The organism is Noviherbaspirillum massiliense JC206, from assembly GCF_000312045.1.
Lineage (GTDB): Bacteria > Pseudomonadota > Gammaproteobacteria > Burkholderiales > Burkholderiaceae_D > Noviherbaspirillum > Noviherbaspirillum massiliense.
In genome coordinates, this window is the sequence record NZ_HE978635.1 from 610,774 (window position 1) to 667,273 (window position 56,500).

A 56,500-nucleotide genomic window follows, 5' to 3' on the forward strand; every position below is an offset into this window, starting at 1 on the left:
GGTAACTATGTATTGGGTACCAACCGGTTCCAGGCGGAGATTGAAAGAATGGTGGGGCGGCGAGTGGTAAAGGGAAAGGCGGGCCGACCTAGGGAGCGACAGCACCAAAAAGAATAATCGTGGTCTGTCCCCTATTTATGATTTTGAACTCGCCGCTTCATGACAATCATATGCACATAGGGCGAAGCCTTGGCAGATGGGAGGCATTGCATAAAAAACGACTTTTGCACATGCTCACCGTCTTCTTAAGATTTTCTATATGAACGCAGGACTTCTGAATTGGTTAGGTAACTCATGATTAGAAAAAATTTGTTGACCATCGCGATCGTTGCAACGACTACGTTACCAATCTCTAGCTTCGGACAAGGGTCTGCTAAGGGCACGAACTTTTCAAAACCTGAGAGTCTAGCTTTCTCCGGGCCTGAGAACTTGTATGAGTGTGTAAAGCGTAGAAACGACAAAGAGCTCTACACTCTATCTGACAAGCTCAATCCCTTCTATCTTCGGCTTGACTTAGACGGAGATGGGAAATTGGATTTCGCTGTATTGATCGAGCGCGCGCGCGACAAAAAACTCGGAATGTTGGTGTGTTGGGCTAATAAAAGGTCGGAGATTGTGTTCGCTGGAACCCAAGTGGAGTTCTTCGGAACAGAATCTTCGGATGATCTCGCGGAGGCCGGTATGGACTACTGGTGGGTGTACTCCGGCAAGATTAGAAAACTTGAAGAACTGCCAGCTCCGCCACCAAAGGCTGGTGAGGCCATTTTTTTCGGGAAGAGCGAGGCTTGGGGCGGAACTTTGTATTGGACCGGAAAGAAATTCGTGGTGTACATGGGCGAATAGCCTGGCCGCGTTCAGCAAGCTTAGGGTTAGTATCACACATCATTCCACAGCTACACACGATACGTCTTTAACAAATTCGTTTTAATGAGCTGGCGATCTAAGTAGGAACGGGGCAGGAATATTTCGTCTTTGCTTGATACTGTCCTACAGATGAGAGATTTACGGAACAAGATTGCGCTATTCGCCATCTCCTCGGATTCGCGAGTTTCCGACTGATCAATATAGTCCGAGTAAAAGACAAATCCTGACTCGAACTACAAATTGAACGACAAGACAGGATTACGGCTAAGCGAAAGAAAAGCAATTGCTCCTACAGAAGCCAGCATCCAGCTTCAAACTAAATACTTGTAAGGAAGACTCGTGCGATGGTACCCATAAAGCCGCTGGCTGCACTGGCATCTTGCTTGGCCATTGCCCTGTCAATGGCGGGCTGTGAAACCGTCAAGCCCGAAGCCAACAGTTGGCGCCTGCCCAAAAAGGAAGGCACCGACACGGGGATGATCATCGGCCGGCTGGAATACCCGAGCGATCCCGCCCTCAACCCGGACAAACTGGTGCTGAACCTGCGCAACGTGGAATTCCGGAATGAGGCGCAAGCGGTGCGCTTCGGGAATGTAGGCGAGGAAAGCTACATCATGGACAACAATTATTTTGTGGTCCCGAACCTGAAGCCCGGCACTTACCGTCTGGTCTCGTTCCGCGTCGGCCAGCTGTTTCATGGCTTGCATCGCGAAGAAGGTTTTACGTATGAGGTCAAGCCGGGGCAGATCAAATATATCGGCAGCCTGGAATATTCCCAGTACCAGCAAAGCTTGTTGCAAAAGATGGGCAAGACGCTGAACTACAGCGTCACCAGGGTGCAGCACCCAACCGAGCTGGACATGCTGCAGTGGCTGAACAAGGCCAGCACCGGCAGCGGCTGGGAGCCCGCGATCAGGAAACGCATGCTTGAGTTGGGGCGGCGGCCTTAGCGTAAAGGACAGACTGCAACCTCAAGAACGCTCATTTCCGGTTGATGTGCTACCACTGATGAACGCAGAATGGGCTTGCCAAGTTGGGAGGCGGTAAGACTTAACCGACCTCGTCATCCAACACATAGGTACCTGTTGGTGCCGAAAAATTCAAATCTTCGACTGAAAGAACAATACCAACCATGAAATCAATCATCTCCAGCCTTATTTCGGTTTTCTTGGCATCAGCGCTCTTGTCTGGTTGCGGCGGCGGAGGCGGTAGCTCCGATTCCAGTTCTAACCCGGGCACGTCGACCCAGCAACCTTCAACCAGCAGCGGCGGCAATTACGGCACATTGACCCTGTCAGGTTCAGGTACGGCGGAAGCCGGAACATCGTTCACAGGCCGGACCCGCCTCGGAGGAGCTTCGATGGGCCAGTGGTACAACATCAATCTGGCGGCAGGAGTAACGTATCCCTATGTCGTGATAATCGTAAATGTAGACAGTTCAGGGAACGTTGATTTTGTAGATATCAACAAGATGACCGGCGAGAATAGCGCGTCCGGTGAATGGTCGCAGCTGACGGTACCTGCGGGCACGGCGACTGTTACGGCAACAGGCGTCACATTCAATAATCTGACTGCCCCGGGTTATGGAGCATCCCCTGGAACTTCACTTGTTTTGAACGGCACGCTACGCTTTGATCCACAATGAGTTGTTCTATGCTTACATAAGCAAATCCCCGATAACGTAATAAAGAGCAGGCCACGATTAGTTGCTCGTCGACGAAACGATTTGCTTCGCATCTTTTGTGACCGCAGTAGCTCTGTAAAAAATTGATTTGATTTATAGGAAGGTAATAATGATTCGAACCAATGGAGCCACGATCCGAGCAACCCTGAAAATCATGACTATTGCGGGTGTGCTCACGCTATCAGCATGCGCGGCCCTTGAACAGCCGAAGACCAGGGAAGAATTCACGAAGTTTGTCGTCGATAGTCCAAAGATGATGCTGACGGATACTTACACGGTGAATCGGCGCTTTGAGGATGTTGTGCAGTCTCTGGATCGCAGGTGGCAGGAGTGCTACAGGATCACCAAGTCTATGTCCAGTTCTTCCGGCAGCGTCACGACCATGCAGTACCGGGATACTTACATTCCTTTTACCCATCGGATCAGCAACTCGCGGGCAGAACTGACGCTCCAGACTTCCACCATCCACATGAAAATGGTGAATAACGTGCCAACGGGTGGCGACTACATCATGGCACTGGACATTGATCGCCTGTCTGCCAACAAGACCAAACTGACCTGGTACTCTCCCGCCCTTTTGGGACGTTGGAAGGAGCACTGGGCGAGGAATAAGAAATGGGGCGAGGGCAGTAATATCGGGTGTAATGATGAGCAGGAAAAATAAGAAAAAGACCAATAAAGGGATGTCCCCAAGATGAAGAAACCAACATCCATAAAAGCCGGTTTTACTTTGTATTTGTTGGCCGTGCTAATAGGAATTCCATCCCTATTGATAAACGCAGTATATGCGCCGGAAGAGCAATCCAAGTCTGCAATTATCGATACCGGCCTTGTGTTTCAAGGTTTGGTGGCTCTGTTGGGGTACATGATTTATTTGGGGCGGAACTGGGCAAGGAATTTGAACGCTGTAGTTTTCGTATTGGGTACACTGACCATGCTCACGTCGGAGCAAGCAGGCATACATCATGAAGCAGTAAGGTGGTTGGGCTGGGTAGCGACGGTCCTGTATGGGGCAGCGACTATCTTGTTTTTTATGCCATCTTCAAATTTATGGTTCAGCAAAATAAAGAACGAAAAAAAGCTTAATAGACAATTTCGGAAGCGGCTCTGCTAGGCATTGAGAAACGGCTAATACCAGGTAGATACCTGTAACAGGATTTATAAGTGGAATTTGCAGCTATTTTTAGAAAGGGAAAATTCTCAATGCTGAAGCGTCTTGCGCTCGTTCTATCCGTGCTGTTGCTCACAGCCTGTGCCAGCGGACCACGGGTCACTGACTTTACCGACCGTTCGGTGGGCTACGGCTGGCTGAACATCGACGATGTCGACGCCAGCCGCTTGCATGCGGTCTACATCTATCAATTCCGGCCGCTCACCAAGGAGCCTTACTATTTGTCGTCGGTCAGGAAGTTCAAGGACGGCTATCTCTATTACACGGAAACGCTCCCTGTTGGTTCATTCAAGACCGAATCCGCATCCGGTCAGCGTTGCCTGCTCATCTTTTGCGGCAACACCATCTACACCTATTCGTTCGGCAAGCAAGGCGACGATGTGGGCGCGGTGGTCATCAAGACACCCGGCGTCTATCACATGGGCTCGTACGACCTGAAGCATGTGAAGACCGGATGGTTTGAACAGGGCAAGTTCGGCGTGGTGCCTGCCGCCAATGCGCCATCCAAGCGTGAGATGCTCGAAGAGATCCTCAAGGATGTGGAAGAACCGGTCATCATCGAGCGGCTCAAGCGCGAGCTTGCGCAAGTGCGATGAAAGCGATTCTTTCCCTCCTGGCCTGCCTGGCGCTCGCGGCATGCACGCTGCCGCGTGCCTTGCCCGAAACGACGGACTTGAAAGCCGACCCATCGGAAGTGGTCGTCATCGGCAAGATGGAACTGATTCCGCCGATCGATTCCGAGTACGAGCAGAGATCGCACTGGAACGTCATCGGTGAAAAGCGCATGCTGACTCGCGTCTGGATGTCTACCGGCGGCGAATTCCAGCCGGTGAACACGGCGAACATGGACTTCGGCGACTTCCAGGACAGCCTCGAAGCGCAGTGGGGCGTGCCGTTCATGGTCAAGGTCAAGCGCCAGCGCACCTATTTGAATGGAGGCGTGTTCCACCTCGATGTCGGAGACAACGCCAAGCTCTGGTTCCCGGGCGGCCTTTACTTCGACGTGCCTAAGGATGCGAAGGCCGTCTACATCGGCACGCTGCGTTACTACCGTAACGATTTCAATGCGATCACCAGCGTAGAGGTTGTCGACGAACGCAAGGACATTGCGGCAGCGCTGAAGACGGGCGGCTCGCCATCCGAGGTGCGGACCTCGCTGCTGAAGAGGATTCGCTAGTGCAAGCCCGAGGCGGCTGGCTGCATGAAACGGCCTTGCGCAAAACGCAGCCTCGCCTCATTCATTTGCTTCAGTTCATCTTTGAAAAGTCATTGCAACCGGCCCGAAACAATATCGGTTCACTATCTGAGTAACAAATCACTGTCATCCCGAGGGAGTCAATAAGAAATGAAAAAAGCCGCCATATTTCTAATGTCGTTCCTGGTTTCCCTGGGCAGCGCCATGGCCCAGCCCGGCGCTTCACTGTCGTCCGTGGAAGACCTCATGCATCAATCCGGCATATGGGTACAGGTCGCCCAATACGAGCCCATGGTTCAGCTTGGGCTGACACAGGCACAGAACCAGGACAAGCAGGCCGACAAGAACGACAACCTGTGGGCAGTGCGCCAGGCGGTTGCCACCTACTATGCCGCGGATCGGCTGAGAGAAGAAGTCAAGAATCAGCTTGCCGCATCTCTGTCGCAGAAGGACATCAACAGTGTCCTGAAGTGGCTGTCCACGGATTTGGGCAAGCGTTTGACCGCACTGGAAGAGCAGGCCGGCGAGCATCAGCCGGATCCGGAGCAGGCCGCGCAAGCGGTGCAGGCGCTCTCACCGAAGCGGCGAAAACTCATCGACCAGTTTGTCAAGGCAACACGCGTCGGTGAATCCTCCGCATCAGTGGTCATCAATACCACGCTTGGAATGACGCATGGGATGTCCCTCGTCATGAGCCCCGAGAAGAAATCCGATCTTCAAGAGCTGAAAAAGACCTTGCTGGCCCAGAAGCCGAAGATGGTCAAGATGTTCAGCGAATACAGCGTCACCACGTTTGCGTTGATCTATGAGTCCGTCTCGGACCGCGACTTCCAAAAGTACCTGAGCTTTGCCGAGTCGGCAGCCGGGCGGAAATATCATGAAGCCGTGATCCAGGCGATAGATGCAGCAATGACCAAGGCGGCCACCGACATGGGGCGCGAAATCGGCAAGGGAATCAAGGCAGCCGGCATCGCTGGAGAAGGTCTGGTGCTTGCATCCTATCCTCGGAATATGGCGTGTTTCGTCTCTTGATGCCTGGTATCGAGGGGAGCGCGGCGCATATTGCTGCGCCTGGGAGCACCCGGCTTTCCAATTGGTTTTAAAGCAGCGAATCCAGAAACAAAAATTAGATACCAATCCAATTACTGCGAAGGGGAGCAGCGATGAAAATGAAATGGGAGGTGGATGCAGCCACTACCGTCGAATTCAAGATCGGCGTATTCGGCGGCAAGCGCATTCTTGTCAATGGCACGCGACTGGATATCGAGCGCAGTCTGCGAAAGAAAGCCGAAATTCCATTTGCCTTGCCGGACGGCCGGGCCGCGACGGTCCAGATTCTTAAAAGCTACGTCGGCTATCCGGATATCCTGCTCCGGGTTGACGGACACATGATTGTGGCGAGCGAGAAGAAGCCGATAAAGTGCTCCTCATGTAGTGCTGTTGCGAAACCTTACGACCGCTTCTGCGGTGCATGCGGCCATGCGATGCCGACCGCTGAAGATTATCTGCACAAAAAGCATGTCAGGAATGCTTCGGGCGCGATGAAGATTCTGGCGGTGCTGTTTGTGTTGTCGGGCATTGCCATGTTCTTTGTGACGAAGATGCAATCCGAAGAGGCACTCGGCAAGCTGCAATCCATGGACCCGGAGGCGGTATTGTCCACGCCGATTAATGGCGAGATCTATACCGTGGAAGCTTTGACGAATCAACTCCTGTGGGAGCCGTGGGGCGTGCTGATCATTAATGTGATCCTGGCGGCCACAATGGGTGTCCTGGCGCTCTGGAGCAAGCGTGCGCCACTCGCCGCGATTCTGATCGCCACCGCCACCTATGTGGTGGTCATTGTCGGAAACGCGATCGCCGACCCCATCACGCTGACACAAGGAATGATCATGAAGATCATCGTGATTGCCTTTCTCCTGAAGGGCATCAAGTCGGCGCTGACACTGCGGTCTGCGTATGCCTGAATTGCGGCCCGGCGAACCTGAGTCTTTCTGTGGTTCGTGCGGGCAGGCGCTGCGGCTGGGAGCGCAGTTTTGTTCCGCCTGTGGTTATAGTCACCTGACAGAGCCTGCGTCTCCTTCGGGCACTGAAACTCGGCTGCCTGTTACTCAGGTCAATGGGCTCGCCAATGCGCATTTGAATGCGCTTATGCAGGTTGGCGAACTGTTCGGGCTGCTGCTCTGCAGTTCGTTGGTGCTGGGATTAATCTCACGGTCTACGTCATCGCCCTGGGCGGATGTGGTCTTCAACGGTATCGATGCGCTCGTTGCGGGCGTATTCCTGATGATGACCCGCCGGGATGTATCGCCCTTGCTGCGTGCTCCTGCGATCAGTCTTCGCCAGGCATCCGGCCTTGCCGGATCCGCCCTGGTATTCATGCTGGCAATGGCCGCATACTTTCAGCTCATTGAAAAAGCCGGCGTTCCCTTTTATCGTGCTACGGCTTCTTACCTGGAGCATGGATGGCCGCTATGGTCCATGTTCCTGATGATCAGCGTGCTGCCTGCGGTAGTGGAGGAAATCGCATTCCGGGGTGTGATTCAGTGTTCCCTGGAACATGTACTCGGCGCCCGCGAAGCATGGCTGATCCAGGCCGCCTTGTTCAGCGTATTGCATCTCCTGCCGATCATCTTTCCCAGTCACTTCGCCATGGGCCTGTTCTTCGGATATCTGAGGCTGCGATCGAAGAGTCTTTATCCCGGCATGCTGGTGCATGCGAGCTGGAATGCGCTTAGCTTGTGTGAAGAGCTTTATTGGACGTAGAGCGCCGATGGCTTTAACAACAGTGCTGTAGGGAGGGTGCGCACTGCGTTTTACGAGCGATATTTCGCTTTATTTCATGGAACAGTCTTTCGCACAGTATCGGGGCGATTCTAGCCAGCTTGGTACCCCTTCACGGAAACAGAAAGAGTTCGCGGCTTAACGGGGACGCTTGCCGACTAGTGCAGCCGCCATGTCACGACCGTCAGTTACGCCGGCAATAATTAGTTGGCGATTGGAGCCACCTGGCAGAAGGTACTCTACAGCGACACCGCTTACGGTTTTCGGCATGCTACATGTTGAGCCAAAGCTCAGGGCAACATCAAATACATTTTTACCTGAAGAGCGTGGGACGATGGTTCCATTGATGCTACAACCGTTAGAGAAGCCAGTAAGTGTTCCGTCGGTCAGCACAGTTAGCGCGTATCCAGCACCCTCCAAGTCCGTAACAGACCAGCCGCCTGTGATATTGCCGAGATTGGCAGGCATATCATAGTCGTACTCGGTTTTGGGCAATACCGCGCTGGTGAACGTTGCAGTGTCGACGCCGTCTGATAACGACCCATTGAAACTGCTACGTACCTGATAGCTCGCGCTTAATGAGCGTGTTTCCACCGCGCCCTTGAAATCGAAGTCTCGCAGATTGCGAGCCGAGTAGCTGCCGTTATTGGCGAAGCCATTTCCTTGGATCAGCCCATAGGCCTCTAAATCGTAAATCTGAGAATACCCGTAAACAGACAAGTATTGATCTTTTTCCAGAATCAGGGTCTTGATGTCATAGCCGGTTGAGGTGGTTCCTGCATAGAAGCCTTGCGCGGCACTGGAGTAGCCAGGATCAAGGATGGGGTTGTACCCGTTATCTGCGCTGTTGCCATCACCGCCGCCACCCCCGCCACAAGCTGCGAGCAAGGCAGAAAGAAGGAGTGAGCAAGCAAGCGCAGTCTTATTCATCGAATGTCCGATCCTGGTTTTTAGCTATGAGGGCATGAAAAGCTGCGTCATGTTAGTCGGCAATATATTTTCAGTAAAGAAAAGCGGGTGAAAGTTGGGCACTTCGTTGCATACTTCCCACGACGTTTGATTTGCCAGAATCTGAAAGGCCTCGACAAGAGGAGAATTCATTGCCGGAGTGCCGACATGCTGACGAGTCAAGACCCACGCCGCTTTATGAGCTACGTGGGAGAATCCTGCGAGTTATTCGGGGACGAAAGGCTGCCGGCCCCGCAAAGGAATTGAAAGCTGCCTGGTTCAAGATGAGCGTATTACCCGACATCGCAATCACGAAATGATGAAAACCTTATACCAGGCCTCCAACAGCATCGAGGCGCACATGATTCTCCACCTGCTGAAGCAGGAAGGCTTCACGGGCTGGGTGGAAGGCGAGTACCTGCAGGGCGCCGTGGGTGAGCTCCCGGCCACGGGGCTGGTACGTGTCGTCGTCGCGGAGGAAGATTATGCAGCGGCGAAATCCCTGGTGGATCGATGGGAGGCGACCCAGCCTGCCGAGGCGCCGAAACCCGCGGCTTCGATCAAGGCGGGCAGCGCTTCGGGTTACCGCTTCCGCGCACTCGTTGCTGCCTTTGCCGCCGGGGTCCTGCTCACGTATGCCTTCTACCGCGCGCCGGTCAGTGTGGATGGCATCGACCACAACCATGACGGCGTGCTGGATGACCGCTGGACATCTGCGCCGGGCGGTCGCGTCGTCAGGGAAGAAGTCGACCGCAACCTGGATGGCAAGGCGGATTACATCGCGACGTATGGCCGGGACGGGTCCGTGGAAATGGTGGAGACCGACGACAATTTCGACGGCATCTTCGAATCCAGGACCACGTACCGGCGAGGCAATCCGGTGCTGACCGAAACCGATACGGATGGCGACGGCTACCGGGATTTCAAAACCAATTTCGAGAACGGCGTAGTGATGTCCACCGAGTACATCAATCCGACCACAGGGCTGCCGCAGAAGATCGATTATTTCAAACTCGGGAAGCTGACGTATTCCGAAACCGACAGCGACAGGGATGGCAGGATGGACAAGCGCACGCGCTACAACGCGCTTGGGGAAGCGGTGTCGGTGCAGGACATCAGGTAAAACAAGCTCGCACCTTGTCCACGCCGGCATTGCCCTGCAGCGATCCGGCCGAATGCAAGGGCAGGATCAGGATTCCACCGGCTTTTGCGGCGCGCGCAACAGGAACTGGATGGCCTGCTCCGCCAGGTCTTCGATGCTCGTGCCGGCGCCGCTCCTGAACCATTGAGCAGTCCAGTTCAGCGTGCCGAACAGGAACAGCCGGTCGAACCTGGTGGGCGACGGCCACTCGCCCGAACTGTGGAGCGCTTCGATCACGCCGTCCCACAGCGCTTCATAACGGTCGGTCAATGCAACGATCCTGGTGCGCGCCTGTTCGTCCAGCGAGCGGCCTTCGTAAAGCAGGACTGCGATGAAATCATTGTTCGGGGCGAGCAGGGTTTGCAGATGCGTCCGCACCAGCTGGCGAAACGTTTCGCGCGGCGGCAGGCCGCGGGCAAGGATGGCTTCGATGTCTTGCAGCGAACGGGTCATGCCCTGTTCCATGACTGCCACCAGGATGTCCTGCTTGGTCTTGAAATGATAAAACCAGCTGCCGGCCTGCATGCCGGCAGCGGCAGCGATGTCGCGAACGGTAGTTTTCTCGTAGCCCTTTTCCCGGAACAGCCGGGCCGACTTGGTAATCAGCTCGCTGCGGCGGCTATCCTCTTCCTGACGCGGGTACTGCTCCTGCTGCGGCTGTGTCTGCAGGTTTTGCTCATGAGTCCGGGATTTTGCAGAACTGAGCTGCACGGGCATGTCTTTCAGGTTTTTCATCTCTTAACAATTCAGGGGCATGCTTGCGGTGCTGCTCCAGCGTGCCGGTTCTCCATTCAGGCCGCGGCAACTGCGGAAGGTGCCAGGCCCATCATCCGGCGCGCTTCATGGACATCGGCAATCTCGCGTCCGGCTTTGCGGGCATAAGACGCGATCGCCTCGACCAGTTGGGCATTGGAGGTCGCCTTGCGCCCGTCCGGCAGATAAAAGGTGTCTTCCAGGCCGGTGCGCAGATGCCCACCCATCTCGGCTGCGCGCCGGTGCAGCGGCCAGATGTTGTCGCGGCCGATGGCCGTCACCTGCCATGCACTGCCGGCAGGTATCAGGCCGGTCAGGATAGGCAGCAGCGCAGGATCGGCCGGCATGCCGGACTCGACGCCCATGACGAAATTGTAGTGCGCGCTTCCCGCATACATGCCGGTTTTCGCAAACATTTCGACGCAGCGCACGATGCCGACATCGAAGCATTCGAATTCCGGCAGGGTGCCGGTTTCGCGCATGCCCGTGAGGAAGGACGAGATCTTGTCTACCGGATTGTCAAACAGCATCGGCGGCCAGGCCCATTTCCCTGCTGCTGTCGCTTTGAGATAGTTCAGCGAACCCGCATTGCAGGCTGCGATTTCGGGGCGAATCGCCTGCATGCAGGCCAGCGGCCCGCTGATGTCGGGACCGACGACGCCGGTGGACTGGTTGAAGATCACGCCGGGACAGGTTTCACGAATGGCTTGTGCGATATCCGATGCGACTTGCGGCTCCCATGAAGGAAAGCGCCCCATGCCCGGTTGCTGGTTGCGGAAATGCACGTGCATGACGGTCGCCCCGGCATCGAAAGCGGCTTTCGCTTCGCGTGCCATTTCTTCCGGCGTCACCGGCACCGGATGCTGGGCAGGATCGGTGAGGACGCCGGTCAGGGCACAGGTGATGATGGCTTTCTCGCTCATGGGTCTCATCCTTGTAATGAACTCGCAGGAACCGAAACGGCGATCCGGGTTGGCAGATAGTAAAGCAACCGATTGATTGAGGCCCATGGTTCACACGGATTCTGCGCAAATCTTGTTTTTCCTCAATAACGGTAAAGAAATGCTGCCAGGAGTCACTGTTCGGTACTGATGCGAAAACAGGCAGGTGTTGATGTAAATCATGCGAAACGCATTCGGGCCGGGATGTCATGGGAATCGGTTTGAGCAAAGCAAGCGATTGACTTAGGATGGCCTCACCACCTTTGTCACTGCCAGCCAAAAATGATTGCCCACCAAGGCGTCCCGAAAAAAACAATGGCAAGGGCCCGCTTGAACCGACTGAATGGGGATGGGAGACAGGATGAACGACGACTTGCTGGTAGAAGTGCGGGACCGCGTCATGCATGTGACGATCAACCGGCCGGAACGGCGCAATGCCATCAACGCCAATGTCCTCGCCGGCCTGATGCAGGCACTGGAAAATGCCGGCAAGAGCAGGGAGGTACGAGCTGTCGTGATCACCGGTGCCGGTGACAGTGCCTTCTGTTCCGGCGCGGACCTGCGGGAGCCTTCCTTCCGCTTCGACTATTCGGAGCCGCATCAATGGCTGGCCGACCTCTTGCGCCAGTCGCGGCGCTGCCTCGTCCCGCTGATTGCACGCGTCAACGGCGCCTGCCTCGCCGGCGGCATGGGCTTGCTGGCCATGTGCGACATGGCAGTGGCCAGCCCCAATGCCGTGTTCGGCCTGCCCGAAGTCAAGGTCGGCGTGTTCCCGGCCCAGGTCCTGTCCGTGCTCCAGCATCAGTTGCCGCGGCGCGTACTGACCGAAATGTGCATTACGGGTGAAACCATCGATGCGCAACAGGCACTGGCTTACAGGCTGGTGAATCATCTTGCCGAGGATGATCTCGATGCCAAGCTCGACTGGCTGCTGGCGCGCTTGCTGGACAAGTCGCCCGCCGCGATCCGCCGCGGCCTGTACACCATCAAGCAGATCGAGGCCATGCCCTTCGAAGCCTCGATGGCCTTTACCGAAAGCCAGATCGGCCTGTTTGCACTGACCCAGGATTTCCAGGAAGGGATGGCGGCGTTCATCGAAAAGCGCAGGCCGAACTGGAGCGGGCGCTGAGCAGCGCCTGCCACACCACGCGGCCCGCTGCCGAACAATGGAAAGCAGGCCAGGGCAATCCACCAAGGGATCAATCATGTACCCGACACTGCCCCCTCTGGCACCTTGCAATAATGAAGAATACCGGGCCTTCCGCGAAACCGTGCGGCGTTTCGTCGACAAGGAAATCCTGCCTCACGTCGATGCATGGGATGAGGCCGGCGAGTTTCCGCGCGAGCTTTATGGCCACGCCGCGGAACTGGGACTGTTCGGACTCGGCTTTCCAGAAGAGTACGGCGGCACGTCCGGCCACCTGTTCCACGGCCTGGTCATGATCGAGGAAATGACGCGCGCGGCCAGCGGCGGCCTGCTGGCATCACTGTTCAGCCATACCATCGGCGCGCCGCCGATCGTCGCCGGCGGATCGGCGGAACTGAAAGCGCGCGTGCTGCCCGAGATCCTTGGCGGGCGCAAGATCAGCGCGCTCGCCGTGACCGAACCTTCCGGCGGCTCGGATGTCGCCAACCTGCGGCTGCGCGCCGAGCGCGACGGCGACTACTACATCCTCAATGGCAGCAAGACCTTCATCACTTCCGGCATGCGCGCCGACTACATCACGGTAGCGGCGCGCACAGGTGGCGCTGGCGCCGGCGGCGTATCCGCGCTGCTGGTCGAAGGCAACAGTCCGGGTCTTACACGCACGCCGCTCAAGAAGATGGGCTGGTGGTGCTCGGATACGGCGCAGCTGCATTTCGATAATTGTCGCGTGCCGGTCGCCAACCGGCTCGGACCAGAAAACGGCGCCTTCCCGATCTTCATGCTCAACTTCAATCAGGAGCGGCTCGCGCTTGCCATGCAGGCATATGGCTTTGCGCGCGTTTGCCTGGACGAGGCATCCGACTGGGCTTCCGGCCGTACCGCTTTTGGCAAGCGCCTGGTCGGGCATCAGGTGGTGCGGCACAAGCTGGTCGCAATGGCCACGCGCATCGAAGCCACCCGCGCCATGATCCTCGACCTCACCGCAAGGCTGGAGCAGGGCGAATCGCCGATCCCGCAAATCTGCATGCTGAAGAATTTCGCCGCGCAGACCATGCAGTTCTGCGCCGACAGCGCGGTCCAGATCCTCGGTGGCATGGGTTTCATGCGTGGCATGAAATCGGAAAGGATTTACCGGGAAGTGAAAGTCAACATGATCGGCGGGGGTGCCGAGGAAGTGCTCACCGAACTGGCGGCACGACAGCTTGGCTGGGCCTGAACGCCACGCCGCATCCTCATCCGTAGGAACGCATAAAAAAGGAGACGCACTGTGTATTGCTCAATCTTCAAGCCCGGGCTGTTCGATGGCAAGCTGGTGATCGTGACGGGTAGCGGCAGCGGCATCGGGCGCTGCGTCGCCCATGAACTGGCCGCGCTCGGCGCCACCGTCGCACTGGTCGGCAGGACACCGGAAAAGCTGGTCACGGTGGCCGCAGAAATTGCGGAAAGCGGCGGCCGCGCCCGTTCTTATCCCGGCAACATCCGTGATGAAGACACCGTGAAAGCGCTGGTCGCGCAAATCGTGGCCGAACACGGGCACGTCGACGGCCTGGTCAACAATGCCGGCGGCCAGTTTCCTTCGCTCCTCAGGGGCATTTCCAAAAAGGGATGGGAAGCGGTGGTGCAGACCAACCTGACCGGCGGCTTCCTGATGGCGCGCGAATGCCTGAACCAGGCCATGCAGCGCAGCGGCGGCGCCATCGTCAATATCGTGGCCGACATGTGGGGCGGCATGCCCGGCATGGGTCATTCGGGCGCGGCGCGCGCCGGCATGATCAACTTTACCGAGACTGCCGCCTTCGAGTGGGCGGGCTACGGCGTGCGCGTCAACGCGGTGGCGCCGGGCTATGTCGCGTCGTCCGGACTCGATGCCTATCCACCTGCAATGGCCGAGCTGATCCGGCAGGCCGGCAAGCAGTGCGCGCTGCAGCGCATGGCAACCGAAGCGGAAATCTCGGCGGCAATCGTGTTCCTGCTGTCGGAAGCTGCTTCCTTCATTACCGGCGCGGTACTGCGGGTCGACGGCGGCCGGCCGAATGTGCGCACCGGATTCCCGCTGGAGATGCAGCGCAAGACCGCGCCCTTCAACGGTTTTCACCTCGCGCGCATGCCGAAGGTGCTGGCGGAACGGGAGCCGGAATAATGCCTGCCATCGAATCCCGCATCGCAGTCCAGCGCGAAAGCTTTCAGAAGAACCGTGCTGCCCTGCTGGAGCAGGTCGAGCAGCTGCGCACTTTGGAGCGCCGCACGCGCGACAAGTCGGCGGCCTCGCGCGAGCGCTTTGCAAAGAAGGGCAAGCTGCTGCCGCGCGAGCGACTGGGGCGGCTGCTCGACCCGGGCGCGCCTTTCCTCGAATTGTCGACGCTTGCCGGCTTCTGCCTCGACAAGCCTGATCCTGCGAAGTCCATCCCGGGCGGCGGCGTGGTGATCGGCATCGGCTATGTCAGCGGCGTGCGCGCGATGATCGCAGTCGACGATGCCGGCATCGAAGCCGGCGCGGTGCAGCCGATGGGCGTGGAGAAATTCCAGCGCGCGCAGCAGATCGCATTGCAGCAGAAGCTGCCCTTCATTCACCTGGTCGAAAGCGCCGGCGCCAACCTGCTCAACTACAAGGTGGAAACCTTCGTCCTCGGCGGCAGCGGCTTTTACTGGCTGGCGCGCCTGTCGGCGGCCGGCCTGCCGGTGCTGACCGTGGTGCACGGGCCGAGCACCGCTGGCGGCGCCTACATGCCGGGCCTGTCGGACTACGTGGTGATGGTGCGCCAGCAGGGGCAGGCCTTTCTCGCCGGCCCCCCGCTGCTGATGGCAGCGACCGGCGAAGTCGCTACCGAGGAAGAACTGGGCGGCGCCGAAATGCATGCCACCACATCCGGTCTGGCCGAATACCTGGCGGAAGATGACGCGGATGCATTGCGCATCGCGCGCGAACTGATGGCTACGCTCGACTGGAACCGCGACCTGCCGCCGCCGAACAGGCAATATGTACCGCCGCGTTACGACGCCGAGGAATTGCTGGGCATCGCTTCCACCGACCACAAGAAGCCGCTCGACATGCGCGAAGTCATTGCGCGCATCGTTGATGATTCCGACTTCCTGGAATTCAAGCCCAACTATGGACCCGCCACGCTGACCGGCCATGCCGCGGTATGTGGCATGCGCATCGGCATCATCAGCAATAACGGGCCGCTCGATCCGGCCGGCGCCAACAAGGTCACGCATTTCATCCAGGCCTGCTGCCAGTCCGGCACGCCCCTGCTGTATCTGCAGAACACCACCGGCTTCATCGTCGGCAAGGCGTCCGAGCAGGCCGGCATGATCAAGCATGGCTCGAAAATGATCCAGGCTATGTCCAATGCCACCGTGCCGCGCATTACCGTGCATTGCGGCGCATCCTTCGGCGCCGGCAACTTCGGCATGTCCGGGCGTGGTTTCTTCCCTGACTTCTGCTTCACCTGGCCGAATGCGCGCACCGCGGTGATGGGACCGGAACAGGCGGCCAACACGATGGCGATCGTGATGGAAGGCAGCATGCGCCGCAAGGGCCTGGAAGTGGACAGGAATTCGATCGAGGCGATGCGCCTGATGGTGATCGACACCTTTGAAAAGCAGACAAGCGCTACGCACATTTCAGCGCGCCTGCTGGACGACGGTGTAATCGACCCGCGCGATACGCGCAAGGTGCTGGCGATCGTCTTGTCGGTTTGCGAGGAAAGCCGGCGGCGCAAGCTTTATCCGGTGCAGTTCGGCGTAGCGCGTCCTTAATGTCGAACTGAAAAACTTCCAATATCAAGAACAAGGAGACGGCAATGCAATTCACCCATGAACACCAGGAACTGAAGCGCAACGTGCGGCGCTTCATCGACAACGAGATCAATCCCTTCGTCGATGAATGGGAAGAGGCGGAAATTTTTCCGGCGAAGGAATTGTTCAGAAAGATGGGGACGCAGGGCTTCCTCGGCGTGACCAAGCCGGCCGAATATGGCGGCCTCGGGCTCGACTATTCCTATTCCGTGGCAATGGCTGAAGCGCTCGGACATATCCGCTGCGGCGGCGTGCCGATGGCGATCGGCGTGCAAACCGACATGGCCACGCCCGCGCTGGCACGCTTCGGCTCGGATGAGTTGCGCCGGGAATTCCTCGCGCCGGCGATCAGCGGCGAGGCCGTCGCCTGCATCGGCGTTTCCGAGCCGGGTGCCGGCTCCGACGTGGCGTCGATCAAGACCACGGCGCGCAAGGATGGCGACGATTATGTGATCAATGGCAGCAAGATGTGGATCACCAACAGCCTGCAGGCCGACTGGATGTGCCTGCTGGCCAATACTTCCGACGAGGGGCGCTACCGCAACAAGTCGCTGATCATCGTGCCGATGAATACCAAGGGCATCTCGGTCGGAAAGAAGATCCGGAAGATCGGCATGAATTCCTCGGATACCGGACTCATCTACTTTGACAATGTGCGCGTGCCGCGGCGCAACCGCGTCGGCGAAGAAGGGCAGGGCTTCCTCTATCAGATGCTGCAATTCCAGGAAGAGCGGTTGTGGGGCGCGGCCAACGCGATGCAGGGAATGATGGATTGCATCGATGTGACGATCGAATACGCGCGCGAGCGCAAGGCCTTCGACATGCCTCTGATCGATAACCAGTGGGTGCATTTCCGCCTGGCGGAGCTGAAGACGGAAGTCGAATCGCTGCGTGCCCTGGTCTACCGCGCCTGCGAACTGTATGTGGGCGGCCAGGACGTGACCGAGCTTGCCTCCATGGCCAAGCTCAAGGCGGGCCGTCTTGCGCGCATCGTGCCCGACAGTTGCCTGCAGTTCTGGGGCGGCATGGGTTACACCTGGGAAAACCCGGTATCGCGCTTTTTCCGCGATGGGCGGCTGATATCAATCGGCGGCGGCGCCGATGAAGTCATGCTCGGCATCATTTGCAAGTACATGAACATCCTGCCGGGCAAGAAGAAAGCATGAGTGCCGCCCGCTTCCATTCCGTGCTGGTGGCGAACCGCGGTGAAATCGCGCTGCGCATCATGCGTACCGCGCACCGGCTCGGTTATCGTACCGTCGCGGTGTATTCCGATGCGGACCGCAACGCGCCGCATGTGCGGGCCGCGCACACCGCCGTGCATATCGGCGCCGCGCCGCCTGCTGCTTCCTACCTGAACATTCCGGCGCTGCTCGACGCTGCGCGGCGCACCGGCGCCGACGCGATCCATCCGGGCTACGGCTTCCTTGCCGAGAATGCGGACTTCGCCCAGGCCTGTGCCGATGCCGGCCTGGTATTCATCGGCCCCGGCGCCGATGCGATCCGCGCCATGGGCAACAAGGCGGGCGCCAAGCTCCTGATGCGTCAGGCGGGCGTGCCCTGCGTGCCGGGCTACCAGGGCGCCGACCAGTCCGATGCCCGCATGCTGGAAGAAGCCGGGCTGATCGGCTATCCGGTCATGATCAAGGCTGCCGCAGGCGGCGGCGGGCGCGGCATGCGGCGGGTCGATCGCGCCGATGATTTCATGCCGGCCTTGCGCTCCGCGCGTTCCGAAGCGGCAAGCGCTTTCGGCAGCGACGAGCTGATCCTCGAAAAAGCCATCGTCGAGCCACGCCACATCGAAATCCAGGTATTCGCCGACATGCACGGCAATGCGGTTCACCTCGGCGAACGCGACTGCTCGGTGCAGCGCCGCCACCAGAAGCTGATCGAGGAAAGCCCTTCGCCGGCGGTATCGGCGGAACTGCGCGCTCGCATGGGCCAGGTATCGGTGGCCGCAGCGAAGGCAATCGGCTATGTCGGTGCCGGAACGCTGGAATTCCTGCTCGGCGGCGACGGCAATTTCCATTTCATGGAAATGAACACGCGCCTGCAGGTCGAGCATGCGGTGACGGAAGCGGTTGCCGGCGTCGACCTGGTGGAATGGCAGCTACACGTGGCGCAGGGCGCTACACTGCCGCTGGCGCAGGCGCAGATCGATGCGCGGCTTGCCAGCGGCGGACATGCGATCGAAGTGCGCCTGTGTGCGGAAGATCCGCAGCAGGACTTCCTGCCGCAGAGCGGCACAGTCGCGCACTGGCGGCCGCCAACGTCACTGCGCTGCGACCATGCGCTGGAAGACGGGGCGGCGATCCCGCCTTACTATGATTCGATGGTCGCAAAGGTCATTGCGCATGGCAGCGATCGCGCGGATGCCCTGCGCCGCCTCGCGCACGGCTTGGATGAATGCGCCTTGCTCGGCGTAAAAAACAACCGGAATTTCCTCTCGCGCTGCCTGCGCCATGCAGCCTTCACGGCCGGACAGGGCACGACAGCTTTCATCGAAACCCACTTCCCGGCGGCAGCGCGTACCTCAGCCCCCGACGACACGGCCCCTGCCATCGCTGCCGTACTGCTGGCGCTGCAAAAAACGGCAGCGGTGGAGTCGCGCTATCCGCTGGAATTGCAAGGCTGGTCGAGCAGCTTTTCCTATCCCCAGCCTCGCACCTTCATGCTCGACGACGCAAAGATCGCGTTGCAGGTAACGACCCTGCCGGGCAGGTCATGGCAGGTGGAGCAGGAAGGAAAATCGACCACGATGTCGGCGACCGTTCTCGGCGCGCATGAAACGGCCCTGGTCGTCGACGGCCGAACCCGGCATGCCTTCCATGCAGGGGCTGGCACGACGCTGCACTTTGCGCTGGATGGGAACGAGCATGCAGTGATCGATCTCACCTATGCACCGGCAGCGGGCGACAGGCGCGGCGCCGGCAGCGGGCAGGTGGTCGCTCCGATGAACGGGCAGGTGGTGGCGCTGCATGTGGAGCAGGGCGCGCAGGTGAAGGCCGGCCAGGTCCTGCTGGTGATCGAAGCAATGAAGATGGAGCATGGCGTGCTGGCCGAGATCGACGGCCAGGTTGGGAGCCTGCTGGTTGGCGTGGGGGATCAGGTCGCGCCCGGGCGACTATTGGCGGAGATTTCTCCGCCGCAGCAAACACAGTAACCGTAACAAGAAAAATGCCGTCCGGTACAAAACCGGCCGGCATTTTTTTGGCCTTGGCCGAGAGCCTCAGGACAGCTTGCTCGTGTCGAACAGGCTCGGCAGGCGCTGCGCCAGCATCATGTCGCCTTCGACTTTCAGCTTGCCGCTCATGAAGGCGGAGATGCCGTTCAATTCACCCTTCAGCATGGCTGCCAGGTTTTCATCGCTGATGATCAGTGACAGGTCGGGGGATGGGGCCAGACCGTCGTGTGCGGTGCATTTGCCGTCATCGATGACCAGGTACATCGGTTGCGTAATTTTGTACTGGATGGTGGAATGCATGTTCGCGGTGGCGGCAGGATTGATCGCCTCAGGCATTTTCCTGATCAGTTCATTGACAGACATGTTTACTCCAAAAATGAAAACGCCCTTTGCTTCAGCCGTCATCATGCGCGTAAAGGGCTTCCGCGCACAGGCGAAAACTATCTCGCCGCGGTCTCGCGCAATGCGCGGCGCAGTATCTTCCCGATCGGTGTTTTGGGAAGCTCGGAGCGAAACTCGATCTGCTTCGGAATCTTGTAGCGGGTGAGGTTGCTGCCGCAATGGGCCAGCAGATCGGCTGCGGTCAGTCTCGGATCGCGCGGCACCACGAACAACTTCACCGCTTCCCCCGAATGGGCGTCGGCAATCCCTATGGCTGCGGCTTCGAGCACGCCAGGGTGGGTGGCGACGACCGCTTCAATTTCGGCCGGATAGACGTTGAATCCGGACACGATGATCATGTCCTTTTTCCGGTCGGTGATGGTGACCCACCCATTCTCGTCCATGGTGCCGATGTCGCCGGTCTTGAGCCAGCCGTCGGCGGAAAGCACCTCTGCCGTTTCCTTCGGGCGTTTCCAGTAGCCCTTCATCACTTGCGGTCCGCGCACCACAATCTCGCCGTCTTCGCCGGGCGCGCAGAGGCTGTCGTCATCGCGCCGGATCTGCACGTCGGTCGAAGGCAGGGGAATCCCGACCGAGCCGAGCCGGGGCTTGCCCAAGGGGTTGATGCAAACGCCCGCGGTAGCTTCGCTCAGGCCGTAGCCTTCGATCATCGGCACGCCGGTAAGCGAGGTCCAGTGTTCCATGACCGGTCGCAGCATTGCCGCGCCGGCGCCGATCGCGAGCTTGGCCTTGCGTGCGCATGCACGGTCGAAGCCGGGTGTGTTCGCCAGCGCGTTGTACAGCGTGTTCACGCCGGTCATGACCGTCCACGGATACGCCTGCATCGTCTTGACGAAGGCCGGCAGATCCTTCGGGTTGGTGATCAGCACGTTGAGGCCGCCGAGCGGCATGAAGGTCAGGCAATTCGCCACCAGGGAAAACACGTGATACAGCGGCAGCGGGGTCAGCACCACTTCTTCGCGCTCGCGCAGGGTCTTGCCGATCCACGCGCTGCACTGCAGGACATTGGCCACCACGTTCGCATGCGTCAGCATCACGCCCTTCGATACGCCAGTGGTTCCGCCGGTGTACTGAAGGAAGGCAATGTCGGCGGCATTCGCCTCGGGATAGGAGCGCCGCATCTGCTGCCCGGCCGACAGCGCCTGGCGGAACGGTACCGCGTCCCTGATATACCAGCTCGGGACCATTTTCTTCACATGGCGCACGGCGATATTGGCCAACAGGCGCTTCGGCATGTCGAGCATGTCGCCGATCTGGGTCACGATCACATGCCTGAGCTCGGTGGCCCGCATCACCTTTTCGACCTTGGCCGCGAAGTTTTCCAGCACCAGGATGGCACGCGCCCCCGAATCCTTCAGCTGATGTTCGAGCTCGCGCTCGGTATAGAGGGGATTGACGCTGACGACCACCAGGCCCGCGCGCAGGATGCCGAAGATCGCCACCGGGTACTGCAGCAGGTTCGGCAGCATGATCGCGACCCGTTCGCCACGGGCCATGCCCGGCAGGGAAAGCAGGAATGCGGCAAATCCGTTGCAGAGCTGATCGAGCTCGCCATACGTGATCGTCTGCCCCATGTTCGTGAAGGCGGGCAGGTCGCGGTACTTGCGGCTAGCTGTCTCGAACAGCTGGTTCACCGAGTGATACCGTCCGGGATCAATCCCTTCCGGTATGCCCGGTGGATAGTCCTTGAGCCAGGGTTTGCTTGTCTCCATCGCCTTGCCCTTTGTAGATGTTTTGACAAGATCCTACGCGGCTCGATGGATAAAGCAATCGATTGATTGAACTAGAACGGCCAATCCGGCGAGATATTGATTTACATCTAATGCTTATCTAAGCCATAGCAGGCCGAAGCAGCCTTGGTTTCTTGCAGAGCGAGGCACGCGCGACGCGCTGCCCGATGAAGCCTGACTCAAAGGGTAGGTGGTCGCGTTGGCGAACCGGCTTCTCAGCCACATGGGAATTTTGCCCGGCACCAGGGACGGCAAGCTGCCGGGCATCGAGAAGCATTGAGCGCAGGCCGCAATCCATTGTGATGCCGATCCGCTGATTGCAGCCTGGTGTGGGCGTGAGGCTTCATGCTGGCCGGTCGCTCTTCCGGCGATGAAAAAACGAGTTGGGCTTATGCCTCGGCGGCGAGCGGCATCTTCGCCACGCTGGCGCCCATTGCAGGCCCTTCGCGATAGCACAGGTACCGGCGCAGGATGTCCTGCTCCACCTTCACCCGGTCGTTCGGCCGGCAGGTGTAGCGCAGCGCCAGCGTATATTCCTGGGCGTCGTGCAGTTGCAGCAGCACGCGCGGTTCGGCCGACGGCAGGTCGATGAATTCGCGCGACTCGATGCTCTTGAGATGGGCATTGGCCGCCTCCGTCCAGGGATCGCATACTTCCCTGGCCGCCTGCAGGAGCGCCTTTTCCAGTCGCGGAATGTTTTCCGAAGACGGCACCACGACATTGAGCAGGTTGACCACGAATGTGCCGGTCGCGGTCAGGTTTCTTACCGGGCTGGTCAGCAGGAGGGAGTTGGGAATGGATACCGTCCTGCCGGTCAGCTGATGGCCTTCCAGGGTTTCGGCAATCGTCGTCACCAACAGGTCGGTATCGAGGACGCGCCCGCGCACGTTGGCCATTTCGATGAAGTCGCCAACGCGATAGGGGCGGGATGCGGCGAGAACGGCCGAGCCGAGAATGTTGGCCAAAAAGTCCTTGCTGACGATGAGGATGGCGCCGGCGACGGCGGCCAGCGAGAGAGCGGCGCCGGCGATCTTGGTCGCCCAGATCGAGACGACGGCAAGCAGCGTCAGGCAGAAGATGAGGTTCTTGGCAAGGACGAAATTCTCGCGGCGCAGTTCCTTGTTTTCATGGCCGCCGACTTCGGCGAAGTTGCGTTCCCTGAAAATGCGCCAGGCCAGCGCGCCTACGGCGACTGTCAGCAGGGTTGCCAGAATGCGGCCGAATTCGGTTTGTGCGAAGGCGCCGAGGCCGCCGGTAAAGAAAGACCAATCAATCATAGTTGAATTTGAGCAATTGATCCCCGGAAAAGTTCATCCCTGTTTCAATCTGAGCCGAGGCAGGCAGCCATAGTGGCAAAGCTGCTAGTGAAAGCGCAGATTGCCCAGGCCAAGCAAGCCGATCAGGCCGACTGCGATCAGGTAAAAAGCAACGATGAAGCTGAGCAGCTTGGGCCGGACCAGTATCAGGATGCCGGCGATGAGTGAAATCAGTGGAACGAGAGAGAAATGAGGATGCATGTTTTTTATTTGTCGGTTCTGGGGCTTGAGGGCTGAAAGGAATATGGGCCAGTCATGCAAGGGCGTCACTGCATTCGTCGGCTTCTTCCTCGTGGCAGGACAAGAGCAGGTTCATGCTCGCCTTGCCGGCCAGTTCCTGTTCGATCTGCGGCAGCAGGTCGGTCAGGAAGGTGAGGGCGGTCATGCCGCGTGCCAGAAGGCGGTTCTTTCCTTCGGCATCGCCGCCATGCACCAGATTGCGATAGTTCTTGATCAGCAGTTCATTCAATTCGATCAGGCCGAGCAAGCCGGATTTTTCAAAGCTGATCCTTTGCAGATTCTGAATTTGCTTCCAGGCGGCCTGTTCTGCAATCAGGACGGCTTCGGAGCGGATATCTGGAGTAGCCATGGTTGTGCCAATCTTGAAATTGTTGGATGGAAAGCTTAGCAAGTGAGGGCAATGTTGACCGTAACAAATGGTGAGCGAATATGTCTGCGCAGGGAGGCCTATTGCGCACTTCCTTGTCGCCAGCCGCCATGCCGCCGCAAGTATGGCGGGCAAATATGACTGGAACATGAAACCGGCTTTCCAAAAACGAGCGCGTTATTTTCTCGCGCTGGCGTTGTAAAAACCCACAGTCCCTCGGCCTTGCTGCATTGATTTTCATCAATAGCAGCGCAAGCCATGCCAGTTATGGACTTGCCATTCTTATCCCCGCGTTCTCCACAGCTTGTCGACAGCTTATCCACGGCCTGTCCACAGTTTTCCTGAATAAGTTTTTATGCATTTCGCAAAGTTGGGCTTGCGTAAACTACTGTAAATTTATACAGTAAAACATAACAAGCATTCCTTACAAGAAGTCCAACATGACCCTGCCTCTTTCTTTCGCTGCGGCGTCCGGTGCCGCCGGCGTGGCCGCTGCCTTGCCCGACGTCTGGCTGGCGAACCAGATGGCGTCGTACCGCACCGCGGCCATCGCCACCGGACAGGCCTTGCTCGATCGCGAACTGCCGGACGGTGGCTGGCCGCCGGGCGCCCTGATCGAATTGCTGGCGCAGCAGCCGGGCATCGGGGAAATGCGCCTGCTGCAGCCGGCGCTGCGGCAGCGCGCAAGCCGCGCCCTGGCCCTGGTCCAGCCGCCGCATCTGCCGCAGGCGGCGGCCTGGGCGGTCGAAGCCTTTCCGGTCGAGCGCATGCTCTGGATAAAAGCTTCCCGTGCTGCCGATGCCTTGTGGGCTGCCGAGCAAATCCTGCGCAACCGGGCCTGCGGCGCACTGGTGCTGTGGCAGCCGCATATCCGCCATGAATCCCTGCGCCGCCTGCATCTGGCTGCGCAAGCGGCGGATACCCTGTTCTGGATGATTCGCCCGCTGACCGCCGCCCAGGAAGCGTCGCCGGCGCCGCTGCGCCTGGCATTGCGGCCGGCAGCCGGCGGCATCCGCATCGACATCCTGAAGCGGCGCGGCCCGCGCCGCGATGAACCGCTCCTCGTGCCGCTCGAGCGCATGCCGGCGGCAACTTCCTTTCCCACCGAGACCAGCCATGCGTTTGTGGATCAGCGTGCATCTTCCCCTGCTGCCCCTCGAGACCTATCGTCCGCGCTGGTCTGAGCCGGGGCCGCATGCCGTCCTCGAACGGGAGCGCGTGCTGGCCGCCAGCGGCGCCGCCCTGCAAGCCGGCGTGCGCCCCGGCATGAAGCGCAATGGCGCACTCGCCCTTTGTCCCGATACGCGCTTTTACGAGCGCGATGCCCAGCGCGAGCGCCAGGCCATCGACAGCATCGCCCTGTGCCTGCTGCAGTACACGCCGGAAGTCGCGCTCGCGGCGCTGCACAACCTGATGATGGATATCAGCGCGAGCCTGCGCGCCTTCGGCGGCTTGCGCCGCTTGTTCCGCCTGGTAGAGAAGGATGTGCGCGAACTCGGATTCACGGCCCGCCTGGCCCTGGCGCCCACCGCCCAGGGGGCATGGCTGCTTGCGCAGGCAACTGGTGCCGCAATCCGCCGGCGCCGCGCCGTCAAGCTGGCCACGCTCATGCACAGGCTCGACCGCATTCCCTGCCATTTCCTGCCAGCGCTGGAACCTTATGCGGATTGGATTGCCGGCATCGGCTGCCGGACCCTGGGCGATGTGCGGCGCCTGCCGCGCGCCGGCCTGAAGCGGCGCTGCAATGAAGCGGTGCTGGATGCGCTGGATCGGGCCTATGGCGAGGCGCCGGAAATGTTCAACTGGATTGTTGCGCCGGAAGTCTTTTCCACACGGCTGGAACTGCCGGACCGCATCGAGCATGCGGAAGCGCTGCTGTTCGGCGCGCGGCGCCTGCTCCTGCAAATGACGGGATGGCTGGCGGCGCGGCAGCTGGCAGTCGAGCGCCTGGTCCTGGCACTGGAGCATGAGCGCGGCCGGCAGGCGATACCGCCAACCTTGCTGGAACTGGCGCTGGCCGAGGCGACATGGCAGGAAGCGCATGTGACGCGCCTGCTCAAGGAACGGCTGGGGCGCATCGAACTGGCGGCGCCCGTCATTGCCTTGCGGCTGGAAGCGACCCACACCACGGCGATGGCAGCGCCATCCGGATCGCTGTTTCCCGAGCCGGGCGGCACGCCTGCCGACTTCGCCCGCCTGGTCGAACTCTTGTCCGCCCGCCTGGGCAGCGATAATGTGCTGATGCCTGCGCTGCATGCGGACCATCGTCCGGAAGCCTGCAACCGCTGGCAGCCTGCCGGCCTCGCTGCCACGGCGATTTCCGCAAGCCTGAAAGGGACGGAAAGCAGGGGGCGCCGTGCGCACCGGGATGACATGGTGCGCGCGGCGCACCCTACTTCCCCATCGCAAATTGAAATTCGTTCCAAGCAGCCGGAGCTGCCGGCATATGAACGCCCGTTCTGGCTGCTCGCCTCGCCCGTCGAACTGATGCTGCGCGAGCATCGGCCGTTTTATGGCTCGCCCCTGCGCCTGGCGGGCAGCCCGGAACGCATCGAGTGCGGCTGGTGGGATGGCAGGCTGGTGGTGCGGGATTATTTCATCGCTCAGGGCGCGGACCAGGCCTGGTACTGGATTTACCGCGAGCGGCAGGGAGATGACATCCGCTGGTACCTGCATGGTCTCTTCGGATAAGCCATGGCAGCCATGCCCGAAATCCTGCCGGCCTATGCCGAATTGCAGTGTGTCTCCAACTTCACTTTCCTGCGCGGCGCTTCCCATCCGGAAGAGCTTGCGGCGCGGGCGGCGAAACTGGGCTACCGCGCGCTTGCGCCGACAGATGAATGTTCGGTGGCCGGCGTCGTGCGCGCCCATGTCGAAGCGAAGAAGCTCGGCTTGCACCTGATTGTCGGCAGCCAGTTCCGGGTGACCGACGACACCGGCCGGCCCGTCTTCACGCTCATCGTGCTGGCGCAAAACCGCGAAGGCTACGGCAACCTGTGCGAACTCATCACGCTCGGGCGCACGCGGGCGGACAAGGGCAGTTACCGCATCACGCTGGCGGACTTCACTCATCCCGACAAGCCGCATGCGCACTTGCGCGGCATGCCCGGCTGCCTCGTGCTCCTCGCTCCCGCTTACCGCATCCGGGAAGCGGAATTGCAGCAGCAGGCGCAGTGGCTGCGCACCGCCTTTCCCGGCCGTGCCTGGCTGGCCCTGACCCTGCTGCACCAGGCGCGCGATGTGCAGCACCGCTATGTGATCGAGCAGGTTGCACAGAATCTCGGGCTGCCCGTCGCTGCCACCGGCGATGTGTGCATGCATGTGCGTTCGCGCAAGCCCCTGCAGGACATCCTGACCGCCATTCGCCTGTGCAAGCCGGTTGCCGAGTGCGGCTTCGAACTCGCGCCGAATGCGGAGCAGCATTTGCGTTCCCGGCTGCGGCTGGGGAATATCTATCCGCCGGCCGCACTCGCCGAGACGATCCGGATAGCCGATCTGTGTACCTTTTCGCTGGATGAATTGCGCTATGAATACCCGGATGAACTGGTGCCGCCGGGCGAAACCGCAGCGAGCTATCTGCGCAAGGAAACCTACATCGGCGCACAGCACCGCTTCCCCCATGGCATCCCGGCCAGCGTGCAACAGCAGGTCGAACATGAACTGACGCTGATCGGCGAGATGGCGTATGAACCGTACTTCCTGACGGTGTACGACATCGTCCGTTTCGCCCGCAGCCGCCACATCCTGTGCCAGGGCCGCGGGTCCGCCGCCAACAGCGCCGTCTGCTATTGCCTGGGCATTACCGAAGTCGACCCGGCGCGTGGCAATCTCCTGTTCGAGCGCTTCATCTCGAAGGAGCGCAATGAACCGCCGGACATCGATGTCGATTTCGAGCACCAGCGGCGGGAAGAAGTCATCCAGTACATCTACGAAAAATACGGCCGACAGCGCGCGGCATTGACGGGCGTCGTCATCAGTTACCGGCCGAGGAGCGCGCTGCGGGATGTCGGCAAGGCGCTCGGCGTGGACCTGAGCATCGTCGACCAGGTGGCGAAATCGCATCGCTGGTGGGATGGCAAGACGGCATTGGCCGAACGCTTGCAGGAATGCGGCATGGACCCGGATTCGCCGATTGCCCGGCACTGGGTCGGCCTCGCCCAAACCCTGCTGGGTTTTCCGCGCCACCTGTCGCAGCATCCGGGCGGCTTCGTCATCGCGCGCGGCAAGCTGTCGCGCCTGGTGCCGATCGAAAACGCGGCCATGGCGGACAGGAGCGTCGTGCAATGGGACAAGGATGACCTGGATGCCTTGGGCCTGCTCAAGGTCGACATCCTCGCGCTGGGCATGCTGAGCATGATTCGCCGCGCACTGGACCTCATCTCGCAGCAGCGCGGCGAACGCTTCGAATTGCAGGATATCCCGGCGGAAGACCCGGCGACCTATGCCATGATCAGCCGCGCCGATACCGTCGGCGTGTTCCAGATCGAAAGCCGGGCGCAGATGTCGATGCTGCCGCGCATGCAGCCATGCACTTTCTATGACCTGGTGATTGAAGTGGCGATCATCCGCCCCGGTCCCATCCAGGGCGGGATGGTGCATCCCTATCTCAAGCGCCGGCAGGGCCTGGAGCCGGTCACCTATCCCAGCGCCGAAGTAGAGCAGGCGCTGTCGCGCACGCTGGGCGTGCCGATCTTCCAGGAACAGGTGATGCAGATTGCGATGCTGGCCGGCGGCTTTTCGCCCGGAGAAGCCGACCAGCTGCGGCGCGCCATGGCCGCGTGGAAGCGCAAGGGACAGCTCGATAAATTCCAGGACAAGCTCACGCAGGGGATGCTCGCGCGCGACTATTCGGAAGAGTTCGCGCAACAGATTTGCCAGCAGGTGCAGGGCTTCGCGGAATACGGCTTCCCTGAAAGCCATGCGGCGAGCTTCGCCTTGCTCGCCTATGCCAGCAGCTGGCTGAAATGCCACGAGCCGGAAGCCTTCCTCGCGGCGCTGCTGAATTCGCAGCCGATGGGTTTTTATGCGCCGGCGCAGCTGGTGCAGGATGCGCGCCGGCATGGCGTCGAAGTCTTGCCGGTGGAAGTGCAGGCGAGCCAATGGGAAGCGGTGCTCGAAGACACCGGGCGCAGCCGGACAGCCGTGCGGCTCGGCTTGAACATGGTGTCGGGCCTGTCGCAGGAAGCAGGCTTGCGCATCGAGGAAGCGCGCGCCATCCGGCCGTTTGCCGACCTGCGCGACCTCGCATTGCGGGCACAGCTGACGCGCACGGAACTCGAAAAGCTGGCGCAGGCGAATGCCCTGGTCTCGCTGGCCGGCCACCGGCGCGAGGCGCTGTGGCATGCCCTGGCGGCCGCGCCGGAGCGCGGCTTGCTGAAGCGAGCGGCGATAGCGGAAGAGGAAGTGCAGTTGCCCGCGCCCTCGGAAGCGGAAAACATCGCCGGCGACTATCGTTCCATCGGCCTGACGCTCGGGCGCCATCCGGTGGCGCTGCTGCGGCCGACTCTCGCCAGGATGCGCTTCCTGCCGGCCGAAGTGCTCAATACCTTTGCCGACCGCCAGATTGCGCGCGGCTGCGGCATCGTGACGGTGCGCCAGCGCCCGGAAACCGCCAGGGGCGTGGTCTTCATCACGATGGAGGACGAGACCGGGCCGATCAACGTGATCGTGTGGCCGGACCTGGTCGAGAAGCAGCGCAAAGAAGTCCTGAGCGCATCGCTGCTCGGCGTGTATGGCATCTGGCAGTGCGAAGCCCAAGTGCGGCATCTGGTCGCCAAGCGCCTGGTCGACTTGTCGCACCTGCTGGGGAAGCTGGAGTCGGGCAGTCGGGATTTTTGCTAGCGGCTGTCATGAACCGGCGCCGGCGCTTCCTGCCGGCGCTGCTTCATGGCCGCTGTGCTTCATGGATGGCCTTCAGTGGTTCCGGCCCATCTCAGCTCGCTTAGATAGACGTGCGCCTCGGTAGACATCCATGAGCGCCGAAATTCAACCGGTTCACCATGCAGGTCGTAAGCCGTACGAATGGACAGCAATACCGGGTGACCGGCGGGCAATGCAAAATCCTCTGCAAGCTCCGGGGGCAGGAGGCAAGCCTGGAGCCGATCCTGCACCCGGCTTATCGAGATCCCGCACTGCTGTTCAAGAAACGAGTAAACCAGATGAAATGGCGAGCTATCGTCACCCCATTCCTTGGTTCCCACGCGGGCGAAAGGAAATGCGATGGTTTCCAGGACCAGCGGCACACCATCAAGGACGCGTCGCCGTCGAAGACGATAGACCATCTCGTCTTCCTTCAAGTTAAGGGCTGCCCGTTCCTCGGGGTCGGCTGTCGTGCGCTCACGTGCCAGAATCGTATCCGATGGCAATTGACGCGCGTTGCTATCACGATCCACCAAGCGGAAAAAACTGGTAAAAGCGCGTTCATCCGTCGCTCGCGCCACGAATGTGCCCCGGCCGCGATGGCGCGTCACCAGGCCTTGTCCACTCAGCACATCGAAGGCCTTGCGCACCGTGCCGACACTGACCTTCATTTCACGCGCAAGGGCTTCTTCTCCCGGGAGAAGCTGGCCGGGCAGCCACTCTCCGCCAACGATGCGTTCACGAATATGCCGGGCAAGCCGTACGAATACAGGACTGAGGTCGATTGCGGTCATCGCCGTATTCTATACAGAATATAGAAATTACTCTATAGAATTTGATTCTCAGCGCGTTTTTCGAATCGTATAGTTCATTGCACCAAGACCAGCAAGACCGGCAGGCGCCGAGAGGCGGAAACAGTGATTCATTTATTTACGCATCCGCATTCTGCCACCGGCGAGCCCCAGCATGACAACGCGTCGTGCTTCGGTTGCCGGGAGAGGGGAGTCATTGGCTAAGCGCGTTGCAGCCGCTGACACAGTGAATTAGCACCGAATTTCCTACCTAAAACATCATACTGAGGCCTGAGATATCGTTATGACTAAGCCGTTCCACCGCATTGAATCCGTTGAAGCTCTTCACGTTGGACAATTCCTGTACGCCCGCATTCGCACCGAAGCCGGGCTGGTAGGGTACGGCGAGGCGGGCTCATGGGGACACATCGAAGCCGCCAAGGCGGCCTTGGAAAAATTTGGCCGCTACCTCGTTGGCAAGGATGCCAATCAAATCGAACTGCATTGGAATGTGATGCAGCGCTTTTCGCACTTCCGTGGAACAGCCGTAAATGCCGCCGTCTCGGCAATCGACATCGCGCTGTGGGATTTGCTAGGAAAGCGGCTGCAGGTACCGGTATGGCAATTGCTGGGCGGTGGCTATCGGGACAAATTGCGTGTCTACGGCCATGTCTATGCAGAGACGCTTGACGAAGTGCTGGCCGAATGCCGGCGCCTGCGCTCGGAAGGCTTCACTGCAGTGGGCCACATCAATCCCTTCCTTGATGAGCCGGAAGGCGAAACCTATTTCCGGTCACACGTCGGCAAGGTGCGCGATGCGAAAGAACGCGTGATGGCATTTCGGGAGGCGGTCGGTCCCGACGTCGACTTGCTGATCGAGATGCATCGCCGCCTCAGTCCCGCAGAAGCGATTGCCATCGGCCAGGCGCTGGAGCCGCTCACCCCCATGTGGCTTGAGGACCCCCTTCGTCCCGAGTTCTATCCGCAAATGACCACGGTGGGCCACTCCATCAAGGTGCCGATTGCGACGGGTGAACGCTTCTGTACTCCGGCCGAGTTTCAGCAGCAGCTTGCCGGTGGCAGCGTCCGGTTTGCCCGGACCTCGGTCTGCGTGTGCGGCGGTATCACAGGAGCGAAGAAGATCGCCGCCCTGGCCGAAGCACAGAACGTCGACATTGCACCGCATAATCCGCTTTCGCCAATCAGCCTGGCCGCATGCATGCAGGTTGCTGCGGCCGTACCGAATTTTGCGATTCAGGAATATCCGACCGGATTCGAAAATCTGGTTCTCAAGTCAGGACAAAAGCTGCTGGGTTCGGATCTCGTCAAGAGCCATCCAGTCCCGCAAGCCGGATTTATCACGGTACCGGACGCACCCGGCATCGGCGTTGAACTAGTCGATGATGTGGAGCATAAGCGCGCTCCCTTGTACCGCCCTGTCTCAATGCGCCGCACCGTCGACGGCGCTCCTTTAGATCAGTAACACGAACTGGCGCCGCATTTTCCAAGGCGCCTGGGAACCATATGCCACATCTCACAATTGAATACTCGCCTGGCGTCCTTCAGGAGACAGACCTGGAAAGCACGTTAAGGAATGTCAACGCGTCCCTCCTGGCCAGTGGCGCGATTCAAAGGGAAAGCGACCTCAAGTCGCGCATCGTGCTGCGCGACGTAATTCGAATCGGCACTGGCGAAGGCAGCCGCGGCTTCGTCTATGCGCAGCTGCGCATTTTGCCCGGCCGCACACCTCAGGTGCGATCCGATCTTTCCGCGCGAATTGCGGCAGTCCTCAGGGAACACTGCCAGCGGCCTCCCGGAATGACGGTTCAGCTGAGCGTGGAAATCGCGGAAATGGAGAAAGAGTCCTACATCAAGGAAGTTCTTTGATCCGGGCTATGACTTTGCTTTTGCAACGGCGTCGATATTCCAATGCGTCGTGCAGCCAGCGCCTGCTCGCTGATAGATATTGCAGAGCCAATGACGGCGGCGGCGGAGACATCCGCACTGGCGCCTTTTAGAGAAATATAGAGACAAGGAGACTCCGGAATGGATCACTCACTAGAAAGTGTTCTGAAAATTGGAAAATACCGTTGGTTCACCGTCCTTCCCACGGTATTCATGGTGTACATGCTGTCGTATTTCGACCGCGTGAATATCGGGATGGCGTTGCCGCACATGACAAAGGAGCTCGGGCTTACCTCCGTGCAAGGCGGGTGGATCGGCGGCGCCTTCGCCTGGGGCTACGCTTTCACGCAGTTGCTGGCTGGCTGGCTCGCGCTGAAGTTCGGCTCGAGACGACTCATTGCCATCTGCCTGTTCCTCTTTGGCGGTGCGGCCATGATGACAGGAATGGCGCATACCTTCTGGGAAGTCATCGCGGTTCGCATACTCCTGGGCTTGGCCGAAGGGCCAGTCTATGCAGCCACATCCATGCTGCTGGCACAATGGTTCATGAAAGCCGAACGTGGGCGAGCGTTTGGAATCTGGAACCTCGGTGCGCCCTTGGGCGGCTTCCTCGCGGGACCGATATCCGGTGCCATTATCGCCCACTATGATTGGCGCATCATGCTGGTCGTTGAAGGGCTGCCGGCATGGCTGTTCTGTGTCATCTTGTTCAAAGCCATCCCGAAAAACCTCGATAGCGCGAATTGGCTGCCTGCACAAGACCGGACACTGATCAAGGACACGCTCGATCAAGAGCAAGCGAACTACAAGAAGCCGGAAGTAGACCCGTGGTGGACCATTTTCAGCGAACCTGCCGTCTGGTGGCTGACCGCCGGTTTCGGCCTCAATACGATTCTTCTGTACGGCATAACGCTTTGGCTGCCGACCATTATGAAATCATACGGTCAGCTGAGCGAAACGATGATCGGTCTTTTCGCTGGCGCGCCCTTTGTCATGACGATGCTGGGTATCTACTACATTAGCCGCCGCTCGGACAGGCATGGACAGGAACGGCGTTGGCATGCCGCGGTGCCGACAATGATTACCGGCCTGTTGGTCATTGCCGCCGCATTTGTACCCTTGTCCCTGTACTACGTCCAAATCTGCCTCTTCATTTTGATGGGATTCACCCTGAAAATGCTCATGCCACTCGTCTTCTCGCGGCTGACAGAAATTCTTCCACTGCGTAAAGCGATGCCGGCGGTTGCCGTTGTCAGCGGTGTAGGCAATCTCATTGGCCAATTCCTGGGGCCGCTGTTGGTTGGTTACGTGAGATCGATTTCGTCGGACTACAAGACGTCACTGTTGATGCTGGGCGGATTTGCCTTGCTCGGCGGAGTTGCGATCGCCTTGTCCAAAACCAAAGAAGAGCGCACTCGGACAAAAAGCGCACTGATTCATAACCCGACAACCGCACGCTAGACTTTCTTCTTCTCTTGGTGCCTCTTTCAGCAGGCCCTTGGGAGGGGAAATTGCGGAGTAGATGGCGGTCCAAGCCTGTGTTGAAAGAAGGGCAACATGGGCTTGGTCAAGGGCGCCAGCTCGAACCCCTTCTTCACCTTGGGTGGCTTCCGCCCGGACACCATCGCACCAGCGCATGCAAGGCATGCCCCATCGTTCCAAAGCATCCAGTGCGCAGCCCGCGCTGGTTTCGCGATTGATCGGTGTGCCACCCGTGGAATATCGCGTGGCAGCCGGCGCCGGAAAGCCTCACTCCAGAGCAGACAGTGCAACGCATGCTCGCGCTGCCCCGCTTCCAGGGGCGACAAGGCCGGATAGGCATGACGAATTCCCGCTCATCATCTTTTACATTGCTTGCATAAGGCTTTCTAGCATTTACACCAGTATCGACGCTTCATGGCCGCGGCAACTCGTAACAGCCTTTGACAGCCTGGACTCGCTAACGTTGTGCGGCTTGCCATCCTCACCGCCCGCTTTGTCTTCCGATGCAGATTGCCAGGTTCGCATTCCTGTGTCAGCATCCGGCAGGTTTTTGCAAGTCTTCCTCAGACAATCACTTTAGGCGAATCGGACCATGCGCGAACTTCCCATTCCAACTGAAAACAACGGCGACGCGGACGCCACCGAAATGGCCAGGGTCTGGCTCGGCAATGGCTCCTGCAATGTGTCGCTTCTGCTGGGGATGTACGAGGATGCCGAGGAATGCGGCGTGGACGAGCTGTGGGCATGGGGGAATATCCTCAGCGACATTGCCCAGCATATTGCCAACGGCTTCAAGCAAAGCCACGGCTGGGACGAGACGGAAACCATGGCTCGACTGAGGAAGCACTTCAATGCAGCCATCAAGGAGCGCGCTCCGGGTCTGGAAGGGCGATATCTGGACGAGCACTGAGCATGCATGCCAGCCAGTGCAGGTGCATGAAGCGCAAATCCGACGATCACGAGCAGCGAGATCCGAATCGCCGGAGAGGATGCAGGCCGAGCCGACTCAGCGCAGCGCGGCATCCTCCGCAGTAGAGAGTTCGATCGCAGTCCAGTCCAGGCCCGCGCGCCCCTTGGCGAGACTGGTGAGCAGGCGGGCATGGAGCAGGTCCGCCAAAGGCATGGGCACCGTCGCATCCTCCGCAGTGTCGCGCACAAGCCGTACATCTTTCATGCCCAGTTCCAGCTTGAATCCGGCTGGTTCATAGGCACGTTCCGCGAGGATGCGCCCATAGTTCTGATACAGCGGGCAGGCAAATATCGTCTTGCCGAAGAATGCGGCCAGGTCTTTGCGGTCGATACCGTTCTTCTCTCCCAAGGCAAGCGCTTCCGACATGGTTTCGATGGCGGACAGGATCATGAAATTCCCCGCCAGCTTGACGACGTTGGCTGCGCCCGGGTCTTCGCCAAAGTCGAAGCTTCCCTGGCCCAATGCATCGATGACTGGTTTGGCGCGCTGTTTCGCTTCGGACGTCCCCGACTGGCAAATCCACAGCTTCTTGCCCGCGGCAGCCTCGGGACGCCCGAAGACCGGCGCACTCAGGAACAGGCTGCCATGCTCGGCATGACTCGCGGCGAGTTTTCTTGAAGTGTCGGGTGAGACAGTGCTCATGGAAATGTGCAAGCCCCCCTTGCCAAGTTTTTCCAGGATGCCTTCGCTTCCAAGCGTGACGGCTTCCAGCGCGGCATCATTGGCCAGCATCGTGACAGCAATGCCGCCGGCAGCAACGGCGCCGGCAGGCCTGTCCGCAACCGTTGCACCGGCAGCCGCCAATTCATCCGCACGCGCCCTGGTGCGGTTGTAGACGCTCAAGCGCAGGCCGCTTGCGAGCAGATTGCGGGCCATGGGAAGTCCCATCTTTCCAAGGCCGAGGAATGCGGCTTTCAATTCAGACATAGGCTTCTCCTAAGGTTAGTCCGGACGATCAAACCCGATGACTGCGGAACTGTTCTCTGGTTCCTGATACACCTGCATAAGTAACTTCTGGGTGATGAGAGACGGGAAAGATGGGATGCCTTGCTGCTCCAAAAGGAGCAGGCAATGCCAGGATTGACTCACGAAAAGATCGCATCCGGGGAAGCACAACCAGCCCTAAGTATTAGTCGGCCGTGCTTGTTAGTCGCCTGAGGCCACTAATATCGCCGTGACGATCCCGATATACCTAGGTCTTAGTCTACTGGAATGCCAATAATATTGGCGCTTATCAATAAAGTGATTCCAAATATGCGGTGGAATGAGTCAATCAGGAACTCGGTCGTCTCCAAGCTGCTAATTTATTAGACTAAATCTCGGTCGAGAAAGCACAAGACGAAGGCTAAGTAATGTCGCTCGCTTGTCGAGCACTGACGGCAAGCCGATAAGGAATGAAATTTAGTCCAGAACAACCGTCGAATGGATAAATCAGGCATCATCTCGAATGCTGCATTGTTGACGCGCAAAAGCAGGGGTGACGCCAGACGCGTAACGGGCCGGAGTGGTAACGGCCGACATAATTAGAGTAACCGACTGAAAGAGAAAGGAAATGCCATGCCGAGAACGAAGAGCACGGGCCAGCCTGACGGCTTCATTAATGTACCGGTAACACGGGAAACACGCGAGGGTTTGCATGAACTGAAGGAATCCATGCAGGTAGCGAGCCAAGCCGAAGTAATCGAGAAGGCAGTTGCGATCCTCCTGGCGATTCAAAACGCAGCGCGCAATTAATAACAGTTCCCCCCCCCCCGCGTCCCAAAAGGGGCGCGAGGGCGCTGCAACGGGACTTGCACATGCCCGTTACCCAATCCCATTATTGCCGCTAAAAATAAGCCCGGGCAATATGCAGAACCGCTGACCGGTGGTGAATGGGCTTTTGCGATCGCGCTATCTGGTCTGCTTCAATCAACAATGCTGTAGCAATCTCGCTGCGAAACCAAATAATAAGAAGCCGCCAATGCATGTCCGGCATCCGGCGGACTTATGACAGCGCAGACAGGCTTTTGCAAGAGATAGCGCTGCGCGGCTACAGAAGCGCTGCAGATCGAAGCCTGGCCAGAATGTCCTGTAGCGCCGGACCCTGCGGTGCCTACGAGATTTTTTCCTCGGTCTTTTTCGCGGCTGCCTGCGACCCTGTGCGCAGCGTATTTTCCGGAATCATCCAGGCCAGCACATGCGCCGCCGCTGCAATCAGCGCGCTGCACAACAAGGTCACGCGGAAGGCAAAGGAAGCATGCGCCGGATCGCTGCTTACCGCATTCTGTATTCCTGCCTCGATCCCCGTGGTCGTGCCACCACCGTGCAACAGCGCAAACAAGATCGAACTAAGGATGGCGACCCCAATCGCGCCGCCCATGCTGCGGAACAGCGCGGTCATTGCCGTGGCAATGCCAATGTTCTTCTGCGGCACGGCATTCTGAACGGCAACCAGAGAGGTCGGCATTGTCATGCCGATCGAGAAACCGGCCAGCGCGAGCACGGCACTATTGGCGAAGTTGGCATGCGGACCGAGATAGGCCAGGATCAGCGTGGCCAAGGGCAAGAGCGCGGTGCCGGTAACCTGCAACGGCTTGTACCGGCCGGTATGCATCATCCAGCGACCGCCGGTGAAAGCGCCTGCCGGCACTGCCAGCGAAAATGCGATCAGGCGCAAGGCCGCGGCATCAGGGCCGATGCCATCCAGTGTCTGCATGCCGAACGGCACCAGCACGGATAGCGACACCACCTGAAAGAAGCTGATGAACAGGATGGTGCAGCCGATCCAGACAGTTCGGATCTTGAACAGGCCAAGCGGAATCAGGGGTTCGGCCGTGCGATGCTCCTGCCGCACGAACACCATCAACAGCACGACCGACACGGCCATCAGCCACAGGGTGTCCGGCGACAACAGCGCCACGCCCTGGCCGACGCGCGTGATTGCGACGAGCAGCAGGCTGAGACCGGTGGTCAGCAGGATGGCGCCGAAATAATCCACCGGCAGTTTCACGCCCGGCACTGGCAGGCTTTTCAGTGCACGACGGGCGGTCCACAGTGCCACCACCCCCAGGGGCAAGTTGATCCAGAATACCCAGCGCCAGGACAGCAGATGGGTCAGATAGCCGCCGAGTACCGGGCCGCCAACGCTGGCCACCGCATACACAACCGAGATGTAACCTTGATAACGCCCGCGCTCGCGCAGCGGGACCACGTCGCCAATAATGGCTTGCGCAGAAGAGATCAAGCCCCCGCCGCCTATGCCTTGCAGCACTCGCGCAAGTACCAGCATCGGCATGGTCTGCGCCAGCGCACAACCGACCGAAGCGATCAGGAAGATGACGACCGCGATCGACAGCAGCATGCGCCGCCCATACAGGTCGCCGAGCTTGCCATAGACCGGCGTCGATACGGTAGAGGCGACGAGGTAGCCCGACACGACCCAGGCCAGCATCGATACGCTGCCGAGGTCATGTGCCATCTGCGGCAGAGAAACGGAGACGATGGTCTGGTCGAGGGCGCCGAGAAGAATAATCAGCATCAGGCCGATGATGATGCGGCGGATATCACTGATGGTAAAACCGGAAGAGGGCTGAGCAGTCACTTTTGATGTTCTATGCAGAAAGACAAAATCCGCGGTCTGCATGCCGGCAGGAAGGGCAGGTGATGCCGTGACACAATCCGCTTGCGAACCAGCATATTAATGCTTGTTAAAACTTATTGCTGGACGGCGGTCATTTGCCAATGCAGGCCCGATTTGACGTGCAGTGGATCGTTCAAGCGAACGCGCCATCCGGCGCCTGCGTTTCGTGACTGCATACTTTGAATAGAGCAATTGGTATCAGTTCTGCCGGCATGTTTGCATCGTCCTGTCAAACCCGCTGCAATCCACACCATCGCGGGAACTGGGCAGTTGGAGAATAACCAAACCATAGTTGCGCCATCGGGCAGCAACCAGACACTGCGCTCGCTTTTACGGGAATCGACCCAGGCCGGCAGCTGGCTGTCGTGTATTGGGCAAATTCATGCGCAGGACAGAGCGACTACGCGTTATTCGCGTGAGCTTCCGGTGAAAAGCGTTCACCGGGCAATGAAGGAGAGACAGATGCAGATGGTTTCCGAAGTGATGACACGAAACGTCAGATCCATATCACCTATGGAAAATGTGCAACGCGCGGCCGCGCTGATGAATGAATTGAATGTCGGCGCGCTGCCTGTGTGCGACGGAGACAGGCTGGTGGGCATGCTAACCGACCGTGATATCACCATACGTGCCACGGCGGACGGGAAATCGCCGCAGGCTACCCGTGTCGACCAAGTCATGAGTACCGACGTGCGCTGGTGTTTCGATGATCAGCCCCTGGACGAAGTGATGGGCCAGATGGCCGACAGCCAGATCCGGCGTATCCCGGTGCTTTCGCATGACGAGCAGCATAAGCTGGTCGGTATCGTCGCACTGGGAGACGTCGTCACCAGGACGCCGGGGGGCGCGCAGGCGCAGGACGTGGCGCAAGTCGTCGAGACGGTGTCGTCTCCGTCGGCTCCTGTTGAAGCAGGAACGGCTGGCAATGTGCGAGACAAGGATGCTGAGCGGAAGGCCGCGGACGTCGCCACGAAACCCTTGGGGCGCCCGCCCGCGACGGGAACCGATAGCGCAAACGCGCGCGTTCCGTCCGGCGGGGCGGGAGGCACCGGAACGACCGGTCTGGCCGGTGACGGCACGGCTGGCGGCACAAGCGGCACGGGCGCTTCATCCAATGCGAAAGAAGCAAATGATGTCGGCCCGGCGGGTGACTACAGCCGGTAGGCTCGCCGCCGTCTCGCGCATTTCGTCGAAGTCTTTGCATCCGCAAATGCATGCCCGGACCTGCTGGTGGCAGGATGTCGGGATTGTCGCGGTGTCGAGTCTCGTCCAATCAAACCACCTGCAATGCCGAGCGGTGGCCGTACTTGCCAGCCTGTCCCGGGCAAAAGAATTCAATCGATAATTTCCGACATGTACCCTGAGTTGAATTACAGATTCCGGAAACTGAAAAGAGGCACGCTGGCGCGACTCGCACTGCTCTCTTCCCGGTTCGACCGCATGTTCAAGACGGGCGCGCCGCTGCTGCTCATGGCTTATTCCGGCGGCGCATCGAGCAGGAACCTGATCGTATTCTTGCCCGGCATCGGCGACCTGGCGGAAGATTTCGAAAGAAGCGGTTTCATCGCCGACTTGCGTCACCATGGAATTACCGCCGATGCGGTCGCCGTGGACGCGCACTATGGCTATTACTCATCCCGGATAATTCATGCACGGATCGCGGAAGACGTAGTCGCTTCCGCACACGAAGCCGGCTATGAACGAATCTGGCTGGCCGGGATTTCCCTCGGCGGACTTGGCGCCTTGTCCTTTACGGCATTGCATCCCGCACAAATATCCGGTTTGCTGCTGCTGGCGCCCTATTTGGGAAATGGAAAGCTGGTGAACGAAATTGCGGCGGCAGGCGGCGTTGAACAGTGGGAGCCGGGACATATTCAAGAAGGCGACTACCTGTGCAGCCTGTGGTCGTGGCTGAAAAGGGACTATGCAGAAGGGCAGGCGAGGGTGCCGATCTATCTCGGCTATGGCAGGAGCGATGCCTTCGCCCGTGCAAACGCGCTGCTGGCAACGCTGCTGCCGAGCACGCATGTCTATTCGCGTCCTGGGGGACACGACTGGCGCACCTGGAAAAAGCTGTGGCGGGAAATGGTGGCAGGCTCCAAGGAGTCGCTCGATGCCGCTCACTCCCCGAAGTCTTCTTCCCCGGTGAGCGGCAACATGGCTTCATGAGCTGCCTTCGATAAGTTCAGCTCCGGCTCCATGCCTTTGACATCCGGTGTCAGCACCGCACCGATTTCCAGCGTAATCGGAATGCGGCGCGTCAGCCACGTTCCCAGTCTCAGTGCCCGACGTGATCCGCGCAGGCCTGCAACGACCACTGGGACGTTTTCTGCTACTGCGGCAACAAACGCTCCCGAATGGAAGGCTTTCAATCCGGCGTCCGGAGCAATGCCGCCCTCCGGAAACACGATAAGGTTTTTTCCGCGGCGCAGTGCCTTCCGCAGGCGCCTGGTATTGATGGCGGCATGGAGATGAGGGCGGCCCAGGACCACGGTCCCCAGTGCCCTGAGCAATGGGCACAGCACGCGCTGGGCAGCATGCTGTTGGCGCACAACGAACGCGTACCCGGGCTGCGCGGGAAGCAGCGCCGTGAGCACAAGCCCGTCGAGGAAACTCGTGTGATTGACCAGCAGGATATGCGGTGTGCGCGGCAGCCGCTCCTTGTCATGGATGGCCAGCGGCAGGGCGGCGAAACGGAAAAGCAGTCGCGTGCCGGTGCGGGCAACCGGCCGCGCATGGCGTGGCGTGCGCACCAGCATGATCAGGCTGCCGAAGATCAGCAGAACTAGGATGAACAGGAGCCATGCATAGCATCCGTAGCTCCATGCCGAAATCGTTCGTATCTCCTTCATCGCCGCCTTGTGTCATCAGCGCGTAACTAACCTAAAAAGAATATCGGGGTTGGGTCGCGTGTGCGGCATACCCAGAGGCGGGAGTTGCGCAGCATCAAATTCCCCGACCCTCGGGGCGAATCTTGCAGTGCGTCGACAGCATATGGCTGATAAGCGGGATGAGCGATATCAAGGCCAACGCTCTGCTTGTGCTTTAGGTTGGCAAAAGGGCAATCGTAACGCGGCACGATGGCAGTCATGAAACTTATTTCCCGTTCTATGCTTTTGGCGCTTTTTGCGCTGGCGCTGGGCATGCCCGCAGCAGCCCAGCACGATCGCGGAGAACATTCCAGGAACGGGCCTCGTCCGGAGCGCGGCGAACACGGCCGGCGTGTCGTGCCGTGGCATGGAGACATCCATCGCTTTCATGACCGTGACCTGCCTTTCTGGCGCGGTGGCCGCTGGGTCCATGGCAGGCATGGCGCACACGAAGGCTGGTGGTGGGTGGTCGGGCCCACCTGGTATTGGTATCCTGCGCCGGTTTATCCCTATCCCGATCCCTACCTGCCGCCTCCCGCGGCGCTGATCACGCCGCCCGAGCCCGCAGCCCAGCCACAGTACTGGTACTACTGCGTCAATCCTCCAGGGTACTATCCGTATGTCCCGCAGTGCAATGGCAATTGGGAACGCGTGCCGGCGACGCCGCCACCACCGCCTCCGCGCTAATGGGCGAGTCCAAATCCAGGGTTCTGTTCACGGTTGCAAGCTTCATGGGCGAAGCTTCGTGGCGTGGCGGGGTGCATGTTTTGATACGGATCAAGGGCAAACTCTCCGCTGGAGGATGACAATGATTCGGCGATGCAACGAAGGAAGGATAGCCATGGTGTGCACTTCCATCATCCGCAAGATCGAAAGAATCCGTGACAAGCAGCACTCCCTGCAAAATGCTGGGGCAGGGCGGGAGGAAAGGCATGACGAACCGACATTTCTTGATCACGCTCGTGATTCTGTTTGCCATGGCAGCCGTGCTGGTGTGGATCGGCAGGTACACGAATGTCGACCTCTATCTCGCCGATGCAGTATTTGACTTCGGCGCCAGGAAATTTCCGCGACGCGACCAGTGGTTCTACCAAAACTTCATGCACCACATGGCGAGTGGCCTGTTGATCGGGGCCGGGTTGGTGCTGGTCGCAATGCTGCTTATCGACCGCGCAGTCAAAGGAAAGCTATTGGAGGTCAGAACCAGACGAGCATTAATGGTGGTCCTTGGATCGGCAGTACTGATCCCTCTTACCGTCAGCACCATGAAACTCCTCTCGATCCACCACTGCCCATGGAGCATGGAGCGTTATGGCGGATTTGCCCCGTATTTGCGCATCTTTGATACCCTGCCGGCCGGCGCTGCAGCCGGACGCTGCTTCCCGGCCGCCCACGCAAGTGGCGGCCTATGGGTCGCTGCGGTGGCTGCTTTCTGGCTGCCGGAAAAGCCCTTGAAGGCACTGGCTGCCTTTGTGGTCGGACTCACTCCAGGCATTGCGCTCGGCCTGTCGCAGCAGATGCGCGGCGCGCACTTCCTCACGCATACGCTCTGGTCGATATGGATCGCCGCATTCATCATTCTTATTCTCATAAAGGTGTTCATTTTCTCGACTAAGAAAGAACTCGCTGTACGCAAGACGATCCTGGCAAATCAACACAATAACTTTTAGGGCGGCCATGTTTGATCTTAAATCTCTGTCGCTACGCGGAATTGGATTGGCTTTTTCTTTCTGTCATGTAGGTGTCGCATTGTCTTTACAGATGAACTAAGGCCTGATCACTACGATCTAACGATCCGATATCTCTGGGAGTCAGCAATGCGTCCTTGGTCCGTCCTAAATGTAGCAATGCAAAATCCCATGGAATCTTGGGCATTCTTACGGTGGGCAATACATGACCCCATGGGATCACGCCACTACTTTATTGATCGTTGGAAGCATCGTGATTGGCATATTCGTATGTATCCGGTTGATCATGATTGGCGTATGCGAATCGGATCGACTGACGACGACCGCAAGCAGACCGAACAACTATGGCCATCAGTTTTGAGACGCTTAGAAGAACAGGGACTTCGGCCAGGGCCGGAAAGCTATTTTTTTTGGAACGATGGCGATCCTGCATTCATTCAGGCTATATGGTGCTTGGTGCGCCGACTGCAGGCGACAAAGGTGGTTGAGACCGGTGTTGCACACGGAGTGACTAGCCGATTCATTCTTGAGGCGCTCGGTATGCGTGGCGGACATCTCTGGAGTATTGACCTTCCGCCGCCCGGCTCGCCCGAAAAGCACCATGAAATCGGTGCTGCCGTGATCGATCGCACGAACTGGACTCTCCTTCTTGGATCAAGCCGCCAACACTTACCTCACTTGTTGAAGGAAGTCGGGCCTATCGACATCTTCATACATGACAGTGAACATTCCTCGACCAACATGCTGTTCGAGATGCGCTTAGCGTGGGAAGCGCTGCGACCGGGTGGTGCCCTTATTGTTGACGATATTGATTTGAACTGGGCATTTGGTGAATTTAGCAAGCAGATTAAATGTGAGAAGTTGGTCGCAGAAGCGGAACCCATTCGGCCTGACCTGCGAAGATTCAATCAAAAGGGATTGTTCGGAGTCCTGCTGAAGCCTCAAAGTTCAGCCATGAAGCCTTAAAGAGGCTGTTTCGATTGGGTTCGAACACAAAGCGATGATTGCGCAGGCAGAGTGCAGCATGGCGAGGCAGGGGTCTTCACGCTTCTCCCATCGCGCTCGCGGCTGACGAACCCGGTGCGGCCAAGTATGCGTACGCTCGAGAATCCAGTGGCAAGCACGTCCACTACGCTGCTTCTTGTTCTCCTTGTCGTCGCGACTACGTCCGTTAGTGGAGTCTCCACTCCGGTTAAGTTAACCAAGGACCAAACGGACAAAGTGGTTACTGGATCTGGCGATTACGGGAAAGCTCTATACCGCTGAAGATTGCTGCCGCCAGTTACAAGAATCGATCGAATGACGGCTTCCTATTCTGGAGCGGACTTTTTCAACTATGTTCGACGGACAGCTTCTGGCCGTCGTTACCCGTGAATGTTCCGCGATTAGTGGCCGCTTTGCGCCAGCTGCGAACCGATCACAACATCGGCTGGCGCCTGTGGACCGGTAAAAAAAGGTCATCTCTCTATTCCTGAATGTCACACTTCATTCCTGCCTGCCACGAATCGAATCTTTATCAAGATTCTCTTCGTTTCAGTTTACATAAGACAAATTATGCACCTTATCAGGAAAGAGAACGTCGACGAAAAATGGAATCCGTCGCCAATACATCTCTTTTCCGCCCGATACAGAATTGGCGGCGTGGCTGGATCTGGTTTGCGTCTGTCGCCGGTATTGGAGAGAACATCTTCATGATCAGCAAGCGGCCGGCAGAATTCATATCCATGGCTTCGAACCGGAAGCCGGCCCGCTCGAAATGTTCGGACACAATGTGAAGACATCCAAGTTGGGCAAGCACGAAGCCGGTTCACACATGAACCAGTGTGGTAACTGCAATGCTCAACAAGCTATGTCTTCTTATAAGCAGCCCTTCTCGATATCTCTCCCAGCAATGCCATAATCAATACACCGGAAATAATGGTCAAGGCGGTACGCATGGTGGGCTCCAAGTTGCCCAATGCGATCAGCAACGTCGTGGCCTCTGCCGGGGGGTGCTTGGCTTTGACCAGGTGCTGTACGATCATCGAAAGGAAAACAGCCAGCACTGCTGCCGCAATACGCGGCCCTGACAAGGCATGTGCATCTGTGACAGGTAACACGTCAACAGCGTGCGTAAGATGAACAGCGGCGAACCCTGCAGACAGGCCGATCAGATGGCCCACCACCACATTGAAAGACCGTGAGCCTGGCAGGTCCGGCGCGGCGGTCTGCAGCGCCAGCGTCGGCCCAAGGCTCGGGAAGAGCCACGGCATTCCTGAGGCCATACCGATAACGCCAACGATGCCGATCGAGATAGCGGCCAATGCGGGCGGCAGAACCCCGGACTGGAAACCGTTCTCCTGGTTCATGATGGCACGACTAGTGTCTGGGGAGCCGCCTGCCGCAATCTTGTTCTCAGCCAGGCACGCTGCCGCTTGTTCTGGTGCCGGATCGATTTGATCGCTGCTTCGAATTCCTTGTCATGCATGGACCGCGCAGCCTGTTCGAGTATATCGAGCGAAATCATGCTTTCATTGACCAGAAGCCATAAATCGTGCAGGTCACGCAGCATATCGAAACCGCCCTGGCTACGCTGCGTCATCAGCAGTTTGTCCAGCCTTTCCGGTTCTCCCTCCTTGCGTTCCCCGTAGCGATTGACAAACGGATCGAGTGACTTGGCTGCCTCGCTGGACCATTGAGCGAAGATCGCGCATAGCGGACCGATGTCAGGCTCGTCGGGATGCGTGTTGCGCACCTGATCGAATGCCTGGACCAGGCGGCGTTCGCTTTCCTGCAGCAGGCCGATATAGTCGGCGACATGGGCTCTTGGCTCCTTCGCACGCGCGGCTCCCTCGACGAAGGCATCCTTGATTTCCTTCAGCGCATGCATGATGCCGACGCTTTGATCCTGCCCCTGCCCCTGCTCCTGCGATGACGATGCGCCCTGCCTCGGCTCAGGCTGCTGCGAGGCCGGTTTGTCTATTTTTTCCAATCTGACCGCCGCATACTTGAAGTGCGGCTGCTTGCTGACCGGGTCCCATTCATAAACCGTCAATTCATTGGCCGCCCGAACGATCCGGATCGTCCCAGTAACCGTAATGGAAAGGCACGAAGATTTCGCCCGCGCCGATGTCGCCTATCTTCGCCCTTGCCTCCAGCATGCCGCGACGCGACGTCAGTCGGACCCAGTCGCCCTCCGAAAGCGTCAGCCGCTGCGCATCCTGTCCGGAAATCTGCACATAGTCATCCGGAGCGGCATCCACGAGCGGCTGCGACCTGCCCGTCTTGGTGCGAGTGTGAAAGTGATAGACCTGCCGCCCGGTGGTCAGGAAGAATGGATACTCCTCATCGGGCTGCTCGAACGGCGGCATGTAATGCGTCGCCTTGAGGATGGCGCGTCCGGCAGGATTCATTGCACGGTATTCTTCAGGTGACACCATTCCGCCTGTAATCAGGTCATGACCGTAGCTCTCGCAATAGTCAGGGTCAGTAGGAAATACCAGCGATTGATAGGGATGGTGCATCCCTTCAGGATATTCGGCATTGCATCGCCACGAGATGCCGGATCCGCCCGTGAGCTTTGCGTAACTCAAGCCTGTGTAATCGCAGGGGCGCCCTGCGGTGCATTTCTTCCATGCCTCGAATGCCTCCTCGGGCGTAGTCCATTTAATCAGGGGTGCACCGTCCTTGTCCTTCAAGCCCATGCGGCGGGCGAAATCAAGAAAGATCTCGAAGTCCGACCTCGCTTCGCCTGGCGGCTCTACTGCCTTGTGGCTGATGTGGACCGTGCGGTCCACATTGGTGAAGGTGCCCGTTTTCTCCCCCCACATGGCGGCAGGAAGTACCACATCAGCCAGTTGCGCAGTCTCGGTGAGAAAGGCATCCTGTACCACGACAAACAATTCAGGTTTTTGCAGTATGTTGCGAATGCGCCCGAGGTTAGGCAATGAGACGGCCGGATTGGTGCACTGAATCCAGAGCATGCGGATCGAGCCTGTCTCGCAATACCGGAATATCTGCAGCGCATGTGTGGGCGGCGTCCAGTGCGGAATGATGGCCGGCTCCACGTTCCAGAGCCTGGCCAGTTCCTCGATATGTTTTATGTTGTCCCAGTTTCGAAATCCCGGCAGGTCGCCGTCCGCACCAGTCTCCCGGGTATTCTGCGCGGTCGGCTGGCCGTTCATCTGCAGGATGCCGCAGCCCGGACGACCGATTCGCCCCAGCACAAGATTGATGTTATTAACCTGCACGGCCGCGGCGGTTGCCTGGTTGGACTGATACACGCCCTGAAGGCAGGTCGAGAGCAGCATTTTCGATGTCCCAATCATCTCGGCGGCGCGCCGCAGGTCAGCCGCGGCAACGCCGCAGATCTTTTCCACTCGCTCGGGCGGGTATTCTGCGACCGTTTGTTTCAGGGTGGCAAAGCCGATCGTATGCCGGTCGATAAAGTCCTGGTCGATGTAATTGCCTTCAATCAGGAGATGCAGCAAGCCGTTCAGCAAGGCCATATTGGTTCCCACGCGCGGCGCAAGATGGAGATCGGCCTCCTTTGCCGTCATTGTTTTTCGTGGGTCGACAACGATCAGTTTGGGTGGGTTGTTGGTACGCCGCCTGTCCAGCACACGCGTCCACAGCACGGTATCGGTACTGGACATGTTGTGCCCAACCATGAAAATGCAGTCGGTGCTGTCCACATCGAAATACGAACCCGGCTGTCCGTCGCTGCCGAAGGTCTCCTTCAGGGATGCGGCGGCAGTGGCAGTGCAAAGGCGGGTATTGCCATCCATATGCGGCGTGCCAAGACCGGCTTTCCCGATGACGGCCAGCGTGTAATATTCCTCCAGAAACAGCTGGCCGGTTGTATAGAAACCGATCGACCCGGCGGAATATCGCTGATGCGCTTCTTTTGCCTTGGCAACGATTAGTTCCATCGCCTCGTCCCAGCTTGCCGGCTCCAGCCTGCCGGCGCGACGGATAAGAGGCCTCGTCAGCCGCTCCGCGCTATTGTTGGCTTCCCAGCCATGCAATCCTTTGGGCCCGAGCCGCCCGCGATTGACAACATCCTGTGCACGGCCACGCACGCCAACTATGCGTCCATCCTTGACGCCGATATCGCATCCGCAGCCGTTGGAGCACAGTACGCAGGCGGACTGGACCCAACGGTCAGGTTCTTCAAGTGTGCGCTGGTCGACCCGGACCGGCCATTGGTTTTCCCCTTCGAACGGTGTACGGTCGCCCCAGATATTCGAAATGCTGTCGCGTGTCGTGAGCATGCGCCCTCCTTATTTCAATTCGGCAAAGCACTATGTCAAGCAAGAATTATTCCGTTTTGCCACGTATGCGGTCGCATTGGGCCTGAATCAGTCCTTTATCTGCGCCCTTGCTTGCCAAAGGAAGATGAGATGCATGAGCGCAGGGGTTCTTCAACACAGACGTGCGGCCTCTCCCTGCATACACCGGATCGATTGCTTTAAAAAAGAATGGGCCTTCTTTGCGAGCGTTGCAATTTGGGGAATTCCTATTCACATACGATAGATGGACGAAGACTGCCTGTTACTTCTGTGTAACCGTCTTGAACCTGGCGCCATCATGCCTGCCGCCAATATCGCCACGAGACCCTGAATCGCCTGCAGAACAATGAGCTGCTTGCAGACATTGCGGAACCCATAGCTGTTGTGGGCGTAAAAAAAAGAGGAACCGGCTTTTCGTCCGGTTCCTCTCTACGCATAACGGCGGATCGCCCGCGCTCAGTTGTTCGGTCCGTCGCGGCGCAGGCGGGTTTCGACTTCGCGCACCCGCACATAATTGGCGCGGCCCAGACGGCCAACCGGCCGGTTTTCGATCTTTTCCAGCAGGTCGATGCGATGGTTCTGTTCGCCCTTGCGGCCGACGTACACCGCTTCATCGATGTGCACATGCTGCACGCTGCCCATGATCCATTTGTTCGCGCCGGCATCGACGATGTCGTAGAGCTTGCACTCGTAGGAAATCGGTGCCCATGCGACGCGGGGCGGCTTGACGATGCTGCTGGCCGCCTCCGCCAGGGCGGCATAGCGGAATTCGCTGTCGCCGGGCGCGAGGTCGGCTGCGGTCTTGACCATCTCGTCCATCAGGTGCTCGGGCACGATGTTCACCACGAATTCGCGCATCGCCACGATGTTGGTGTAGGTATCCTTCGGTACCCATTGCCCGGCGTGGTTGTCGCCGCGCGGTCCGCAGCTGAAACCCAGCACCGGCGGATACGGCGAGACCACGTTGAAGAAGCTGAAGGGAGCAATGTTGGACACACCTTCGGCGGAAATCGTCGATACCCAGGCGATCGGCCGCGGCACGACGGAGTCGCGCAGCAGGAAGTACATTTCGGTCGGCTGGAAATCGGCAGTGGAAAGCGAAATGGTCATGGCAGAGGAGTGAAGAAAAAAAAGCCGGTCCGTGCATTGCGCAGGAACCGGCGGAGACAGGCAGCCTGTTATTGCTGCGGATCGTAGAGTTTTTCCTTGATGAACAGCGCCGGCACAATCCCGCACAGGAAATACGCCGCACCCATTACCAGGAAGCCGAGGCCAATGGAGCCATTGGTAGCAAGGTAGCCGATGCACGCCGGCGCGACCGCTGCGCCGACACGGCCGACGTTGTAGGCACCACCGACGGCCGAGCCGCGGATCGAGGTCTCAAAGCTCTCGGTCATGTAGGTCGCATTTACGCCGTACGGAATCCCGTAGAGGAAGCCGAAGATGGTCAGCAGATACACGATATTGTCCGGCGTGTGCAAGAACACGATCGCAGGCAGGAAGACCGCTGTACCGAGCGCGCCGAAGGCGAACACCGCCCGGCGGCCGAATTTGTCGGCAAGCCAGCCCGCCACAATCTTGCCGAGGATCATGGCGACATAGGTGCCGACCATGTAGCCGGTCATCGCCTTGAAGTTCATGTGCAGCTCTTTTTCGAGGTAGGTCGGCATCCAGTTGTTGACGCCGTAGTAGCCGAACTGCAGGAAGCCGGCAGCAAGCGCCCAGAGGATGAACATGCGGCGATGAGCAGGATTGGCGAAAATGATTTTCATCGCGCTTTCCTTCTTCTGTCCTACGATTCCGGCCGCCTTGTCCGCGGCGCGTTTCTGGCGCGCGGCGACCCAGGCTGCCGGCTCCGGGACGATGCGCTGCATCAGCACGGCCAGCACGACCGGGATGATGGCAATGTAGAACAGCCAGCGCCAGCCATGCGTCGGAAGGATCCAGCCGGCAAGCAGCGTGGCCACGACATAACCAACAGACCAGCCTGCCTGCAGGGTGCCGAGCACGGTGGTGCGGCGCTCGGTGGGCACATATTCGGCCATTAGCGTGTTCGACACTACATACACCGCGCCCAGGCCTAGCGAAGCGATGAAGCGGAAGAAGGCGAACTGTTCGAAGTTGTGGGTCGTGCCCAGTGCCGCGGTACCCACCGAAAACAGGATGATCGTGGCGACGACCGTGCGCACCCGGCCGAAACGGTCCGAGGCCAGCCCGCCGAAAATGCCGCCGATGGCCATGCCGGCGAGCGTCACGCTGCCGAGTGCGCCGGCCTGCACCTTGGTCAGCCCGAATTCCTTGGTGAGGCTCGACAGGCTGTAGGACAGGAACATCAGGTCTGCCCCGTCGATCATCAGCGACAGGAACGCGAAGATGAACACGGCAATCCATATCTTTTGATTCTCCGCGGTGACCACGGCGCGGTTTGCTGCGACTTCCATTACTCCTCCAGGGGTAGAACGCGCGCGGCGACGGAAGCGTCGCGCGCAAGACAAGTGTGAGAACCGGGAATTACTGTTGCGCGTTCCTGATCATGTTGCGCGCGATGACCAGCTGCTGGATCTGGGTCGTACCCTCGTAGATGCGGAACAGGCGCACGTCGCGGTAGAAGCGCTCGATCGAGTATTCGGATACATAGCCCGCACCGCCATGGATCTGTACGGCGCGATCGGCGACACGGCCGCACATTTCGGAAGCGAACAGCTTGCAGCACGAAGCTTCGGTCGAAATGTCTTCCTTGTTGTCGCGGCGGCGTGCCGCATCAAGAACCATGGAACGGGCAGCATAGATTTCCGCCTTGCTGTCGGCCAGCATGGCCTGGATCAACTGGAAGTCGGCGATCGGCTTGCCGAACTGCTGGCGCTCGATCGCGTAACGCAGTGCATCGTCCAGCATGCGCTCGGCGGCGCCAACGCAGATCGCCGCGATATGCAGACGGCCCTTGTCCAGGACCTTCATCGCGGTCTTGAAGCCGACGCCTTCCTTGCCACCGATGATGTTGACGGCGGGCACGCGGCAATCCTCGAAGATCACATCGCTGGTGTGGGCACCCTTCTGCCCCATCTTCTTGTCGGTCTTGCCGATATGCAGGCCGGGCGTGCCCTTCTCGACGATGAACGCCGAAATGCCGCCGGCGCCCTTGATATCCGGATTGGTGCGTGCCATCACGGTGAAGACGCCCGCTTCCGGCGCATTGGTGATGAAGCGCTTGGTGCCGTTGATGACGTAATGGTCGCCGTCGCGCCGGGCGCTGGTACGCAGCGATGCCGCGTCGGAACCTGAGCCCGGCTCGGTGAGCGCGAACGACGCGATCAGCTCGCCCGATGCCAGCTTCGGCAGGTAATAGCGTTTCTGCTCTTCGGTGCCGTCCACGATCAGGCCTTGCGACCCGATGCCGTTATTGGTACCGATCAGGGAGCGGAAGGCAGGCGACGTCCTGGCGATCTCGAACGCAACCAGGACCTCTTCTTCCATGGTCAGCCCGAGGCCGCCGTATTCTTCCGGGATGCACAGGCCGAACAGGCCGATGTCACGCATCTCGGCCACGATATCGGCCGGGATCAGGTCGGTTTCCGCCACTTCGTTCTCGGCCGGCACCAGGCGTTCGCGCACGAAGCGCGACAGCGTGTCGAGTAGGACGTTGAGGGTTTCTTGATCGCGAATCATGCTATTTCCTTCTAAATGCGGCCCATTGCGCCGCTTACACGTTTAACCAGGCTCACCAGCCGCGGCCCGATGTCATTCTCGAGCAGCTCGCGGGTGAGCATGAAGGCGGGACCGCCGCAGTTGAAGGCCATCATGCCGCCCTCGGGTGCACTGAACGGGACGCCGACGCCCGAAGTACCCTTGTCCCAGTCGCTCATCGAAATGCAGAAGCCGCGCTCGGCGTAGTCGCGCAAGCCCTGCTCGATGCCCGCCTTCACCTGCGGCCATTGATCGCCGGCACGCAGGCGGATCTGGTCCACCAAAAAATTCCTTTCTTCTTCCGGCAAGCCTGCCAGATAGGCACGGCCCATCGCGGTCGTTTCGATCGGCAGGCGGGTGCCGATGCCGCGCTGCAGGATGATCGGCGAACTGCTCCGGACCGATTCCACGTAGACCATGCTGAGGCGGTCGCGCATGCCGATCGACACCGATGCCTGCGAATGCTCCGCCAGTTCCTGCATCAGCGGCTTGGCCACCTCGCGCACATCCAGGTTCGACAGCATCGAATAACCGAGCGACAGCACCGCGGCGCCCAGCCGGTATTTGCCCAGCTCCGGCGAGAAATCGAGGTAGCCGAGCTTGGCCAGCGTGCCTGCCAGGCGCGACACGGACGGCTTCGGGATGCCGGAGCGGCGCGCGAGCTCGGTGATGCCGAGATAGCGCTCCTTCGGCCGGAAACAGCGCAGCAACTCCAGCCCCCGGGCCAAGGCGGTGACGAACTGCCGGTCCTTGCCCTGCTCCTCTTCATCGAACTGTTCGATGTCGCTGCCGTCATGTGCCGTATTCATGCCTGTCCCTCCTTGTTGTTGTGGACTGCCCGCCTGGCCAGTCTCACCGGTGAAAGCTGAAGGGATCGTGTCATATCAATTCTTGTGATGTCAAGTATTTTTAAACCGGCGGTCCGCAAAGCGAACCATACCGGCATCTAACCCGGATAAAGTTGGCAGATCAGACAAGAACCGGCGCGTCCCGGGCAATCGTTATGACACATATTCATGCTGAAGTTGCCTGGAGGGCATGGACCATGCTCTTTACAAGCGGGAGAACTTTCCATATCCTGCGGAAATACCGCCTATCAAACCGGTGGTTCGTTTAGCGGACCCCAGCCACCATGAACGAGCTTATCCTCTCCCGCCCGGAACCGGGCATCGCCAGTCTCTGCATCAACCGCCCGGAAGTCCGCAACGCCCTCAACCAGAGCGTACGCCGGCAACTGGCCGAGCAATTCGCCTCCCTTGGCCAGGACCCGGACATCCGCTGCATCATCCTCACCGGCGGTGACAAGGTGTTCGCTGCCGGCGCAGACCTGCGCGACATCGCCGAGTCCACGCCGATCGACATGCACCTGCGCCAGGTCCAGCGCCTCTGGCAAGCCATCGCCGGCTGTCCCAAGCCCGTGATCGCCGCCGTCAACGGTTATGCCTGGGGCGGCGGCTGCGAACTCGCGATGCATGCCGACATCATCGTCGCGGGCGAAAACGCATCGTTCGGGCAGCCGGAAATCAAGGTCGGCATCATGCCGGGCGCCGGCGGCACGCAGCGACTGACCCGCGCCATCGGCAAGTTCCAGGCGATGAAGATGCTGCTCACGGGGCAGTCGATCAGCGGCCGCGAGGCATTCGCCTCCGGCCTGGCCAGTGAAGTGGTGGAAGACGACAAGGTGCAGGAGCGCGCGCTGGAGCTGGCAAGGACGATTGCCAAGATGCCGCCGCTAGCCGCCACCCAGATCAAGGAAGTGCTGCTGGCAGGACAGGATGCTTCGCTCGACGCCGCGCTGATGCTGGAGAGGAAAGCCTTCCACCTGCTGTTCGCCAGCGAAGACCAGAAGGAAGGCATGCGTGCCTTCTTCGAGAAACGCAAACCCAGTTACACAGGACGATAATCCATGAGTTCAACTTCCCTTGCGCCGGGCCTGCTCGGCATCGTCGGCTGCGGCCTGATGGGCCGCGGCATCGCGCAGATCGCCATCCAGGGCGGCATTCCGGTCATCCTGCATGACAGCCGTCCCGGCGGGGCGGAAGAAGCGCGCGCGGCAATCGGCGCCACCCTGCAGAAGCTGGCCGACAAGGGCAAAATCGGCGCGCAAGATGTCACAGCCGCCTGCGCCCGCCTGTCCGTCGCCGCATCTCTGGCCGATCTCGCTTCGTGCACCACGGTGATCGAGGCGATCGTCGAAAAGCTCGACGTCAAGCAGGAGCTGTTCCGCCAGCTCGAAGCGGTGGTCGGTGATGAGTGCATCCTCGCCACCAACACCTCCTCGCTGTCGGTCACTGCCATCGCCGCCGCCTGCAAGGCGCCGGGCCGGGTGGCCGGCTTCCATTTCTTCAGCCCCGTGCCGCTGATGAAGATCGTTGAAGTCATCGCCGGTCCTCTGACCGATGCACATGTGGCCGATCGCCTGACCGCGATGGCGCGCCAGATGGGCCACACCCCGGTGCGGGCCAGCGATACGCCGGGCTTCATCGTCAACCATGCCGGGCGCGGCTATCTCACCGAATCGCTGCGCCTGCTCGGCGAAAGCATCGCGCCCCATCCGGAGCTGGATCGCATCCTGCGCGAAGCCGCCGGCTTTCGCATGGGACCGTTCGAGCTGCTGGACCTGACCGGGCTGGATGTGTCGCAGCCGGTAATGGAATCGATCTACGACCAGTATTACCAGGAACCGCGCTTCCGCCCGTCGCCGATCGCACGCCAGCGCCTCGCGGCCGGGCTGCTCGGACGCAAGAGCCGGCGCGGCTTCTATCGCTACGAAGACGGCCAGAAGCAGGAGCCGGCCACGGTCGCCATTCCGCCGCGCGTCGCCCTTCCCGTCTGGCTCAGCCCGCGCGATGCCGCAGCCTATCCTGCCGTCAGCCAGCTGCTGGACAAGCTCGACGCCAAACGGGACGAAGGCGCGCGCCCGGGCACCGGCTCGCTCTGTCTGGTGCTGCCAGTGGGCCAGGATGCCACCAGCGCCGCAGTCGCCGCCCAGCTCGATCCGACCCGCACCGTTGCGCTGGACCCGCTGTTCCTGGGCGGCCGGCGCACGCTGATGACCACGCCGCTGACCGCCGACACCTACCGCGACGCTGCGCATGCGCTGTTCGCATCCGACGGCGTGCCGGTCTCGGTCATCCGCGACAGCGCGGGCCTGGTATGCCAGCGGGTGATTGCCACCATCGTCAATATCGGTGCCGATATCGCGCAGCAAGGCATCGCCACTCCGGAAGATATCGACAAGGCGGTAACGCTCGGCCTCGGCTACCCGAAAGGCCCGCTGGCGCTGGGCGATGCGCTGGGCGCCGCGACCATCCTGCGCATCCTGGACGGCCTGTTCGACTTTTATCGCGACCCGCGCTACCGCCCCAGCCCGTGGCTGAAGCGCCGCGCCATGCTGGGCGTATCGCTGCTCACGCCGGAAAACTGAACCAACTTTCATTCGAGGAAAAACATGCTCGACGCCTATCTCTATTCCGGCCTGCGCACCGCGTTCGGCCGCCATGCCGGCGCCCTCGCCCCGGTCCGTCCGGACGACCTCGTCGCTGCGGTCATCCAGAAGCTGGTTGCCGATTCCCCCTTCGAGGCCTCACAGATCGAGGATGTCATCCTCGGCTGCGCCTGCCAGGCGGGCGAGGACAGCCGCAACATCGCCCGTCATGCGGTGCTGCTGTCCGGGCTGCCGCACACGATTCCCGGCCAGACCGTCAACCGCCTCTGCTCCAGCGGCCTGGCTGCGGTACTGGATGCCGCGCGCGCCGTCAACAGCGGCGAAGGCGACCTGTACATCGCCGGTGGCGTGGAAAGCATGAGCCGTGCGCCCTTCGTGGTCGCCAAGAGCGAGTCCGCCTTTGGCCGCGAATTCAAGGTGTTCGACTCCGCCATCGGCGCGCGCTTCCCCAATCCGCGCATCACGAAGCAATACGGTGACGACAGCATGCCGCAAACCGCGGACAACGTGGCGCGCGACCTGGGTCTCTCCCGCGAGGAGAGCGACCGCTTTGCCGCGCTGTCGCAGGCCCGCTTTGAAGCGGCCCGCGCGAGCGGTTTCTTTGCCGGCGAGATCATGCCGATCGAAGTGCCAACCGGGAAGAAGACACCGCCGCGTCTCGTGGCCGAGGATGAACATCCGCGTCCCGAGACCACCTTCGAATCGCTGGCCAAGCTCAGGGCGCTGCACGAGGGTGGCGTGGTCACCGCCGGCAGCGCGTCCGGCGTGAACGACGGCGCCGTCGCCATGTTCGTCGGCAGCCGGGCCGTCGGCGACAAGGCCGGGGTCAAGCCGATGGCACGCATCCTGGCCGGCGCCGCTGTCGGCGTCGAGCCACGCGTCATGGGCGTCGGCCCTGCCTACGCGATTCCGAAGGCGCTCGAGCGCGCCGGCCTCACGCTGGCCGACATGGATGTCATCGAAATCAATGAAGCCTTCTCGGCCCAGGTGCTCGGCTGCCTGAAGCTGATGGGCGTGGCCTTCGACGATGCGCGCGTCAACCCGAACGGCGGCGCGATCGCCGTCGGCCATCCGCTCGGCGCATCCGGCGCCCGCCTTGCGCTGACCGCCGCCCGCGAGCTGGAACGCCGCAACGGCCGGTACGCGGTGCTGAGCCTGTGCATCGGCGTCGGCCAGGGCCTGGCCGTCGTCATCGAACGCATCTGATCCAAGGAGAGCTTTGCATGTCTGGAGCACTGTCACACATCCG

At 59.7% G+C, this 56,500-nt stretch carries 53 protein-coding genes (1 of these 53 cut by a window edge); 34 read left to right on the top strand and 19 right to left on the bottom strand.

Annotated features, from left to right (window positions below):
* Nucleotides 1–312 precede the first annotated feature (312 nt).
* The 10 genes from HGHM_RS18345 (at nucleotide 313) to HGHM_RS18390 (ending at nucleotide 7,680) form a co-directional block, all read left to right on the top strand.
* Nucleotides 313–843: a hypothetical protein gene (locus HGHM_RS18345; protein WP_148415778.1), complete on the top strand. Its 531-nt coding sequence runs from the start codon at nucleotides 313–315 to the stop codon at nucleotides 841–843.
* A gap of 365 nt (nucleotides 844–1,208) precedes the next feature.
* Complete coding sequence (locus tag HGHM_RS18350; protein ID WP_019143029.1) at nucleotides 1,209–1,814, top strand: hypothetical protein; 606 nt, start codon at nucleotides 1,209–1,211, stop codon at nucleotides 1,812–1,814.
* 182 nt (nucleotides 1,815–1,996) lie between these two features.
* The gene (locus HGHM_RS23290; protein ID WP_148415780.1) at nucleotides 1,997–2,509 is read left to right on the top strand and encodes a hypothetical protein; all 513 of its coding nucleotides are present in this window, start codon (nucleotides 1,997–1,999) and stop codon (nucleotides 2,507–2,509) included.
* Between the two features lie 148 nt (nucleotides 2,510–2,657).
* Nucleotides 2,658–3,212, top strand: coding sequence for a hypothetical protein (locus HGHM_RS18360; RefSeq protein ID WP_019143031.1), 555 nt, complete (start codon nucleotides 2,658–2,660; stop codon nucleotides 3,210–3,212).
* Nucleotides 3,213–3,242: 30 nt separating this feature from the next.
* Nucleotides 3,243–3,662, top strand: a complete 420-nt coding sequence (locus tag HGHM_RS18365; RefSeq protein ID WP_020693866.1) for a hypothetical protein — start codon at nucleotides 3,243–3,245, stop codon at nucleotides 3,660–3,662.
* An 89-nt stretch (nucleotides 3,663–3,751) separates the two neighbouring features.
* Nucleotides 3,752–4,315, top strand: a complete 564-nt coding sequence (locus HGHM_RS18370; protein WP_019143033.1) for a hypothetical protein — start codon at nucleotides 3,752–3,754, stop codon at nucleotides 4,313–4,315.
* The gene (locus HGHM_RS18375; protein WP_019143034.1) at nucleotides 4,312–4,896 is read left to right on the top strand and encodes a hypothetical protein; all 585 of its coding nucleotides are present in this window, start codon (nucleotides 4,312–4,314) and stop codon (nucleotides 4,894–4,896) included. The genes HGHM_RS18370 and HGHM_RS18375 overlap by 4 nt, the downstream gene beginning before the upstream one ends.
* Nucleotides 4,897–5,064: 168 nt before the next feature.
* Nucleotides 5,065–5,946, top strand: coding sequence for a DUF2059 domain-containing protein (locus tag HGHM_RS18380; RefSeq protein WP_081583611.1), 882 nt, complete (start codon nucleotides 5,065–5,067; stop codon nucleotides 5,944–5,946).
* Between the two features lie 131 nt (nucleotides 5,947–6,077).
* A complete protein-coding gene (locus tag HGHM_RS18385) occupies nucleotides 6,078–6,881 on the top strand; it encodes a zinc ribbon domain-containing protein (RefSeq protein ID WP_019143036.1) in 804 nt (267 codons plus the stop codon).
* Nucleotides 6,874–7,680, top strand: coding sequence for a CPBP family intramembrane glutamic endopeptidase (locus HGHM_RS18390; RefSeq protein WP_081583612.1), 807 nt, complete (start codon nucleotides 6,874–6,876; stop codon nucleotides 7,678–7,680). Before HGHM_RS18385 ends, HGHM_RS18390 begins: the two co-directional genes overlap by 8 nt.
* A 156-nt stretch (nucleotides 7,681–7,836) precedes the next feature.
* Here HGHM_RS18390 and HGHM_RS18395 read toward each other — a convergent pair whose 3' ends face one another.
* Nucleotides 7,837–8,628, bottom strand: coding sequence for a hypothetical protein (locus HGHM_RS18395; RefSeq protein WP_019143038.1), 792 nt, complete (start codon nucleotides 8,626–8,628; stop codon nucleotides 7,837–7,839).
* A 334-nt stretch (nucleotides 8,629–8,962) separates the two neighbouring features.
* Between HGHM_RS18395 and HGHM_RS22450 the strand changes: the two genes are divergently transcribed.
* Nucleotides 8,963–9,769 carry a putative signal transducing protein gene (locus tag HGHM_RS22450; RefSeq protein ID WP_019143039.1) on the top strand — a complete coding sequence of 269 codons (807 nt, stop codon included), beginning with the start codon at nucleotides 8,963–8,965 and terminating at the stop codon, nucleotides 9,767–9,769.
* Between the two features lie 66 nt (nucleotides 9,770–9,835).
* Here the strand turns inward: HGHM_RS22450 and HGHM_RS18405 are convergent, their stop codons facing one another.
* Both HGHM_RS18405 and HGHM_RS18410 read right to left on the bottom strand, forming a co-directional pair.
* Entirely contained in the window at nucleotides 9,836–10,522 is a 687-nt protein-coding gene (locus tag HGHM_RS18405) for a TetR/AcrR family transcriptional regulator (protein WP_019143040.1), read from the bottom strand.
* Nucleotides 10,523–10,578: 56 nt separating this feature from the next.
* Entirely contained in the window at nucleotides 10,579–11,463 is an 885-nt protein-coding gene (locus tag HGHM_RS18410; RefSeq protein WP_019143041.1) for a BKACE family enzyme, read from the bottom strand.
* A gap of 379 nt (nucleotides 11,464–11,842) precedes the next feature.
* On the opposite strand from HGHM_RS18410, the gene HGHM_RS18415 reads away from it, so the two are divergent.
* The 6 genes from HGHM_RS18415 to HGHM_RS18440 all read left to right on the top strand — a co-directional run bounded on the left by HGHM_RS18415 (nucleotide 11,843) and on the right by HGHM_RS18440 (nucleotide 19,589).
* Nucleotides 11,843–12,610: an enoyl-CoA hydratase/isomerase family protein gene (locus HGHM_RS18415; protein ID WP_020693867.1), complete on the top strand. Its 768-nt coding sequence runs from the start codon at nucleotides 11,843–11,845 to the stop codon at nucleotides 12,608–12,610.
* Between the two features lie 76 nt (nucleotides 12,611–12,686).
* Nucleotides 12,687–13,844, top strand: a complete 1,158-nt coding sequence (locus tag HGHM_RS18420) for an acyl-CoA dehydrogenase family protein (RefSeq protein WP_019143043.1) — start codon at nucleotides 12,687–12,689, stop codon at nucleotides 13,842–13,844.
* 51 nt (nucleotides 13,845–13,895) lie between these two features.
* Nucleotides 13,896–14,768, top strand: coding sequence for an SDR family NAD(P)-dependent oxidoreductase (locus tag HGHM_RS18425; protein ID WP_019143044.1), 873 nt, complete (start codon nucleotides 13,896–13,898; stop codon nucleotides 14,766–14,768).
* The gene (locus HGHM_RS18430) at nucleotides 14,768–16,387 is read left to right on the top strand and encodes an acyl-CoA carboxylase subunit beta (RefSeq protein WP_019143045.1); all 1,620 of its coding nucleotides are present in this window, start codon (nucleotides 14,768–14,770) and stop codon (nucleotides 16,385–16,387) included. The genes HGHM_RS18425 and HGHM_RS18430 overlap by 1 nt, the downstream gene beginning before the upstream one ends.
* Nucleotides 16,388–16,431: 44 nt before the next feature.
* Nucleotides 16,432–17,592 (top strand): acyl-CoA dehydrogenase family protein, encoded by a 1,161-nt coding sequence (locus HGHM_RS18435; protein ID WP_019143046.1) that lies wholly within the window; start codon nucleotides 16,432–16,434, stop codon nucleotides 17,590–17,592.
* The gene (locus tag HGHM_RS18440) at nucleotides 17,589–19,589 is read left to right on the top strand and encodes an ATP-binding protein (protein ID WP_019143047.1); all 2,001 of its coding nucleotides are present in this window, start codon (nucleotides 17,589–17,591) and stop codon (nucleotides 19,587–19,589) included. Before HGHM_RS18435 ends, HGHM_RS18440 begins: the two co-directional genes overlap by 4 nt.
* Before the next feature lie 66 nt (nucleotides 19,590–19,655).
* On the opposite strand, the gene HGHM_RS18445 is transcribed toward HGHM_RS18440, so the two are convergent.
* The 5 genes from HGHM_RS18445 to HGHM_RS18470 form a co-directional block, all read right to left on the bottom strand.
* The gene (locus HGHM_RS18445) at nucleotides 19,656–19,973 is read right to left on the bottom strand and encodes an SCP2 sterol-binding domain-containing protein (protein WP_026076191.1); all 318 of its coding nucleotides are present in this window, start codon (nucleotides 19,971–19,973) and stop codon (nucleotides 19,656–19,658) included.
* A gap of 77 nt (nucleotides 19,974–20,050) precedes the next feature.
* A complete protein-coding gene (locus HGHM_RS18450; RefSeq protein ID WP_019143049.1) occupies nucleotides 20,051–21,724 on the bottom strand; it encodes a long-chain-fatty-acid--CoA ligase in 1,674 nt (557 codons plus the stop codon).
* A gap of 407 nt (nucleotides 21,725–22,131) precedes the next feature.
* Nucleotides 22,132–23,019, bottom strand: a complete 888-nt coding sequence (locus HGHM_RS21855; RefSeq protein WP_019143050.1) for a mechanosensitive ion channel family protein — start codon at nucleotides 23,017–23,019, stop codon at nucleotides 22,132–22,134.
* 84 nt (nucleotides 23,020–23,103) lie between these two features.
* A complete protein-coding gene (locus HGHM_RS22735) occupies nucleotides 23,104–23,259 on the bottom strand; it encodes a DUF3096 domain-containing protein (RefSeq protein ID WP_019143051.1) in 156 nt (51 codons plus the stop codon).
* 52 nt (nucleotides 23,260–23,311) lie between these two features.
* Nucleotides 23,312–23,647 (bottom strand): hypothetical protein, encoded by a 336-nt coding sequence (locus HGHM_RS18470; RefSeq protein WP_019143052.1) that lies wholly within the window; start codon nucleotides 23,645–23,647, stop codon nucleotides 23,312–23,314.
* A gap of 458 nt (nucleotides 23,648–24,105) precedes the next feature.
* Between HGHM_RS18470 and imuA the strand changes: the two genes are divergently transcribed.
* The 3 genes from imuA to HGHM_RS18490 are packed head-to-tail and all read left to right on the top strand — an operon-like array spanning nucleotide 24,106 to nucleotide 29,506.
* Nucleotides 24,106–24,849, top strand: coding sequence for a translesion DNA synthesis-associated protein ImuA (gene imuA, locus HGHM_RS18480; RefSeq protein WP_019143054.1), 744 nt, complete (start codon nucleotides 24,106–24,108; stop codon nucleotides 24,847–24,849).
* The gene (locus tag HGHM_RS18485) at nucleotides 24,782–26,356 is read left to right on the top strand and encodes a Y-family DNA polymerase (protein WP_019143055.1); all 1,575 of its coding nucleotides are present in this window, start codon (nucleotides 24,782–24,784) and stop codon (nucleotides 26,354–26,356) included. The genes imuA and HGHM_RS18485 overlap by 68 nt, the downstream gene beginning before the upstream one ends.
* A 3-nt stretch (nucleotides 26,357–26,359) precedes the next feature.
* Entirely contained in the window at nucleotides 26,360–29,506 is a 3,147-nt protein-coding gene (locus HGHM_RS18490) for an error-prone DNA polymerase (protein WP_019143056.1), read from the top strand.
* Nucleotides 29,507–29,565: 59 nt separating this feature from the next.
* Here HGHM_RS18490 and HGHM_RS22740 read toward each other — a convergent pair whose 3' ends face one another.
* Nucleotides 29,566–30,318 carry a GntR family transcriptional regulator gene (locus tag HGHM_RS22740; protein WP_075111760.1) on the bottom strand — a complete coding sequence of 251 codons (753 nt, stop codon included), beginning with the start codon at nucleotides 30,316–30,318 and terminating at the stop codon, nucleotides 29,566–29,568.
* Nucleotides 30,319–30,619: 301 nt separating this feature from the next.
* On the opposite strand from HGHM_RS22740, the gene HGHM_RS18500 reads away from it, so the two are divergent.
* From HGHM_RS18500 to HGHM_RS22455, 4 genes are all read left to right on the top strand, one after another.
* On the top strand, nucleotides 30,620–31,798 hold the full coding sequence (locus HGHM_RS18500) for a mandelate racemase/muconate lactonizing enzyme family protein (RefSeq protein WP_019143058.1): 1,179 nt from the start codon (nucleotides 30,620–30,622) through the stop codon (nucleotides 31,796–31,798).
* Nucleotides 31,799–31,839: 41 nt separating this feature from the next.
* Entirely contained in the window at nucleotides 31,840–32,202 is a 363-nt protein-coding gene (locus tag HGHM_RS18505; RefSeq protein ID WP_019143059.1) for a 5-carboxymethyl-2-hydroxymuconate Delta-isomerase, read from the top strand.
* Between the two features lie 159 nt (nucleotides 32,203–32,361).
* Complete coding sequence (locus HGHM_RS21860; RefSeq protein ID WP_051155345.1) at nucleotides 32,362–33,681, top strand: MFS transporter; 1,320 nt, start codon at nucleotides 32,362–32,364, stop codon at nucleotides 33,679–33,681.
* 613 nt (nucleotides 33,682–34,294) lie between these two features.
* Nucleotides 34,295–34,612, top strand: coding sequence for a DUF5076 domain-containing protein (locus HGHM_RS22455; RefSeq protein WP_019143061.1), 318 nt, complete (start codon nucleotides 34,295–34,297; stop codon nucleotides 34,610–34,612).
* 96 nt (nucleotides 34,613–34,708) lie between these two features.
* On the opposite strand, the gene HGHM_RS18520 is transcribed toward HGHM_RS22455, so the two are convergent.
* Nucleotides 34,709–35,599 (bottom strand): NAD(P)-dependent oxidoreductase, encoded by an 891-nt coding sequence (locus HGHM_RS18520; protein WP_019143062.1) that lies wholly within the window; start codon nucleotides 35,597–35,599, stop codon nucleotides 34,709–34,711.
* A 630-nt stretch (nucleotides 35,600–36,229) separates the two neighbouring features.
* Here HGHM_RS18520 and HGHM_RS23515 point away from each other — a divergent pair.
* The gene (locus HGHM_RS23515) at nucleotides 36,230–36,406 is read left to right on the top strand and encodes a hypothetical protein (protein ID WP_019143063.1); all 177 of its coding nucleotides are present in this window, start codon (nucleotides 36,230–36,232) and stop codon (nucleotides 36,404–36,406) included.
* Between the two features lie 358 nt (nucleotides 36,407–36,764).
* Here HGHM_RS23515 and HGHM_RS18530 read toward each other — a convergent pair whose 3' ends face one another.
* Nucleotides 36,765–38,252: an MDR family MFS transporter gene (locus HGHM_RS18530; RefSeq protein ID WP_019143064.1), complete on the bottom strand. Its 1,488-nt coding sequence runs from the start codon at nucleotides 38,250–38,252 to the stop codon at nucleotides 36,765–36,767.
* A 522-nt stretch (nucleotides 38,253–38,774) separates the two neighbouring features.
* Here HGHM_RS18530 and HGHM_RS22745 point away from each other — a divergent pair.
* Nucleotides 38,775–39,455: a CBS domain-containing protein gene (locus tag HGHM_RS22745; protein ID WP_075111773.1), complete on the top strand. Its 681-nt coding sequence runs from the start codon at nucleotides 38,775–38,777 to the stop codon at nucleotides 39,453–39,455.
* A gap of 201 nt (nucleotides 39,456–39,656) precedes the next feature.
* The gene (locus HGHM_RS21875) at nucleotides 39,657–40,460 is read left to right on the top strand and encodes an alpha/beta fold hydrolase (protein ID WP_148415785.1); all 804 of its coding nucleotides are present in this window, start codon (nucleotides 39,657–39,659) and stop codon (nucleotides 40,458–40,460) included.
* On the opposite strand, the gene HGHM_RS18545 is transcribed toward HGHM_RS21875, so the two are convergent.
* The gene (locus HGHM_RS18545) at nucleotides 40,412–41,143 is read right to left on the bottom strand and encodes a lysophospholipid acyltransferase family protein (RefSeq protein ID WP_019143067.1); all 732 of its coding nucleotides are present in this window, start codon (nucleotides 41,141–41,143) and stop codon (nucleotides 40,412–40,414) included. The genes HGHM_RS21875 and HGHM_RS18545 overlap by 49 nt on opposite strands.
* A gap of 237 nt (nucleotides 41,144–41,380) precedes the next feature.
* Between HGHM_RS18545 and HGHM_RS23520 the strand changes: the two genes are divergently transcribed.
* From HGHM_RS23520 to HGHM_RS22750, 3 genes are all read left to right on the top strand, one after another.
* Complete coding sequence (locus HGHM_RS23520; protein WP_148415788.1) at nucleotides 41,381–41,848, top strand: hypothetical protein; 468 nt, start codon at nucleotides 41,381–41,383, stop codon at nucleotides 41,846–41,848.
* A gap of 245 nt (nucleotides 41,849–42,093) precedes the next feature.
* Nucleotides 42,094–42,831, top strand: a complete 738-nt coding sequence (locus HGHM_RS21880; RefSeq protein WP_019143069.1) for a phosphatase PAP2 family protein — start codon at nucleotides 42,094–42,096, stop codon at nucleotides 42,829–42,831.
* Between the two features lie 189 nt (nucleotides 42,832–43,020).
* Nucleotides 43,021–43,815 (top strand): class I SAM-dependent methyltransferase, encoded by a 795-nt coding sequence (locus HGHM_RS22750; RefSeq protein ID WP_161603798.1) that lies wholly within the window; start codon nucleotides 43,021–43,023, stop codon nucleotides 43,813–43,815.
* Nucleotides 43,816–44,696: 881 nt separating this feature from the next.
* On the opposite strand, the gene HGHM_RS21890 is transcribed toward HGHM_RS22750, so the two are convergent.
* The 7 genes from HGHM_RS21890 to HGHM_RS18600 all read right to left on the bottom strand — a co-directional run bounded on the left by HGHM_RS21890 (nucleotide 44,697) and on the right by HGHM_RS18600 (nucleotide 52,612).
* Nucleotides 44,697–45,197: an HPP family protein gene (locus HGHM_RS21890; RefSeq protein WP_019143072.1), complete on the bottom strand. Its 501-nt coding sequence runs from the start codon at nucleotides 45,195–45,197 to the stop codon at nucleotides 44,697–44,699.
* Nucleotides 45,194–45,820 carry a hypothetical protein gene (locus tag HGHM_RS23635; RefSeq protein ID WP_218918060.1) on the bottom strand — a complete coding sequence of 209 codons (627 nt, stop codon included), beginning with the start codon at nucleotides 45,818–45,820 and terminating at the stop codon, nucleotides 45,194–45,196. Before HGHM_RS23635 ends, HGHM_RS21890 begins: the two co-directional genes overlap by 4 nt.
* 64 nt (nucleotides 45,821–45,884) lie before the next feature.
* On the bottom strand, nucleotides 45,885–48,101 hold the full coding sequence (locus HGHM_RS21895) for a molybdopterin oxidoreductase family protein (protein ID WP_019143074.1): 2,217 nt from the start codon (nucleotides 48,099–48,101) through the stop codon (nucleotides 45,885–45,887).
* A 474-nt stretch (nucleotides 48,102–48,575) separates the two neighbouring features.
* Nucleotides 48,576–49,229 carry a flavin reductase family protein gene (locus HGHM_RS18585; RefSeq protein ID WP_019143075.1) on the bottom strand — a complete coding sequence of 218 codons (654 nt, stop codon included), beginning with the start codon at nucleotides 49,227–49,229 and terminating at the stop codon, nucleotides 48,576–48,578.
* Nucleotides 49,230–49,297: 68 nt separating this feature from the next.
* A complete protein-coding gene (locus tag HGHM_RS18590; protein ID WP_019143076.1) occupies nucleotides 49,298–50,560 on the bottom strand; it encodes an MFS transporter in 1,263 nt (420 codons plus the stop codon).
* A gap of 70 nt (nucleotides 50,561–50,630) precedes the next feature.
* Nucleotides 50,631–51,785 (bottom strand): acyl-CoA dehydrogenase family protein, encoded by a 1,155-nt coding sequence (locus HGHM_RS18595; protein ID WP_019143077.1) that lies wholly within the window; start codon nucleotides 51,783–51,785, stop codon nucleotides 50,631–50,633.
* Nucleotides 51,786–51,796: 11 nt separating this feature from the next.
* Nucleotides 51,797–52,612 carry an IclR family transcriptional regulator gene (locus HGHM_RS18600; protein WP_019143078.1) on the bottom strand — a complete coding sequence of 272 codons (816 nt, stop codon included), beginning with the start codon at nucleotides 52,610–52,612 and terminating at the stop codon, nucleotides 51,797–51,799.
* Between the two features lie 323 nt (nucleotides 52,613–52,935).
* On the opposite strand from HGHM_RS18600, the gene HGHM_RS18605 reads away from it, so the two are divergent.
* The 4 genes in view from HGHM_RS18605 to HGHM_RS18620 are tightly spaced (at most 24 nt apart) and all read left to right on the top strand, a layout consistent with a single transcriptional unit that may run on beyond the window.
* Entirely contained in the window at nucleotides 52,936–53,706 is a 771-nt protein-coding gene (locus HGHM_RS18605; protein ID WP_019143079.1) for an enoyl-CoA hydratase, read from the top strand.
* Nucleotides 53,707–53,709: 3 nt separating this feature from the next.
* On the top strand, nucleotides 53,710–55,230 hold the full coding sequence (locus tag HGHM_RS18610) for a 3-hydroxyacyl-CoA dehydrogenase (RefSeq protein ID WP_019143080.1): 1,521 nt from the start codon (nucleotides 53,710–53,712) through the stop codon (nucleotides 55,228–55,230).
* A 24-nt stretch (nucleotides 55,231–55,254) separates the two neighbouring features.
* On the top strand, nucleotides 55,255–56,457 hold the full coding sequence (locus tag HGHM_RS18615; protein WP_019143081.1) for a 3-oxoadipyl-CoA thiolase: 1,203 nt from the start codon (nucleotides 55,255–55,257) through the stop codon (nucleotides 56,455–56,457).
* Nucleotides 56,458–56,474: 17 nt separating this feature from the next.
* On the top strand, nucleotides 56,475–56,500 hold the 5' portion of the coding sequence (locus HGHM_RS18620) for a CaiB/BaiF CoA transferase family protein (protein ID WP_019143082.1). Its footprint extends 1,198 nt past the window's final position; 26 of the gene's 1,224 nt are visible here — the first part of the coding sequence; the start codon lies at nucleotides 56,475–56,477; its stop codon lies off the right edge, out of view.

Excerpts from the sequence above, each read along its gene's own strand:
- HGHM_RS18350 (WP_019143029.1), top strand. The coding sequence starts at position 1,209 with ATGGTACCCATAAAGCCGCTGGCTGCACTGGCATCTTGCTTGGCCATT.
- HGHM_RS23290 (WP_148415780.1), top strand. The coding sequence starts at position 1,997 with ATGAAATCAATCATCTCCAGCCTTATTTCGGTTTTCTTGGCATCAGCG.
- HGHM_RS18360 (WP_019143031.1), top strand. The coding sequence starts at position 2,658 with ATGATTCGAACCAATGGAGCCACGATCCGAGCAACCCTGAAAATCATG.
- HGHM_RS18365 (WP_020693866.1), top strand. The coding sequence starts at position 3,243 with ATGAAGAAACCAACATCCATAAAAGCCGGTTTTACTTTGTATTTGTTG.
- HGHM_RS18370 (WP_019143033.1), top strand. The coding sequence starts at position 3,752 with ATGCTGAAGCGTCTTGCGCTCGTTCTATCCGTGCTGTTGCTCACAGCC.
- HGHM_RS18375 (WP_019143034.1), top strand. The coding sequence starts at position 4,312 with ATGAAAGCGATTCTTTCCCTCCTGGCCTGCCTGGCGCTCGCGGCATGC.
- HGHM_RS18380 (WP_081583611.1), top strand. The coding sequence starts at position 5,065 with ATGAAAAAAGCCGCCATATTTCTAATGTCGTTCCTGGTTTCCCTGGGC.
- HGHM_RS18385 (WP_019143036.1), top strand. The coding sequence starts at position 6,078 with ATGAAAATGAAATGGGAGGTGGATGCAGCCACTACCGTCGAATTCAAG.
- HGHM_RS18390 (WP_081583612.1), top strand. The coding sequence starts at position 6,874 with ATGCCTGAATTGCGGCCCGGCGAACCTGAGTCTTTCTGTGGTTCGTGC.
- HGHM_RS18395 (WP_019143038.1), bottom strand. The coding sequence starts at position 8,628 with ATGAATAAGACTGCGCTTGCTTGCTCACTCCTTCTTTCTGCCTTGCTC.
- HGHM_RS22450 (WP_019143039.1), top strand. The coding sequence starts at position 8,963 with ATGATGAAAACCTTATACCAGGCCTCCAACAGCATCGAGGCGCACATG.
- HGHM_RS18405 (WP_019143040.1), bottom strand. The coding sequence starts at position 10,522 with ATGAAAAACCTGAAAGACATGCCCGTGCAGCTCAGTTCTGCAAAATCC.
- HGHM_RS18410 (WP_019143041.1), bottom strand. The coding sequence starts at position 11,463 with ATGAGCGAGAAAGCCATCATCACCTGTGCCCTGACCGGCGTCCTCACC.
- HGHM_RS18415 (WP_020693867.1), top strand. The coding sequence starts at position 11,843 with ATGAACGACGACTTGCTGGTAGAAGTGCGGGACCGCGTCATGCATGTG.
- HGHM_RS18420 (WP_019143043.1), top strand. The coding sequence starts at position 12,687 with ATGTACCCGACACTGCCCCCTCTGGCACCTTGCAATAATGAAGAATAC.
- HGHM_RS18430 (WP_019143045.1), top strand. The coding sequence starts at position 14,768 with ATGCCTGCCATCGAATCCCGCATCGCAGTCCAGCGCGAAAGCTTTCAG.
- HGHM_RS18435 (WP_019143046.1), top strand. The coding sequence starts at position 16,432 with ATGCAATTCACCCATGAACACCAGGAACTGAAGCGCAACGTGCGGCGC.
- HGHM_RS18440 (WP_019143047.1), top strand. The coding sequence starts at position 17,589 with ATGAGTGCCGCCCGCTTCCATTCCGTGCTGGTGGCGAACCGCGGTGAA.
- HGHM_RS18445 (WP_026076191.1), bottom strand. The coding sequence starts at position 19,973 with ATGTCTGTCAATGAACTGATCAGGAAAATGCCTGAGGCGATCAATCCT.
- HGHM_RS18450 (WP_019143049.1), bottom strand. The coding sequence starts at position 21,724 with ATGGAGACAAGCAAACCCTGGCTCAAGGACTATCCACCGGGCATACCG.
- HGHM_RS21855 (WP_019143050.1), bottom strand. The coding sequence starts at position 23,019 with ATGATTGATTGGTCTTTCTTTACCGGCGGCCTCGGCGCCTTCGCACAA.
- HGHM_RS22735 (WP_019143051.1), bottom strand. The coding sequence starts at position 23,259 with ATGCATCCTCATTTCTCTCTCGTTCCACTGATTTCACTCATCGCCGGC.
- HGHM_RS18470 (WP_019143052.1), bottom strand. The coding sequence starts at position 23,647 with ATGGCTACTCCAGATATCCGCTCCGAAGCCGTCCTGATTGCAGAACAG.
- imuA (WP_019143054.1), top strand. The coding sequence starts at position 24,106 with ATGACCCTGCCTCTTTCTTTCGCTGCGGCGTCCGGTGCCGCCGGCGTG.
- HGHM_RS18485 (WP_019143055.1), top strand. The coding sequence starts at position 24,782 with ATGCGTTTGTGGATCAGCGTGCATCTTCCCCTGCTGCCCCTCGAGACC.
- HGHM_RS18490 (WP_019143056.1), top strand. The coding sequence starts at position 26,360 with ATGGCAGCCATGCCCGAAATCCTGCCGGCCTATGCCGAATTGCAGTGT.
- HGHM_RS22740 (WP_075111760.1), bottom strand. The coding sequence starts at position 30,318 with ATGACCGCAATCGACCTCAGTCCTGTATTCGTACGGCTTGCCCGGCAT.
- HGHM_RS18500 (WP_019143058.1), top strand. The coding sequence starts at position 30,620 with ATGACTAAGCCGTTCCACCGCATTGAATCCGTTGAAGCTCTTCACGTT.
- HGHM_RS18505 (WP_019143059.1), top strand. The coding sequence starts at position 31,840 with ATGCCACATCTCACAATTGAATACTCGCCTGGCGTCCTTCAGGAGACA.
- HGHM_RS21860 (WP_051155345.1), top strand. The coding sequence starts at position 32,362 with ATGGATCACTCACTAGAAAGTGTTCTGAAAATTGGAAAATACCGTTGG.
- HGHM_RS22455 (WP_019143061.1), top strand. The coding sequence starts at position 34,295 with ATGCGCGAACTTCCCATTCCAACTGAAAACAACGGCGACGCGGACGCC.
- HGHM_RS18520 (WP_019143062.1), bottom strand. The coding sequence starts at position 35,599 with ATGTCTGAATTGAAAGCCGCATTCCTCGGCCTTGGAAAGATGGGACTT.
- HGHM_RS23515 (WP_019143063.1), top strand. The coding sequence starts at position 36,230 with ATGCCGAGAACGAAGAGCACGGGCCAGCCTGACGGCTTCATTAATGTA.
- HGHM_RS22745 (WP_075111773.1), top strand. The coding sequence starts at position 38,775 with ATGACACGAAACGTCAGATCCATATCACCTATGGAAAATGTGCAACGC.
- HGHM_RS18545 (WP_019143067.1), bottom strand. The coding sequence starts at position 41,143 with ATGAAGGAGATACGAACGATTTCGGCATGGAGCTACGGATGCTATGCA.
- HGHM_RS23520 (WP_148415788.1), top strand. The coding sequence starts at position 41,381 with ATGAAACTTATTTCCCGTTCTATGCTTTTGGCGCTTTTTGCGCTGGCG.
- HGHM_RS21880 (WP_019143069.1), top strand. The coding sequence starts at position 42,094 with ATGACGAACCGACATTTCTTGATCACGCTCGTGATTCTGTTTGCCATG.
- HGHM_RS22750 (WP_161603798.1), top strand. The coding sequence starts at position 43,021 with ATGGAATCTTGGGCATTCTTACGGTGGGCAATACATGACCCCATGGGA.
- HGHM_RS21890 (WP_019143072.1), bottom strand. The coding sequence starts at position 45,197 with ATGAACCAGGAGAACGGTTTCCAGTCCGGGGTTCTGCCGCCCGCATTG.
- HGHM_RS21895 (WP_019143074.1), bottom strand. The coding sequence starts at position 48,101 with ATGCTCACGACACGCGACAGCATTTCGAATATCTGGGGCGACCGTACA.
- HGHM_RS18585 (WP_019143075.1), bottom strand. The coding sequence starts at position 49,229 with ATGACCATTTCGCTTTCCACTGCCGATTTCCAGCCGACCGAAATGTAC.
- HGHM_RS18590 (WP_019143076.1), bottom strand. The coding sequence starts at position 50,560 with ATGGAAGTCGCAGCAAACCGCGCCGTGGTCACCGCGGAGAATCAAAAG.
- HGHM_RS18595 (WP_019143077.1), bottom strand. The coding sequence starts at position 51,785 with ATGATTCGCGATCAAGAAACCCTCAACGTCCTACTCGACACGCTGTCG.
- HGHM_RS18600 (WP_019143078.1), bottom strand. The coding sequence starts at position 52,612 with ATGAATACGGCACATGACGGCAGCGACATCGAACAGTTCGATGAAGAG.
- HGHM_RS18605 (WP_019143079.1), top strand. The coding sequence starts at position 52,936 with ATGAACGAGCTTATCCTCTCCCGCCCGGAACCGGGCATCGCCAGTCTC.
- HGHM_RS18610 (WP_019143080.1), top strand. The coding sequence starts at position 53,710 with ATGAGTTCAACTTCCCTTGCGCCGGGCCTGCTCGGCATCGTCGGCTGC.
- HGHM_RS18615 (WP_019143081.1), top strand. The coding sequence starts at position 55,255 with ATGCTCGACGCCTATCTCTATTCCGGCCTGCGCACCGCGTTCGGCCGC.